Origin of the sequence: Flavobacterium notoginsengisoli (assembly GCF_042686225.1) — a bacterium.
Taxonomy (GTDB): Bacteria; Bacteroidota; Bacteroidia; order Flavobacteriales; family Flavobacteriaceae; genus Flavobacterium; species Flavobacterium notoginsengisoli.
In genome coordinates this window covers 1-57,671 of the sequence record NZ_JBHUOT010000004.1, presented here as the reverse complement: position 1 = coordinate 57,671, position 57,671 = coordinate 1, and the positions used below count along the sequence as shown (strand labels likewise).

Annotated in this window: 57 protein-coding genes, 1 tRNA gene and 1 rRNA gene (1 of these 59 running past the window's edge); 32 read left to right on the top strand and 27 right to left on the bottom strand. The window is 33.3% G+C overall.

From position 1 onward, the window contains the following. On the bottom strand, positions 1-128 hold the beginning of the coding sequence (locus ACFS3A_RS10640; RefSeq protein ID WP_379825412.1) for an AEC family transporter. 784 nt of this gene lie to the left of the window's left edge; 128 of the gene's 912 nt are visible here — the first part of the coding sequence; it begins with the start codon at positions 126-128; its stop codon lies beyond the left edge, outside the window. A gap of 254 nt (positions 129-382) precedes the next feature. Here ACFS3A_RS10640 and ACFS3A_RS10635 point away from each other — a divergent pair, with 254 nt between their 5' ends. The 3 genes from ACFS3A_RS10635 to meaB all read left to right on the top strand — a co-directional run bounded on the left by ACFS3A_RS10635 (position 383) and on the right by meaB (position 2,748). After that, positions 383-790, top strand: coding sequence for an RrF2 family transcriptional regulator (locus ACFS3A_RS10635; RefSeq protein WP_379825411.1), 408 nt, complete (start codon positions 383-385; stop codon positions 788-790). A 57-nt stretch (positions 791-847) separates the two neighbouring features. Then, the gene (locus ACFS3A_RS10630) at positions 848-1,489 is read left to right on the top strand and encodes an NAD(P)-dependent oxidoreductase (RefSeq protein WP_379825409.1); all 642 of its coding nucleotides are present in this window, start codon (positions 848-850) and stop codon (positions 1,487-1,489) included. A 161-nt stretch (positions 1,490-1,650) separates the two neighbouring features. After that, complete coding sequence (gene meaB / locus ACFS3A_RS10625; protein WP_379825408.1) at positions 1,651-2,748, top strand: methylmalonyl Co-A mutase-associated GTPase MeaB; 1,098 nt, start codon at positions 1,651-1,653, stop codon at positions 2,746-2,748. A gap of 63 nt (positions 2,749-2,811) precedes the next feature. On the opposite strand, the gene ACFS3A_RS10620 is transcribed toward meaB, so the two are convergent. The 3 genes from ACFS3A_RS10620 to ACFS3A_RS10610 all read right to left on the bottom strand — a co-directional run bounded on the left by ACFS3A_RS10620 (position 2,812) and on the right by ACFS3A_RS10610 (position 6,526). Beyond that, positions 2,812-4,746 carry an LTA synthase family protein gene (locus ACFS3A_RS10620; RefSeq protein ID WP_379825407.1) on the bottom strand — a complete coding sequence of 645 codons (1,935 nt, stop codon included), beginning with the start codon at positions 4,744-4,746 and terminating at the stop codon, positions 2,812-2,814. Between the two features lie 56 nt (positions 4,747-4,802). Next, positions 4,803-5,030 carry a hypothetical protein gene (locus tag ACFS3A_RS10615; protein WP_072973177.1) on the bottom strand — a complete coding sequence of 76 codons (228 nt, stop codon included), beginning with the start codon at positions 5,028-5,030 and terminating at the stop codon, positions 4,803-4,805. Positions 5,031-5,140: 110 nt separating this feature from the next. Continuing rightward, complete coding sequence (locus tag ACFS3A_RS10610) at positions 5,141-6,526, bottom strand: MATE family efflux transporter (protein WP_379825405.1); 1,386 nt, start codon at positions 6,524-6,526, stop codon at positions 5,141-5,143. Between the two features lie 190 nt (positions 6,527-6,716). Between ACFS3A_RS10610 and ACFS3A_RS10605 the strand changes: the two genes are divergently transcribed. After that, positions 6,717-7,238: a hypothetical protein gene (locus tag ACFS3A_RS10605; protein ID WP_379825404.1), complete on the top strand. Its 522-nt coding sequence runs from the start codon at positions 6,717-6,719 to the stop codon at positions 7,236-7,238. A 178-nt stretch (positions 7,239-7,416) separates the two neighbouring features. Here the strand turns inward: ACFS3A_RS10605 and ACFS3A_RS10600 are convergent, their stop codons facing one another. Continuing rightward, a complete protein-coding gene (locus tag ACFS3A_RS10600; protein WP_379825403.1) occupies positions 7,417-8,295 on the bottom strand; it encodes a PPK2 family polyphosphate kinase in 879 nt (292 codons plus the stop codon). Positions 8,296-8,522: 227 nt separating this feature from the next. On the opposite strand from ACFS3A_RS10600, the gene ACFS3A_RS10595 reads away from it, so the two are divergent. The 9 genes from ACFS3A_RS10595 to ACFS3A_RS10555 all read left to right on the top strand — a co-directional run bounded on the left by ACFS3A_RS10595 (position 8,523) and on the right by ACFS3A_RS10555 (position 16,610). After that, the gene (locus ACFS3A_RS10595; protein ID WP_379825402.1) at positions 8,523-9,188 is read left to right on the top strand and encodes a hypothetical protein; all 666 of its coding nucleotides are present in this window, start codon (positions 8,523-8,525) and stop codon (positions 9,186-9,188) included. A 25-nt stretch (positions 9,189-9,213) separates the two neighbouring features. After that, a complete protein-coding gene (locus ACFS3A_RS10590; RefSeq protein WP_379825400.1) occupies positions 9,214-10,050 on the top strand; it encodes a DUF6929 family protein in 837 nt (278 codons plus the stop codon). 345 nt (positions 10,051-10,395) lie between these two features. Continuing rightward, positions 10,396-10,896 (top strand): RNA polymerase sigma factor, encoded by a 501-nt coding sequence (locus tag ACFS3A_RS10585; protein WP_379825399.1) that lies wholly within the window; start codon positions 10,396-10,398, stop codon positions 10,894-10,896. Positions 10,897-10,898: 2 nt separating this feature from the next. Further along, complete coding sequence (locus ACFS3A_RS10580) at positions 10,899-11,879, top strand: hypothetical protein (RefSeq protein WP_379825398.1); 981 nt, start codon at positions 10,899-10,901, stop codon at positions 11,877-11,879. A 70-nt stretch (positions 11,880-11,949) separates the two neighbouring features. After that, positions 11,950-14,115 carry a YfbK domain-containing protein gene (locus tag ACFS3A_RS10575; protein WP_379825397.1) on the top strand — a complete coding sequence of 722 codons (2,166 nt, stop codon included), beginning with the start codon at positions 11,950-11,952 and terminating at the stop codon, positions 14,113-14,115. An 11-nt stretch (positions 14,116-14,126) separates the two neighbouring features. After that, positions 14,127-14,477, top strand: a complete 351-nt coding sequence (locus ACFS3A_RS10570; protein ID WP_379825395.1) for a hypothetical protein — start codon at positions 14,127-14,129, stop codon at positions 14,475-14,477. A gap of 112 nt (positions 14,478-14,589) precedes the next feature. Further along, the gene (locus ACFS3A_RS10565; RefSeq protein WP_379825393.1) at positions 14,590-15,177 is read left to right on the top strand and encodes an LURP-one-related/scramblase family protein; all 588 of its coding nucleotides are present in this window, start codon (positions 14,590-14,592) and stop codon (positions 15,175-15,177) included. Positions 15,178-15,292: 115 nt separating this feature from the next. Continuing rightward, positions 15,293-16,009, top strand: a complete 717-nt coding sequence (locus tag ACFS3A_RS10560) for a 3-ketoacyl-ACP reductase (protein ID WP_379825392.1) — start codon at positions 15,293-15,295, stop codon at positions 16,007-16,009. A gap of 94 nt (positions 16,010-16,103) precedes the next feature. Then, positions 16,104-16,610: a hypothetical protein gene (locus ACFS3A_RS10555; RefSeq protein ID WP_379825391.1), complete on the top strand. Its 507-nt coding sequence runs from the start codon at positions 16,104-16,106 to the stop codon at positions 16,608-16,610. A gap of 166 nt (positions 16,611-16,776) precedes the next feature. Here ACFS3A_RS10555 and mtaB read toward each other — a convergent pair whose 3' ends face one another. Next, positions 16,777-18,111: a tRNA (N(6)-L-threonylcarbamoyladenosine(37)-C(2))-methylthiotransferase MtaB gene (mtaB, locus tag ACFS3A_RS10550; protein WP_379825390.1), complete on the bottom strand. Its 1,335-nt coding sequence runs from the start codon at positions 18,109-18,111 to the stop codon at positions 16,777-16,779. Between the two features lie 486 nt (positions 18,112-18,597). Here mtaB and ACFS3A_RS10545 point away from each other — a divergent pair, with 486 nt between their 5' ends. Next, the gene (locus tag ACFS3A_RS10545; protein ID WP_379825389.1) at positions 18,598-19,122 is read left to right on the top strand and encodes a hypothetical protein; all 525 of its coding nucleotides are present in this window, start codon (positions 18,598-18,600) and stop codon (positions 19,120-19,122) included. A gap of 68 nt (positions 19,123-19,190) precedes the next feature. Here the strand turns inward: ACFS3A_RS10545 and ACFS3A_RS10540 are convergent, their stop codons facing one another. The 12 genes from ACFS3A_RS10540 to hisS form a co-directional block, all read right to left on the bottom strand. Beyond that, positions 19,191-19,721, bottom strand: a complete 531-nt coding sequence (locus ACFS3A_RS10540) for a GNAT family N-acetyltransferase (protein WP_379825388.1) — start codon at positions 19,719-19,721, stop codon at positions 19,191-19,193. 7 nt (positions 19,722-19,728) lie between these two features. Continuing rightward, positions 19,729-20,532: a Cof-type HAD-IIB family hydrolase gene (locus ACFS3A_RS10535; protein ID WP_379825387.1), complete on the bottom strand. Its 804-nt coding sequence runs from the start codon at positions 20,530-20,532 to the stop codon at positions 19,729-19,731. A 73-nt stretch (positions 20,533-20,605) separates the two neighbouring features. Beyond that, positions 20,606-20,824 (bottom strand): putative signal transducing protein, encoded by a 219-nt coding sequence (locus ACFS3A_RS10530; protein WP_091492259.1) that lies wholly within the window; start codon positions 20,822-20,824, stop codon positions 20,606-20,608. Positions 20,825-20,835: 11 nt separating this feature from the next. Next, positions 20,836-21,651: an alpha/beta hydrolase gene (locus ACFS3A_RS10525; RefSeq protein WP_379825386.1), complete on the bottom strand. Its 816-nt coding sequence runs from the start codon at positions 21,649-21,651 to the stop codon at positions 20,836-20,838. Between the two features lie 81 nt (positions 21,652-21,732). After that, on the bottom strand, positions 21,733-22,392 hold the full coding sequence (locus tag ACFS3A_RS10520) for a DEAD/DEAH box helicase (protein WP_379825385.1): 660 nt from the start codon (positions 22,390-22,392) through the stop codon (positions 21,733-21,735). Between the two features lie 45 nt (positions 22,393-22,437). Continuing rightward, on the bottom strand, positions 22,438-23,601 hold the full coding sequence (locus tag ACFS3A_RS10515; RefSeq protein ID WP_379825383.1) for a sigma-54-dependent transcriptional regulator: 1,164 nt from the start codon (positions 23,599-23,601) through the stop codon (positions 22,438-22,440). A 99-nt stretch (positions 23,602-23,700) separates the two neighbouring features. After that, positions 23,701-25,017 carry an ABC transporter permease gene (locus tag ACFS3A_RS10510; RefSeq protein ID WP_379825382.1) on the bottom strand — a complete coding sequence of 439 codons (1,317 nt, stop codon included), beginning with the start codon at positions 25,015-25,017 and terminating at the stop codon, positions 23,701-23,703. A 71-nt stretch (positions 25,018-25,088) separates the two neighbouring features. After that, entirely contained in the window at positions 25,089-26,033 is a 945-nt protein-coding gene (locus tag ACFS3A_RS10505) for an ABC transporter ATP-binding protein (RefSeq protein ID WP_379825381.1), read from the bottom strand. Positions 26,034-26,192: 159 nt separating this feature from the next. Continuing rightward, positions 26,193-27,302, bottom strand: a complete 1,110-nt coding sequence (gene dnaJ, locus ACFS3A_RS10500) for a molecular chaperone DnaJ (protein WP_379825380.1) — start codon at positions 27,300-27,302, stop codon at positions 26,193-26,195. A gap of 69 nt (positions 27,303-27,371) precedes the next feature. Further along, positions 27,372-27,950, bottom strand: a complete 579-nt coding sequence (locus ACFS3A_RS10495; protein WP_229349034.1) for a nucleotide exchange factor GrpE — start codon at positions 27,948-27,950, stop codon at positions 27,372-27,374. A gap of 485 nt (positions 27,951-28,435) precedes the next feature. Beyond that, positions 28,436-28,506, bottom strand: a tRNA-Trp gene (locus tag ACFS3A_RS10490). Positions 28,507-28,758: 252 nt separating this feature from the next. Then, entirely contained in the window at positions 28,759-30,186 is a 1,428-nt protein-coding gene (hisS, locus tag ACFS3A_RS10485) for a histidine--tRNA ligase (protein WP_379825379.1), read from the bottom strand. A 182-nt stretch (positions 30,187-30,368) separates the two neighbouring features. On the opposite strand from hisS, the gene ACFS3A_RS10480 reads away from it, so the two are divergent. Then, positions 30,369-31,613, top strand: coding sequence for an ABC transporter permease (locus tag ACFS3A_RS10480; protein ID WP_379825378.1), 1,245 nt, complete (start codon positions 30,369-30,371; stop codon positions 31,611-31,613). Positions 31,614-31,805: 192 nt separating this feature from the next. Here the strand turns inward: ACFS3A_RS10480 and prmC are convergent, their stop codons facing one another. Both prmC and ACFS3A_RS10470 read right to left on the bottom strand, forming a co-directional pair. Beyond that, complete coding sequence (prmC, locus tag ACFS3A_RS10475; RefSeq protein ID WP_379825377.1) at positions 31,806-32,672, bottom strand: peptide chain release factor N(5)-glutamine methyltransferase; 867 nt, start codon at positions 32,670-32,672, stop codon at positions 31,806-31,808. Positions 32,673-32,757: 85 nt separating this feature from the next. Continuing rightward, positions 32,758-33,243, bottom strand: a complete 486-nt coding sequence (locus ACFS3A_RS10470; protein WP_379825375.1) for a GNAT family N-acetyltransferase — start codon at positions 33,241-33,243, stop codon at positions 32,758-32,760. A 131-nt stretch (positions 33,244-33,374) separates the two neighbouring features. On the opposite strand from ACFS3A_RS10470, the gene ribD reads away from it, so the two are divergent. The 3 genes from ribD (at position 33,375) to ACFS3A_RS10455 (ending at position 35,781) form a co-directional block, all read left to right on the top strand. Beyond that, positions 33,375-34,424: a bifunctional diaminohydroxyphosphoribosylaminopyrimidine deaminase/5-amino-6-(5-phosphoribosylamino)uracil reductase RibD gene (gene ribD / locus ACFS3A_RS10465; protein WP_379825373.1), complete on the top strand. Its 1,050-nt coding sequence runs from the start codon at positions 33,375-33,377 to the stop codon at positions 34,422-34,424. Next, positions 34,417-35,019 carry an HAD family hydrolase gene (locus tag ACFS3A_RS10460; protein WP_379825370.1) on the top strand — a complete coding sequence of 201 codons (603 nt, stop codon included), beginning with the start codon at positions 34,417-34,419 and terminating at the stop codon, positions 35,017-35,019. The genes ribD and ACFS3A_RS10460 overlap by 8 nt, the downstream gene beginning before the upstream one ends. A 129-nt stretch (positions 35,020-35,148) precedes the next feature. Beyond that, positions 35,149-35,781 carry an IMPACT family protein gene (locus ACFS3A_RS10455; protein ID WP_379825368.1) on the top strand — a complete coding sequence of 211 codons (633 nt, stop codon included), beginning with the start codon at positions 35,149-35,151 and terminating at the stop codon, positions 35,779-35,781. A 31-nt stretch (positions 35,782-35,812) separates the two neighbouring features. Here ACFS3A_RS10455 and ACFS3A_RS10450 read toward each other — a convergent pair whose 3' ends face one another. After that, positions 35,813-36,217: an acyl-CoA thioesterase gene (locus tag ACFS3A_RS10450; RefSeq protein WP_379825367.1), complete on the bottom strand. Its 405-nt coding sequence runs from the start codon at positions 36,215-36,217 to the stop codon at positions 35,813-35,815. Between the two features lie 187 nt (positions 36,218-36,404). On the opposite strand from ACFS3A_RS10450, the gene dnaA reads away from it, so the two are divergent. The 11 genes from dnaA to scpA all read left to right on the top strand — a co-directional run bounded on the left by dnaA (position 36,405) and on the right by scpA (position 47,355). After that, a complete protein-coding gene (gene dnaA / locus ACFS3A_RS10445) occupies positions 36,405-37,832 on the top strand; it encodes a chromosomal replication initiator protein DnaA (protein WP_091492283.1) in 1,428 nt (475 codons plus the stop codon). Between the two features lie 8 nt (positions 37,833-37,840). Then, entirely contained in the window at positions 37,841-38,308 is a 468-nt protein-coding gene (locus ACFS3A_RS10440; protein ID WP_379825366.1) for a low molecular weight protein-tyrosine-phosphatase, read from the top strand. Between the two features lie 62 nt (positions 38,309-38,370). Then, positions 38,371-39,084: an SAM-dependent methyltransferase gene (locus tag ACFS3A_RS10435; protein WP_379825365.1), complete on the top strand. Its 714-nt coding sequence runs from the start codon at positions 38,371-38,373 to the stop codon at positions 39,082-39,084. 25 nt (positions 39,085-39,109) lie between these two features. Continuing rightward, positions 39,110-39,565 (top strand): energy transducer TonB, encoded by a 456-nt coding sequence (locus ACFS3A_RS10430; protein ID WP_379825364.1) that lies wholly within the window; start codon positions 39,110-39,112, stop codon positions 39,563-39,565. Between the two features lie 111 nt (positions 39,566-39,676). Continuing rightward, positions 39,677-40,129, top strand: a complete 453-nt coding sequence (locus ACFS3A_RS10425) for an energy transducer TonB (RefSeq protein ID WP_379825362.1) — start codon at positions 39,677-39,679, stop codon at positions 40,127-40,129. Between the two features lie 35 nt (positions 40,130-40,164). Then, on the top strand, positions 40,165-41,292 hold the full coding sequence (locus ACFS3A_RS10420) for a methionine aminotransferase (RefSeq protein ID WP_379825360.1): 1,128 nt from the start codon (positions 40,165-40,167) through the stop codon (positions 41,290-41,292). 76 nt (positions 41,293-41,368) lie between these two features. Further along, positions 41,369-42,250 carry an SDR family oxidoreductase gene (locus ACFS3A_RS10415; protein ID WP_379825359.1) on the top strand — a complete coding sequence of 294 codons (882 nt, stop codon included), beginning with the start codon at positions 41,369-41,371 and terminating at the stop codon, positions 42,248-42,250. Positions 42,251-42,502: 252 nt separating this feature from the next. Then, on the top strand, positions 42,503-43,111 hold the full coding sequence (udk, locus tag ACFS3A_RS10410) for a uridine kinase (RefSeq protein ID WP_379825357.1): 609 nt from the start codon (positions 42,503-42,505) through the stop codon (positions 43,109-43,111). 170 nt (positions 43,112-43,281) lie between these two features. After that, positions 43,282-43,614 (top strand): FtsB family cell division protein, encoded by a 333-nt coding sequence (locus ACFS3A_RS10405; protein ID WP_379825356.1) that lies wholly within the window; start codon positions 43,282-43,284, stop codon positions 43,612-43,614. Between the two features lie 14 nt (positions 43,615-43,628). Further along, positions 43,629-44,993: a methylmalonyl-CoA mutase subunit beta gene (locus ACFS3A_RS10400; RefSeq protein ID WP_379825353.1), complete on the top strand. Its 1,365-nt coding sequence runs from the start codon at positions 43,629-43,631 to the stop codon at positions 44,991-44,993. Between the two features lie 223 nt (positions 44,994-45,216). Then, positions 45,217-47,355, top strand: a complete 2,139-nt coding sequence (gene scpA / locus ACFS3A_RS10395) for a methylmalonyl-CoA mutase (protein ID WP_379825352.1) — start codon at positions 45,217-45,219, stop codon at positions 47,353-47,355. A 38-nt stretch (positions 47,356-47,393) separates the two neighbouring features. Here the strand turns inward: scpA and ACFS3A_RS10390 are convergent, their stop codons facing one another. The 3 genes from ACFS3A_RS10390 to ACFS3A_RS10380 form a co-directional block, all read right to left on the bottom strand. Beyond that, positions 47,394-48,035: a peptidoglycan-binding protein LysM gene (locus ACFS3A_RS10390; protein ID WP_379825351.1), complete on the bottom strand. Its 642-nt coding sequence runs from the start codon at positions 48,033-48,035 to the stop codon at positions 47,394-47,396. A 481-nt stretch (positions 48,036-48,516) separates the two neighbouring features. Then, positions 48,517-49,557 carry an endolytic transglycosylase MltG gene (gene mltG, locus ACFS3A_RS10385; protein ID WP_379825349.1) on the bottom strand — a complete coding sequence of 347 codons (1,041 nt, stop codon included), beginning with the start codon at positions 49,555-49,557 and terminating at the stop codon, positions 48,517-48,519. A gap of 10 nt (positions 49,558-49,567) precedes the next feature. Then, entirely contained in the window at positions 49,568-50,101 is a 534-nt protein-coding gene (locus ACFS3A_RS10380) for a GNAT family N-acetyltransferase (protein WP_379825347.1), read from the bottom strand. Positions 50,102-50,425: 324 nt separating this feature from the next. Between ACFS3A_RS10380 and ACFS3A_RS10375 the strand changes: the two genes are divergently transcribed. Together ACFS3A_RS10375 and ACFS3A_RS10370 are read left to right on the top strand one after the other, a co-directional pair. Beyond that, positions 50,426-51,826, top strand: coding sequence for a trypsin-like peptidase domain-containing protein (locus ACFS3A_RS10375; RefSeq protein WP_379825346.1), 1,401 nt, complete (start codon positions 50,426-50,428; stop codon positions 51,824-51,826). A 214-nt stretch (positions 51,827-52,040) separates the two neighbouring features. Continuing rightward, positions 52,041-53,489: a glyceraldehyde-3-phosphate dehydrogenase gene (locus ACFS3A_RS10370; protein ID WP_379825345.1), complete on the top strand. Its 1,449-nt coding sequence runs from the start codon at positions 52,041-52,043 to the stop codon at positions 53,487-53,489. Positions 53,490-53,551: 62 nt separating this feature from the next. On the opposite strand, the gene ACFS3A_RS10365 is transcribed toward ACFS3A_RS10370, so the two are convergent. Further along, positions 53,552-54,010 (bottom strand): Lrp/AsnC family transcriptional regulator, encoded by a 459-nt coding sequence (locus ACFS3A_RS10365; RefSeq protein WP_053474073.1) that lies wholly within the window; start codon positions 54,008-54,010, stop codon positions 53,552-53,554. Between the two features lie 199 nt (positions 54,011-54,209). Between ACFS3A_RS10365 and ald the strand changes: the two genes are divergently transcribed. Further along, positions 54,210-55,328, top strand: a complete 1,119-nt coding sequence (gene ald, locus ACFS3A_RS10360) for an alanine dehydrogenase (RefSeq protein ID WP_379825344.1) — start codon at positions 54,210-54,212, stop codon at positions 55,326-55,328. A gap of 125 nt (positions 55,329-55,453) precedes the next feature. On the opposite strand, the gene pafA is transcribed toward ald, so the two are convergent. Together pafA and rrf are read right to left on the bottom strand one after the other, a co-directional pair. Beyond that, positions 55,454-57,073, bottom strand: a complete 1,620-nt coding sequence (pafA, locus tag ACFS3A_RS10355) for an alkaline phosphatase PafA (protein ID WP_379825343.1) — start codon at positions 57,071-57,073, stop codon at positions 55,454-55,456. Between the two features lie 332 nt (positions 57,074-57,405). Continuing rightward, positions 57,406-57,515 (bottom strand): 5S ribosomal RNA (gene rrf / locus ACFS3A_RS10350). Positions 57,516-57,671 lie beyond the last annotated feature (156 nt).

The window sequence follows — 57,671 nt, the reverse complement described above, 5'->3', positions numbered from 1 at the left end:
ATTGCAGGAAGACAGAAATAAATAACAATTTTATTTAATATCTTATAGATATGAGTCGGAAATTGTTTTACTCTTTGTAAAACTAAACCCAATGAAAGGAAGAAGAATATTAATATAAAGTTGTTCATATCTGTAGTTCATCACAAAAATAAGTATTTATAGTTTAGTGATTAATGAAAAGTAAGAAGTAATTAGCTTTTTATGAGAATAGTAACTACTGTTTTTCTTTTGTTAAACCTATAACATTCCACAAGAAAACATTCAATATCAAATAATTAAAAATCACTTTTTACATTTTACTAAACTCCTTTTACCAAAAAATAGTTAAATTAGTATTTTGTGTTACAAAAAAGCATAAATTTGTAACATATTTTATTACAGTATGATTTCAGGTAAATTTGCCATAACGATTCACATTCTCACTTTACTCAATAAATTCCCTAATGATTATTTGTCATCGGAGTTTATTGCAGGAAGCATGAACGTAAATCCTGTTTTGGTTCGAAAAGAAATTGCCAATCTAAAAGCACATCATATTGTAGAAAGTAAAGAAGGAAAAAATGGCGGAACAAAATTGGCCGTAAATGCTTCCGAATTAACATTAAAAGAAATATTCGAAATGACTTTTGAAACCATTGGTTTAGGTTTCGCTAAAAATCAGCCGAATCCTGATTGCCCCGTAGGAAAGAAAATCAATCAGAATCTGGAAGCTCTGTATAGCGAAATGAATGAAAAAGTAAGTGCGCAATTGCAGAATATCTCTTTGGAAGATTTTTCGAATCAATTTTAAAACTATTTTTTTGACCAAAACTGTAACATTTTTTATTACTAAATAAATTTATATATTATGAAAATCGCAATCATTGGAGCAACAGGATTTGTTGGCTCAGCTATTTTAAACGAATTAGCAGACAGAAAACATGAAATTACTGCTATTGCAAGAACTCCAAAAGACACTTCAAATGCTACTTGGGTAGCTGCGGATATTTTTAATGTTGAGGCGCTGGCAGAAATCTTAAAAGGTCATGATGCTATTGTCAACGCTTACAACCCAGGTTGGACGAACCCAAATATTTACGATGACTTTTTGGCCGGATCTAAAGCTATTCAGGAAGCGGTTAAAAAATCAGGTGTAAAACGTTTTATTACTATTGGCGGTGCCGGAAGTTTATTTGTCGCTCCGGATTTACAAGCTGTTGACACTCCGGATTTCCCTAAAGAAATTTATCCAGGTGCAAATGCTGCAAGACATTATTTAAATATCATTAAAGAAGAAAAAGATCTGGATTGGGCATTCTTTAGTCCCGCTTTCGAAATGCACGCCGGAACTAAAACAGGAAGAACCGGAAAATATCGTCTAGGTTTAGAAAATCCAGTTTTCAATGAGGAGCAAAGAAGCATTTTATCTGTAGAAGATTTAGCTGTTGTAATTGCTGATGAAGTAGAAACTCCAAAACACCACCAAGTTAGATTTACAGCGGGATATTAATTTTCTTTAAAGATACTAAGGGTCTAAGATTCTGAGATACGAAGTTTTTTACTCTCTGGTTTATCTAATGCATATTTTAACAAAAAACAGTTTCTGAGGCAGATTTCTGCTTTTGAAACTGTTTTTGTTTTCTGTACTTTTACATTTCTAAAAAGTGTATTTTGTCAAATTTGAATAAACAAGCTGGAAGCATCTCTGAAAAACCTGGGATTTCATCTCCCGAAATCACCAATATTTCGGCTATTAATCAAATTAAAAACAAACGCAGACAACAGCCTACATCAGAAGAATTAATTAATGGCATTTTAGACGGAAACAAAACTTCTTTAAGCCGTGCGATTACTTTAGTCGAAAGTACTAATCCTGATCATTTTGAAAAAGCCAATAAAGTTGTTCAGGGCTGTTTAGCTCACGCCAATAAATCAATCCGTATCGGAATTACCGGTGTTCCCGGCGTTGGAAAAAGTACTTTTATAGAGGCTTTTGGCAAACATCTCACACAATTAGGCAAAAAAGTGGCTGTTTTGGCAGTTGATCCAAGCAGTTCTCTTTCGCACGGAAGTATTTTAGGAGATAAAACCCGAATGGAAGAATTGGTTAAAGATGAAAATGCTTTTATAAGACCAAGTGCTTCCGGGGAGACTTTAGGCGGTGTGGCACGTAAAACAAGAGAAACTATTATTCTCTGTGAAGCCGCAGGTTTTGATACTATTATTATCGAAACGGTTGGCGTTGGTCAAAGCGAAACTGCCGTTCACAGCATGGTGGATTTCTTTTTACTTTTAAAGATTTCCGGCGCTGGCGATGAACTGCAGGGCATTAAACGCGGTATTATGGAAATGGCAGACGCCATTGTAATCAATAAAGCGGATGGAGACAATATCAAAAAAGCAAATCAAGCAAAAGTAGATTTCAATAGGGCTCTGCATTTATTTCCTCCCAAAAAATCAAACTGGGAGCCAAAAGTAACAACTTGCAGTTCCATTACTAAAGAAGGTATTTCTGAAATTTGGAATACTATTTCAGATTATTTTGAAATAACAAAAGAAGCGGGATTTTTTGAAGAAAAAAGAAATGACCAAAATCATTTCTGGATGATGGAAACTATCAACGAACAATTGAAGCAAAATTTCTACAATCAGCCTGAGATTATTTCCCTTTTAGAAGAAAACAAAAAAGCAGTACAAAACAATGAAATCTCACCTTTTGCAGCTGCTGCTAGTTTATTAAAATTTTATTTTAATAAAGGGACAAAGTAACAAAGGTTCAAAGGGACAGAGTTTTAAACCTTTGTCCCTTTGTAACTCTGAGCCTTTGAACCTTTATTTAGCTCTAAGTTTATATTTACTTTCCTTATATAAATTTCCAGCTGTAATTACATGAGCCAAAGCATCTTTTGCTAATTCTTCATTTAATTTAACTGGAATTAAAGTCGTATCGTTTTTAACTTCAAACTGCAATGGTTTCAAATTGGGCTGCATGATTACAACCTGATTTTCGACTCTGAATGCATTGATATCATTAAACTGCATTATCGCCCTTCCCTGCACTTTTGAATCCAATTTGCTTAAGTTTCGTCCCACCATCGGAGTCTCAAAAGGAATTCCTAAATATGCTAATAATGTAGGCGGAATATCAATTTGACTTGCTAATCTATCGTACACTGCATTCTTTGGAACTCCAGGCCCCATAATAAATGCCGGAATATGAAATTTATTTATTGGTACTAAATTCTTTCCGTATGTTCTGGTATTGTGATCGGCAATTACAATAAAAATAGTGTTTTTAAAATAAGCTTCTTTTTTAGCCAATTCGAAGAATTTCCCAATAGAGAAATCAGCATATTTCATAGCATTATTTACCGTTGCCGGTTTTTTATCATAAAGTTTAATTCTTCCCGCCGGATATTCAAATGGTTCGTGATTAGAAGTAGAGAACATCAAAGAGAAAAACGGCTTATCCCCTTTAGATTTAAAATACTGATTGGCTTTGGTTACTAAATCTTCATCAGAATAACCCCAAGTGCCTTTGAAAGCATATTTATTTCCGTCTGACTCAAAATCAGTTTGGTCTACAATATCCTGAAATCCATTTCCGTTGAAAAAGGACGCCATATTATCAAAATTTGCCATTCCGCCATAAATAAAACTGGTATCATAACCTTTTTGTTTTAAAGCATCAGCCAATGTAAAAAAACCCTGTTGTGAATTTCCTAATCTGACAACACTTTCGGAAGGTGAAGGCAAAAATCCTGTTACAACCGCTTCGATTCCACGAACACTTCTGGTTCCTGTACAATATAAATTGGTAAATAATGTACCCTCTTTAGATAATTTATCAAACTCTGGCGTTAATGGTTTTCCTCCTAAAATTCCAACATATTCTGCTCCCAAACTTTCCTGTAGAAATATTACCAGATTATAAGGTTTTTTGATCACAGAATCCGGCTGCTGAACATGTAAAAACGGAATTTCCGCATCTGTAAAATCATTTGGTCCGGCAATCATGTATTTTTTTACACGGGCAATTGCCTCTGCTTCATCCATTTTACCATACATCTTTGTGTTTCCTTCATTCTTAATTGAATAAGCCGCAAAGGCAACGGTGTAAAATGAATTCAAGCCAAGAGTATTCGTCAATTGATCTGTAGAAAAAACAGCATTGCTGGCATTAATCGGACGTTTTGAAGTCAGACTGGAACGAGCTCCAAAAAATAACAGAAAAGCGACTAACGGAAATACCATTAATTTAAACTTAAAATCTGAATTTACTGTATGAAATAATTTTTTCCCTTTTTTGAAAGCAAAATAAAGTACCACTCCTAAAATAAAAAATGTTAAAATGATAGAGGTCAGATAACTTTTTAAAAGCATCCCTACCACTTCCTTGGGATAAATCAGATAATCCAGGAAAATCTTATTCGGACGTGTATCGTATTGTTTAATAAAATCAGGTGAAGCTAATTCTACAAATAGAATTAAAAACAAAAATAAGAAACTGTAAATAACCAGAAACTTATTGGTGAATTTCAACCATTTATTTGGTAAAAAAGTAATTAATAAAGCCGGCAGGAATGATAAATAACAAAGCAATATCAAATCCATTCGAAGTCCGATTGGAAAAATATACCAGAAATCGGGAGTCTGTTCTACTCTTTCTTTAAAAAGGAAAAATAAAAACAGACGGCTCAAAGTGGTAATCAATAAACCGATTAATATGAAATTGAAAATCGGTTTTAAAAAACTTAATTTTTTCATTAGATAATAAAATAAGAACGTAAAAAAGTAAAAAGTAAAAGCACTAAACAGGCATTTTACTCTTCGTAACGGTTTATTTCTCTGTCATAAAACTCATTGGCTTTCTCGATAAGGCCTTCCATTTCAGCATTTAATTCTGCTTCGTCAAGATCTTCAGCTTCTTCCAGAAATTCAACCTCATCATCTTTCAAATTGATGATAAATCTTGGATAGTCAAGGTGAATGATAAAAATGTCATCCGGAAAGTCTGTATTGTCTCCAAGTAAAAATTTAGGTAATTCCATATTTATTATTTTTTATTAATGGTTATTTTTTTGGCGTAGATTCTAGCAGCTTTTCAGAGTTATTGCAAATCCTATTAATCCTTATAATCTACGTCTTATTTTTTTCAAATTTAGTTATTTGAAACCGAATTTGTAATTAATTTCTTAGTCAGATAATTAAAGCGTAAATATAGCATTACTGCAGCTGCAGTTAAACCTGCCAAAAGTCCAATCCAGACTCCTTGTGCTTTCAATTCAGTATGTTCTCCTAAATAGTAGGAAATCGGAAAACCAATTACCCAATACGCTACAAAAGTAATATACATCGGAATTTTAACATCCTGTAATCCTCTTAATGCTCCCAAAACTACAACCTGAATTCCATCTGAAATTTGAAAAACTGCCGCTATCAATAATAATTTAGAAGCAATTGCAATTACTTCTGTATTGTCTGTAAGCTGAATCGTGTTTTCCATATTTAGAAAAATATGCGGCAAAACAGTATGAAAAGCAATAAAGATCAAAGCAAAGAAAACTTCCAAAACAATAGCCAACAGGAAAATAGATCTCGCCACAACCAGAAGTTTTTTATAATCGGTTAAACCTCTCTGATTACTTACACGAATCATCGAAGTAATGCTTAATCCCATCGCAAACATAAAAGTAAGCGAAGCCAGACTCAGCGCAATCTGATTTGCTGCCTGACTTGTTTTTCCAATATTTCCGCAAAGCCAGATCGAAGCGGTAAACAAAACCACTTCAAAAAGCATTTGCATCGCCGAAGGAAAACCAATGCTGATAATTTTTTTTATCGTTGCTTTTTTAATTTCCTCAAAACTAAAACCTTTAAAAAAACGCTTTAAATCTTCTCTTCGCGAAAGCATAATATGCATAAACATGACCAAAAAGATTCTCGAAATCACGGTACCAAGTGCTGCACCGATAATTCCCATTTTTGGAAAAATCCAGATTCCGTAAATCAAAACATAATTAATTCCAACGTGCAATACATTGGCCATTACCATTGCATACATCGAATATTTGGTTAATGACATTCCATCTGCAAATTGTTTATATCCCTGATACATTACTAATGGAATCAACGAAAAAGCAACCCATCCTAAATACGGTTTTGCTAAAACAATAACATCTTCTGGCTGTTTTAGCAATTCCATGATTGGTTTTGCACACATAATGACACTAAAAAGTATCAAACCGAGAATAGTACATAAAAACAAACCATGATGAAATGCCGAACGGATTTTATTGTCGTTTTTCTCCGCATCTCCTTCAGCTACAATTGGTGTTATTGCTGTCGAGAAACCAATTCCGAGAGACATAGCAATAAAAATCATGCTGTTTCCCAACGAAACCGCGGCCAACTCTGTACTTCCAATTTTACCCACCATAATGTTATCGACAATACCAATTAAGGTATGCCCGACCATTCCTAAAATAACAGGATAAGCCAGTCTTAAATTATACGAAAACTCTTTAGTGTATTGCTTTAAATTCACTTGTAATCAATTTTAGTCGGCAAAGATAATCAGAAGCTCGGAATTCTGTCCTATTAATAATATTATATACCGATTTTAAGCAAAAAATAAGACGAACTCAATATTATATAAAGATTTTTAAAAATTGTATAACAATCTCCCAATACCTCCGTTTTACTTTTACATTATTAATAATTCAAAAATATAAGCCATGAAAAAATTACAGATTATTTGCCTAGCTGCTTTTGCATTTTTATTTTCTAACAACACTTTCGCTCAGGACACAGAAGCAACAAATTACGATCAGGGATTTAGATTAGGTTTTGGAGTAAACGGAGGACTTCCAACCGATGGCGATTACGATTGGGCTCTTGGTGGAGACGTTCGCTTACAATACGATCTTTCTAAAAAAACATCATTAACCTTAACTACAGGATTTACAAATTTATTTAACAGCGATAAAGATGCCGCTGGAAATGACATAAAAGATCTAGGATTTATTCCGGCTAAAGCAGGTTTTAAAGCTTTCGTTTTAAAAGATCAATTTTATGTTTTAGGAGAAGTTGGTGCTGGTTTTGCAGTAACTAACGGTTATAACAACACTACTTTTTTATGGGCGCCAGGAATTGGATATGCTAATAAATACATTGATTTAAGTGTTCGTTACGAAGATTATCACGATTTTAGAACCAATCAGGTAGCACTGCGTGTTGCTTATGGTTTTAAACTATAAAAAATAGGTTTAATTTATTATTTTGTTTTTGGTAAAAATCCGACAGCTCGCATAGTCTGTCGGATTTTTTTATTTAAATACAAATTTAATTTTTTAAAGAATAAACCCGACAGGTTTTTTAAACCTGTCGGGTTGCATAAATTATCTAATGGACAAATTATCTCAATTATCAAATTAGTTACTTCTCTCCCAACTCTTTTTTGTATAATTCGATATGCAGTTTTGTTTTTTCGTCCAATTCAGGCTCTTTAATATCAGTATGTTTTTTCATTTCTTCCCAAATAATTTTTGCTACGATATAACGTGACATTTCTTTATCATCTGCAGGAACTACATACCAAGGCGCATGCGAAGTCGACGTTTTATTAATGGCTTCTTCGTAATACTTCATATATTCATCCCAGTAACCACGTTCTTTTAAATCGCCCGGCGAAAACTTCCAATTGTGTTTTTCTTCTTCCAAACGTCTAAGCAGTCGCTGGCGTTGTTCTTCTTTACTCAAATGCAGAAAAAACTTCATCACAATGGTTCCGTTTTGGGCAATATGCTTCTCAAAATTATTGATTTGCTTGATTCGTTCTTCCCAAAATTCATCTGTAATATCATCTACAGAATTGATATCCGGTAAATTCTCAGACAAAATATATTCAGGATGCACTCGTGTTACCAAAACATTCTCATAATGTGTTCTGTTAAAAATCGCAAACTTGCCTTTTTCCGGCAAAGCAATATAATGACGCCATAAATAATCATGTTCCAATTCGCTCGAATTTGGTGTTTTAAAACTATGAACCACCACACCGCGCGGATTAAATTCTTTAAAAACTTCTCGAATTAAACTGTCTTTTCCCGAAGTGTCCATTCCCTGAAGGCAAATCAAAACCGCATATTTATTGTGCGCATACATGACATCCTGCAAATCGCTCAATTTCGCCTGAACCTTATCGAGTTTTTCTTCTTTTTCATCATCGTCCGCATCCACTTTTAATAAAGTCGGAAGTTTGCTTAACTTGATTTTATCTGTAACTTTAAAATCTTTCGGGTCTATTGATTTCATATTTTCAAATTTTGTATTATAAATATAGTAATTTTACGAAGCATATTCCTGCTATTCATTGCAATACTTTTCAATAAACTGCTTTTTTCCAAAGCCATAACAAGAGCTTCCGTTGGTCGCTTTGTTCTGTCAGGAAAAAAATGCAATTTCTTTTCAAAGTATTTCCATTGCTATCAGGGCTAGGCATTGGTTTTTAAAAGAACAATTCAAATATTTCAAAATTCATAATGCCAAAACGAATTCTTTTTTTATTTCTGCTTTTTACTATATATATCGTAAATGCACAAACAAATAGCAAAGCAACAATTGATCAATTAGTTTCTAATTATATAAAAGAACTTCAATCTAGAAAAATAGATACAATTTGCGTTTATGAAAGTTATTGTGTTGGTTCCATAATGACTTATGACGAGCCTTTAGTTGGTAATAAAGAAACTTGCATAGACGATTTGACCAACGAACCTGCTTATTTATTCTGGAAAGAAAAGGGAAAAACTTTTTTGACTAAAATTAATTACTGCTGGGAATTTTCTACTGTTAATATTCCTAAAGATGATTTTTGGCAAATTTATTTTTCAAATGACAAAACTATTAAAGAAGAAATAATCAAGCCTTATGAATATGAAACTTATGAAAACTCCAAAAAAGTAAGATACAGAAAGTTAGTCGACCATTCATGTCATCATAATTTTAGATTATTACTAAAAGGTAAAATAATTGAGAAACGTTTTGATGATTTTGCTCTTCAGAAAAAAGATCAATATTCTCAAGAATCAAATATTAATTACGAACACAATATCAACTTAAAAAGTAAACTAATCGTTGATATTCTTGAAAAAATAACTTCAGAAGCAGAAAAAAACAATACATTTAAAAAGATAAAGTCACGTTAAAAAAAAGACTTCAAAACAACAATTCATGGAAAAATTCACCTTAGAAATCTTATTTCAAATCATAGGAATCGGTTCAGCATCAGGATTATTTTACAACAACGACGCACTTTACGTAATTGGCGACAACAGCGGATTTCTTTACGAATACAATATGCAGAATCAGCAATTGAATCAGCATGCTTTAATTGATAATCCAACGCAGAATATCCCAAAAAACCTAAAACCTGATTTTGAATCACTCACTCATCATAACGACACACTTTATGTTTTTGGTTCCGGTTCAACCGAAAACCGAAATAAAATGATTGAGTTTGACCTTAAAAACAAAACCGTTTTGCAGCAAAACAATCTGGTCGATTTATATGCTTTAATGCAAAGTTTCAGCGAAATAAAACCGGAAGATTTTAATTTAGAAGGTTCTATTTTTGACGGCGAAAACTGGTATTTATTCAATCGTGGAAACGGAGTTTCAAACAAAAACACCATTTTTACCATTCATGCCAAAAAGTTGGACGAAGAATTAGCATTAATTGCTGTCAATTACAAATTGCCAAAAATAAAAGGTGTCCGTTCCAGTTTTACAGATGCTATTTTAGTCGAAGATAAAATCTATTTCCTATCAACAGCCGAAGACACCAAATCGACTTATGATGACGGTGAAATCTTAGGAAGTTTCATTGGCAGAATAGATGCTAAAACCATGAAAATCGATTTTACTCAAAAAATTACTTCAACCAATAAATTTGAAGGTCTGACTTTCTACAAAAAAGAAAACAACAAAATCGAGTTTTTACTTTGTGAAGATAATGATACAGAGCTTTTAGAAACTAAGATTTATAAATTGACTTTGCCAATTAAATAAAACTTTGTGAACCTCTGTGAAAAGATTATTCCACAAAGATTCGCAAAGATTTTCGCAGAGAAACACAAAGCTTGCGATTACAATATAACGTAGAGACGCACCGCAGTGCGTCTACGCAAAGAATGTCAAAATACAATTTGTAAAATTATTGCGGATTCACTAACGTTAGACGCACTGCAGTGCATCTCTACAATAGAAAACCTTTGTAACTTTTTTTCTTTGCAACTTTGAACCTTTAAAAAAAACTTTTTTTTAACCCGTCCCAACCTTTTCATCTTTTTTTCTCTCTATATAAGAAAGACAACAATTGTGATAAACGAAACTCAAATAGCAAACTGTAAAAAAATGCACCGCGATGCACAGCGTCAGGTGTACGAATACATGGCGCCTAAGTTGTACCGCCTCTGCAAAAGATATTTAAAAAAGGAAGAAGAAATTGAAGAAGCCCTTGCCGATGCTTTCTTTACCATTTTTACCAAACTGGATCAGTTAAAAGAAGCTTATGCTTTTGAAGCCTGGGCAAGAAGAATAACTGTAAACCATTGTTTGGCGACGATTCGAAAAGAAACCAACTTCAACATGTATCTGGACGATGTAAAACTACTTTCGCAGCCTTCTGTCGATGAACTCAATACATTAGAAGAAGAAGATTTACTTAATTTATTAAACCATATTCCTGATGGCTGTAAAACTGTGTTTAACCTTTTTGTTATTGAAGGTTATGCTCACAAAGAAATAGCCGAAATGCTGAAGATCTCCGAAGGCACCTCGAAATCACAATTGAATGCCGCTAAGACCAAACTGAAAGAACTGGTTAATAAACTGTATTATCAAAAAGCAAAATAGTCATGGACAATCAAGATAAATTATTCGATAAAATAAAAGAAGCTTCGCAAAATGCCGAGTTTCAAGACTTTCCGGGAATGGAAAAAGTCTGGTCGCGCGTTGAAGATAAACTGGACAAAAAAGAAGATAAAAAAACAATCGCATTATGGAAAAAAATTGCTGTTGCGGCTTCTCTTCTTTTATTGATTTCTTTGGGTTCTCAATTTTTACATATAAATAAAGAGGATGTAAACGAAACTCCAAAAGTCGTAATTCAGGAATCGGAAAAAAACGAATCTCAAAAACCTCTTTTAGATCAAAAAAATACAATTCCTTCTTCTGATTCAGAAATTGTTTCTAACGAAGAAGCGGTTAAAATTTTAGAGAATCAAACCAAAAAGAAAGAAACAGTTGCTATTCAGGAAACACATGTGGTTCCAAATGCGATTATTACTCCGCCAGTTGTAAGCGAAAGAGCCAATTATGAGGCAATAATGACTGCACCATCTCCAATACGCGCAGAGGAAGAAGCGAAAGAAGAAGAAAATGTACTGGCAAAATCGAAAGCAAGAACAGAGCCAAGTATGGGGTATTCAAAAAAAGCAACACAAGAAACATTTAGCGAGCCTTCTTCATTAAAATTATCTCAATCTCCTCGAAAAAGTACTCCATTAGTAGTTCTTAATGGAAATGCAATGGCGCATAGTGATGATGCTAAAAAAGACAAAATGATACAGAATGAGCTTCCAAATCTCAATCCGGAAAATGTAGATTCGCTGGTAGTTTTGGACGAACCATTATACATCATCGATGGAATTTATTATTCTGAAAATGATTTGTTTGGAAAAAATCCAACGAGTCCTTATGCGCCTTTAGACAAACAAGACATTAAAACCATAACTATTTTACAAGACCTTGAAGCTACCGAAAAATATGGCGAAAAAGGCAAAAAAGGAGTTGTTATAATCACTACAAAAAACGGAAAACCAGCTCCTAAAAAATAATCTAAGCTTTGTCAAAGTCTGCAGCTTTGACAAAGCAAAATCAAACATTCATTCTTAAAAACTTATTATCATGAAAAGTCTAAAACTTATTTCATCAGCCATTGCTATGCTTATATGTTTCGTAAGCATGGCACAAGAAAGAACTATTACCGGAATTGTTTCAGATGAAACACGTCAGCCACTTCCAGGGGTAAACATTTACAATCAGACATCTAAATCAAATGCGACAACCAATTTTGATGGCCAATACAGCATTAAAGCCAAAACAGGAGACATGCTGGTTTTCAGCTTTATTGGATATCAGAACCAAAGTCAAAAAGTTCAAAATTCTAATACAATTAATATAAAGCTACTTCCGGATAATCAGACTTTAAATGAAGTCGTAGTAGTTGGCTACGGCACGAGTAGTTCGGAATACGAAGATCGCAGTTATGCACGTGCCGAAAGACGAAAAGAAAAAAGAGAGGCTACAAAAGCCCTTCAGGGAAAAGCGGCAGGAATTCAAGTTCAAAATAGCGTTGGGTATCTTTCGAGTCCAAGTCCAACTGTAGCTATTCGCGGAATTGCAACTGTTTCTCCAAAAAACGAACCTTTGTATATTATTGACGGAGTTCCTGCAAAAGCCAATCAAATGGCAAAAATTAATCCGAATGATATTGATAATGTTTCCGTTTTAAAAGATCTGGCCGCAACTTCGATTTATGGAAGTAAAGCTTCAAATGGTGTTGTAGTAATTTCAACCAAAAATGAAATCTATAAAAACCTTTCAGAAAAAGAATTAGATAAAAAATTAAACATTATAACAATTCCTACTGAACCAACTCAGGAAGATTATGATTCTTTTGTAGAAAATGCTTTCGAAAGTCCAAAAACAGCGCCACTTTCTACTTTTTCTATCGATGTTGATAATGCTTCTTATACCAATATCAGACGTTTTTTAAATAATGGACAACAAGTTCCAAAAGATGCAGTGCGTGTAGAAGAAATGGTTAACTTTTTCAAATACACTTATCCGCAGCCAAAAAATGAACATCCGTTTTCGATCAATACAGAAGTGAGCGATTCGCCCTGGAATGCAAACAATAAAATCTTAAAAATTGGTTTGCAGGGAAAAAATATCCCTACTGAAGATTTACCAGCATCAAATCTTGTTTTCTTAATTGATGTTTCGGGATCAATGAGCGACATGAACAAATTGCCTTTATTGAAAAAGTCTTTAAAAATATTGGTAAATGAATTGCGTTCAAAAGATAAAGTGGCCATTGTAGTTTATGCTGGCGCAGCAGGAATGGTTTTACCACCAACTTCCGGAGACGAGAAAAAAACAATTATCAATGCTTTGGATAAATTACAATCTGGCGGAAGTACTGCCGGAGGCGCCGGAATTGAACTGGCTTATAAAACTGCTACAGAAAATTTCATTAAAGGCGGAAACAATCGTGTAATCTTAGCAACTGACGGTGATTTTAATGTTGGAAGCACTTCTAATTCTGACATGGAAAAATTGATTGAAGAAAAAAGAAAAACTGGTGTTTTCCTGACTTGTTTAGGCTACGGAATGGGCAATTACAAAGACAGCAAAATGGGAATCCTTGCTGATAAAGGAAACGGAAATTACGCTTATATCGACAACATTCAGGAAGCCAATCGCTTTTTAGGAAAAGAATTTAAAGGTTCGATGTTTGCTATCGCGAAAGACGTAAAAATCCAGATCGAATTCAATCCAAAACAAGTACAATCGTATCGTTTGATTGGTTATGAAAACAGAAAATTGCGTCCGGAAGATTTCAAAAATGATGCGATTGATGCCGGAGAATTAGGAAGCAATCATACTGTAACAGCTTTATATGAAATTATTCCGGTTGGTGTAAAAAGTAATTATCTAACGGCGCAGCCAGATGATTTAAAATACACCAAAACCGAAACCAATTTGAATAATTACAGTAATGAATTAGCAACAATAAAATTCCGCTACAAAAAACCTGACGGTGAGAAAAGCATCGAAATGGTTCAGGTAATTGAAAACAAATCGGTTGCTTTGGAAAAAGCGAGTGATGATATGAAATTTAGCTCTGCCGTAGCCTGGTTTGGACTAAAATTAAGAGATTCAAAATTAATTGCCGACAAATCTTCTGAAGGAATTGTAAAACTGGCGAAGCAAGGAAATTCAAATGATGGCGAAGGTTACAAAGCTGAGTTTATTCGTTTGGTTGAAGGAGTAAAACAATTTAATTAAACTATAATTTTATGAGAAGTATAAATCTTCTTTTGTTCGTTCTTCTGTTAAGTTATGAAGCCAATGCACAAAGTAAAACTGTTTCAACACCAACAAAAGATACTATCCAGGAAACAAAAATCTCGCCTATTACTGAACCAAAGCCAGTTCAGCCGGTTAAAGTCATAATATGCAGTCCTTCCAGATCTGCGCTTACTCAAATTGTATATGTTTTGGACGGAAAGATTATTGATAAAGCACAATTTGGCAAAATCAATCCTAATAGTATTAAATCTATGGAAGTATTAAAACCAAATGAAGCCAAATCAATTTATGGAGATCAGGCTGCGAATGGTGCAATTATTATTATCACTAAAAAATAAATCAGAATAAACACAAATTGTTAATATTCCCGGCCCAAATCGTAAATCTCAATAATTAATAAATATTGTATTACATTTGGGCTTTTTGAAATATTAATTTTTTTATACTCGTATGAATTCCATTTTAAGCCAAAATCTATTTTTAGTAAAAGAACATATCGGAATGTTTAAAGCTGCTAACAACTATGACATTTACGATCCGCAGACGAATCAAATTATTATGAACTGCCGTGAAAACAATCTTGGTTTCTTTACCAAAGTATTCCGTTTCACAGATTATAAAAGAGCAACTCCTTTTAATGTTGAAATTACAACCGCTTCCGGAGAAAAATTAATTTCTGTAAGAAGAGGTGTTGCGATATTCCGTTCAACTGTTGAAGTTTTGGACGAAAAAGATCGTTTGGTTGGAACATTCAAACAAAAGTTCTTTTCTATTGGAGGAAAATTTGAAATCTTAGATAAAAATGAAAGACCTGTTGCTACTTTACAAGGAAAATGGACAGGATGGGATTTTAAATTCTCTCATGAAAACAGGCAATTGGCTCAGGTAAGTAAAAAATGGGCGGGATTAGGAAAAGAGTTTTTTACCAGCGCAGATAATTATGTTTTGCAAATTGAAGAAAATGTACCTGCTGACAGTCCGTTAAGACAATTGATTTTAGGAGCTGTCATGTGTATTGACATGGTTCTGAAAGAATAACGAAAAGTTGTTAAACTTAGATTAAGAAAACACTTTAAAGCATCATTTTAGTTTACAAAATCTTATTTTTGTAAGACTTAAAATGATGCTTTCTGCATTTCTAAAAATTACCATCATGACCGACTTAAAAAATAAAAATGCACTAATTACCGGTGCGGGAAAAGGAATTGGAAAAGCTGTTGCCATTGCTTTGGCAAAAGAAGGTGTAAACCTTATTTTAGTTTCTAGAACCAAAAGCGATATTGATCAACTGGCAGAAGAAACTGCAAAACTAGGCGTAAAAACTTTGGCCCTTTCTGCTGATGTTTCTGATATTAATTCTATCAATTCTGCTGTTGAAAAAGCGATTTCTGAATTTAAAAGTATCGATATTTTAATCAACAGTGCAGGAATTGCTTCTTTTGGAAAATTCTTAGAATTAGAACCGGAAGCCTGGGAAAGAATTATTCAGGTAAATTTAATGGGAACGTATTACGTCACTCGTGCCATTATTCCAAATATGATCGAAAGACAAACCGGAGATATTATCAATATTTCTTCCACTGCAGGTTTAAACGGAAACGCTTTGACAAGTGCTTACAGTGCTTCAAAATTTGCTGTTTTAGGTTTAACTGATTCTTTAATGCAGGAAATGAGAAAACACAATATCCGTGTTACTGCTTTAACGCCAAGTACCGTGGCTACAGATATGGCAAAAGACTTAAACTTAACTGATGGAAATCCGGAAAAGGTAATGCAGTCTGAAGATATGGCAGATTTAATTATTGCACAGTTAAAATTAAACCGAAGAGTTTTTATCAAAAACAGCAGTATTTGGTCTACTAATCCTTAAAAAATTAAATTTCAATTTTTTGAAATTCCAAATTCCAATCTAAAAGTAATTGGAATTTGGAATTTTAGTATTTGCACTTTTAAAAACAATTATGATGGAACAATATTTAAGACAATTAGTCGAAATAGAATTTCAGGACAAAAAAGAAATCTTTAGTGGATTTTTAATTGATTATTCTGATGAATGGATTTTGCTTCGAAATAATCCGGTAGATTTTGTTTTGGACGGTTTTGTTATTTTGAGAAATAAAAATATTGAAGCTGTGAATCGGGACCATGATTTGGCTTTTACAGAAAAAGTAATTCGGTTAAAAGGATTGAGAATTAATTCTGAAGACATTATTCCAATCAAAGATCTAGCTTCAATCATAAAGTTTGTTTCTGAAAAATACGGAATTTTTCAAATTGCCAAAAAATCTTCTAAATCTGCTTACTTAGGAAAATTAATAGAATTGAATGACGAAGAATTGACTATTAACTTCTTAGATACAAAAGGAGAATTTGGAGGAGAATTAGGTTTTAATCCCGAGAAAATTCGAGTTATAGAATTTGACACAGATTATATTAATTCTTTGAAATTAGTCGTTAAGGAGAATGAGTAATTCTTATACAAAAAATCCCTTTTTTACGAAAAGGGATTTTTTTGTCATTTCGATCGAAGGGAGAAATCGCACCAGCAATTCCGCACAGAAAATCTCCAATCTTTGTCGACAAAATATTGTGATTTCTCCCTTCGGTTGAAATGACAATACTTTGTCTGTTTATTTTTTAAACCTCCGCCAGTTTATTCAAAAACTCCAAACGAACGCTTCCGTCTTCATCTATTTTTGTTAAATTGATTTCCTGTAAAGTATTGACCAATTCCGGATTCCATGGTGTTTTTACTTTTACGTAGTTTTCAGTAAAACCGTGAATGTATCCTTCTTTATTTTCACTTTCAAAAAGAACCGTTCTGTTTGTCCCTAATTGGCTTTCGTAAAAAGCACGACGTTTTTTAACTGATAAACCACGAAGCATTTTACTGCGTTTTGCACGAACATTAGACGGCACAACGCCTTCCATGTCAGCCGCTTCAGTATTGTCTCGTTCAGAATACGTAAATACATGTAAATACGAAATATCCAAATCATTTAAGAAATGATAGGTTTCCAGAAAATGTTCATCTGTTTCTCCTGGAAAACCAACAATTACATCGACACCAATACAGGCGTGAGGCATTACTTCACGAATTTTATTAACACGATCAATATAAACTTCACGTAAATAACGACGTTTCATCAACTTCAAAATATCATTACTTCCCGATTGTAACGGAATATGAAAATGCGGTACAAAAGTGCGGCTTTTAGAAACAAATTCTATCGTTTCATTTTTCAATAGATTTGGTTCGATTGAAGAAATTCTTAAACGTTCAATTCCTTCCACTTTATCTAAAGCCTGAACTAAATCCAGAAAAGTATGTTCGTGTTTTTTATTTCCGAATTCGCCTTTTCCATAATCTCCGATATTTACACCCGTTAAAACAATTTCACGAATATTTTGAGCTGAAATTTCTTTAGCATTTTTTAAAACATTCTCTAAAGCATCACTTCTGGAAATTCCTCTCGCCAATGGAATTGTACAATACGTACATTTATAATCGCAACCGTCCTGAACTTTTAAGAAAGCTCTCGTACGATCTCCAATAGAATAACTTCCAACGTAAAAATCGGCTTCAGCAATTTCACAGGAGTGAACTTCTCCCATATCATTTTTGCTCAAATCATGAATATAGTCTGTGATTTTGAATTTTTCTGTAGCTCCCAAAACCAAATCAACTCCGTCAACGGCAGCTAATTCTTCCGGTTTTAATTGTGCATAACAACCAACGGCAGCTACAAAAGCTTTTTCATTCAGCTTCATTGCTTTTTTGACCACCTGTTTAAATTGTTTATCGGCATTTTCTGTTACAGAGCAGGTATTGATCACATAGATATCTGCAACATCTTCAAAATCGACGCGGTCAAAACCTTCGTCATTAAAACTTCTGGCGATTGTAGAGGTTTCTGAAAAATTCAGTTTACAACCCAGCGTATAAAAGGCAACTTTCTTTCTATTTTCCATAATTTGTCTTAAATTAATGAAATCGTTGTCAAAAAATTTAAGGCCGCAAATTTACAAACAATATTCATTAAAAGAAAGCGATTAATTTACTTCGAATCAATAAATTGCGTGTATTGTTAATTTAGAAACATTCAAAAAACGTCTTATCGTTTCTTTTTTTAGCAAAACTGCATTTTCAGAACTCTTTTTTTTAACAATTCAATAAGAATTAAATGACAAAATAATCGATTAAGTGCAAATTTAATCGATTAAATACATTTTTTAATGATATAAATTCAAAATTTCTTACATTTACTTTTGTTATAATTCTTGGGTAAATTAAATTGAGATTTAAGAATTTTAACACGCTTAAATTAATTTAATAATAATTCAGGCATAACAATTTTGAATTTTAACCGTTATGTTGTTGTTTTGTGTTACAAAATGAAATGGGAAAGCCGAAAACCAAAGAGAGTAGGCAACAATTATAATAACAAATACCACTTTATGAAAGCATTTTTACCCACAATCTGCTTGATGTTCTTAACCATTTTTAGTTCGCAAGCGCAAACTAATGCTCCGGCTGCAAATGCAAATCCATTTCCTTCTATTAGTACATTAACATCTTGGGCGAGTTTGAACTCTCAACAACAATTTGATGTTGCTATTCGTGCGGTTGGATTTAAGTTTGAAGTAAAAGAACCAGGTGAAGGATCTACAGCTTATACCTACATTCGTAAAGTAACGGTTAACGATGTAAACTATACAGATAGAATTGTGTACAGAATTACAAATAATAATTCGGCAAGTATTATCTCTTTAGTAACTGCTTCTACTGACTTAGTGAGTTTATACACTCCGCAATTGAGCACTTTTAAAAATAACAACTGTAAAACAGAAATGTCTAAAGACAAAAACACTACTTGCAGCTGTTACGAAAGTGCTAATTTTGCAATCGATCTTTGCGACGAGCGTGTAAAATTAACTATGGGTGACGGAAATAAATATTTTGTTTCTGTAGCTAAAAAATAATAATTACTCTGAATTGTTTCCAAATCTTTACTGACTTTTTAAGTATGTAAAGATTTGGAATGCATTTCTTAGTTCGAGTTTGGATTTTTAAGTTCGTACCAAACTTCTAATTCTTCTTGATATTCAAAAGAATTCACAAAATGAAAGCCTAATTTCTCCAGAATTCTTCTTGAGTTTTCATTTCCTGCATCTGCGTAAGCATAAAGCGCTTCTACTTTCATTTCATTAAAAGCATAATCAATAAAAGCTTTTCCTGCTTCGGTTGCATAACCTTTTCCCCAATGTTTTTCAATAAAACGATATCCTAATTCGTAAAAGTTTTTATGATTGTTGATTTCGTCTGTAATATATTTTATTCCGGACCAGCCAATAAATTCATTGGTTTCTTTGAGAACAACAGCCCAGCGACCCGTTCCAAAATCTTTGTATTGTTTCTGAACGAATTTAATATAGTCTGTAACTTCGTCTATATGCTTTAAAGGCTTATTGCCAACAAACAAGTGAACATTCGGATTAGATTCCAATTCAAACATTCCATCTGCATCAGAAAATTCTAATTCTCGTAAAATCAAACGTTTTGTTTCTATCGGATTCTTCATCTTTTATTTAGTTTAAAATATAACGCGTCACTACTTCGGCAACACCATCATTATTATTTGAAGCTACAATTAAATCGGCTTTATCACGAAGTTCCGGAGTCACATTATCAACCCAAACACCTAAACCGGCGTATTCGATCATAGTTAAGTCATTTCCTGCGTTTCCAACAGCAATAATTTCGCTTTGATGAATTCCCAACTTATCAGCCAAAAACTTCAAACTAGCGGCTTTATCAATTCCCTGCTGTGCTGCTTCAAGGAAAAAAGGCTTCGACATCGAAACACTCAAATGTGGCATTGCTTCAATTAAATCATTTTCGACTGTTTTTAAGTACGCAGGATTTTCAAGCAAAATACATTTTACTGCTGGTCTGTCAACATACTCTTTAAAACTTGCCACTTTACGATGTGTCATTCCCGTAATTTCTTTTTCGACTTCTATGTATTCAGAATCCGTTTCACTTATAATTTCATCATTTAAATAAGTGATAATATCCGTTTTCATTTTAACACTGTAATCGTATAATGCATGAATTTGTTCAACAGTTAACTTCTGCTCAAATAAAATCAGATTATCTTTTACAGTGCTTATTATCGCGCCATTAAAGGAAATGATATAGGAATCATTCAGATCCAATTCTAATTCTTTTGCATAAGAAGTCATTGCAATTGTGGGTCTGCCTGATGCCAAAACTACATACACTCCTTTTGCCTGCGCTTCCAGGATTACCTTTTTATTTAAATCTGAAATTCTATGATCGTCTGTCAACAAGGTATCATCCATGTCGAGCACTAACATTTTGTATTGCATTTTTTTTTAGTTTTCAGTTTTCAGTCGCAGTTTTCAGTTTTCACTGAGACTGAAAACTGCGACTGAAGACTTCTTAAAGACTCATTCTAAATTCTTCGATAACAGGATTTGCTTTTGCAAAATCAGTTTCCTGAATAAAAACCTCAACAGCCAGATCTGTTCCGCCAAAACCTCCTAAACGAGCCGATTGGATATTGTCTTTTTTAACGGTTTCCACACCTGCTTCTTCTAATCTTTCCTGCAAAGCAATTGCTAATACTTCACTACCCGAAAACACCTTCATTAATCCCATGATAATTTATTTTATTCTAATATTATTTTTAATTGTTTTTGAAAATCTTCGTTTTCATTTAGTCCCAGATGTCCCTGATTTTTTAAAGGATAAAAATAGGCATTTGATTTTAAAAGCTTTTTCAGTCTACTTGAATTTTCACAAGGAATTAACTGATCATCTGTCCCATGAAAAATATAAACGGGTGCTTTAATTTTCGGAAGATATAGATTTGTTTCTAAACTGAACTTCTTCATAAAATCCGGAAAAAACGGAACTCTCGAACTTGATAATTCTAAAAAGTTAAAATAGGGTGCCTGAAGAATTAAAGCTTTGTGTTTATTCTCTAAAGCCAGTTTTGTTGCAAAACCGGAACCAATTGAATATCCTGCAATGATAATTTTGTCTTTTGAATATCTTTTCACCACTGACTGATAAACAATAGAAATATCTTTACTTAATTGTTCTTCATTTTTAATTTCGCCTTCGCTTTTTCCAAAACTTCGGTAGTCTAAAATAAAAATATCATAACCAAGAGAAGTATATATTTTAGCAATCTTACCCCAGGTTTCTAATGTTCCGGCGTTTCCATGGAGATAAAAAACCAAACCTTTAGAGTTTTCAGCTTTAAACAACAGTCCGTTTAGATTGTTTCCATCAAAAGAGCGAATATTGATTTCTTCAAACTTTTGCTGGTAATCAAATTTATAATCTTTTGGCAATTTCGCACTATGAAAAACCAATTCGACCTGATTCAAATAAACGTAAGAAATCATTAAAACATAAATAACGACAAAAAAGCACAAAAGTACTATTGACAAGAATTTAAGTGTTTTTAAAATTTCCATTCCGTTTAACATTAAGTTTTAAATAAAAGTGGCAGCTTACACTATTTTTTGCAAGCTGCCACCGTAAACTGTGATTGTTAATTATTCTTCTTCAATGTCATCTTCTTCTTCATCCAGCTCCTCACCGTCTTCGTCCATATCAAACAAATAAGGTTCAACTAACATTTTGTCAGCTAAAATTTCAATACGTTCCGTTAAAGTTTCAGCAAACACAATTCGTTGAACTTTCGCAATACTATTCGAAATACGCATGATTTTAGGCTCATGACGCAATTTCAAAATAGGGTCAGCATCATCTAAAATAAACATTTTAAGACGGTTTACATTATATCCGGCTGTACTAAACATATCGTTCAGTTTTGTTGGTGTTCCAATCAAAACATCAATTCCTGTAGAAACGTAGTTTTTATCGTAATCCATGTCGCCTTTTTCATTTACGCCGTAAACTTCTAAATTGGTATATTTTCCATACTTTTCGAAAAGTTCTACCATTTCTAAAACTTTAGCTTTATCTTCAACAAAAATCAAAGCACGAGGTGATTCTTCTGTTTTACCAGCCAATTGCTGAATTACATTTAAAACAATCGTTGTTGTTTTTCCGCTTCCTTTTGGAGAAATAATGACACAGTCGGCACCACTTTTTATAGTTGAAAAAGTCTCCATCTGCAAAGCGTTTGCTTCTGTCAGACCATTTTCAATTAATCCGTCCTGTAATTTCTCGTTTATTTTTTTTAGTTTCATTTCTAAATTTTAGATTTCAGATTTTAGAATTTAGATTCTAAATCATTATTTGCTTGCGAACATTTTTACATCACTTTCAGAGATTTCACTTCCTCCCAGAATGATTAATCTTTCTACTACATTTCGAAGCTCACGAATATTTCCTGTCCAATCATATTCCTGCAATAATTGTATGGCTTGCACCGAAAAACCTTTTACAACATTTCCTTGTTCTGAAGCAATTTTCTCAGAAAAATGCTTAATTAACGCCGGAATATCATCACGTCTTTCGTTTAAAGGCGGTACTTTAATTAAAATTACTGCTAAACGATGGTATAAATCTTCACGGAAACGGCCTTCGGCAATTTCTGTTTTTAAATCTTTATTTGTGGCCGCAACAACACGAACATCAACTTTAATATCTTTATCGGCGCCTACTCTGGTTATCATACTTTCCTGAAGTGCTCTTAAAACTTTGGCTTGCGCCGAAAGGCTCATATCTCCGATTTCATCCAGGAAAATAGTTCCTTTATCTGCTGCTTCAAACTTTCCGGCACGATCTTTAACTGCAGATGTAAAGGCACCTTTTACGTGACCAAATAATTCACTTTCGATCAATTCGCTTGGAATCGCTGCACAGTTTACTTCGATTAAAGGAAAACCGGAACGCTCACTTTTTTCGTGTAACTGATGTGCTACTAATTCTTTTCCTGTTCCGTTTGGTCCTGTGATTAAAACTCTTGCTTCGGTTGGAGCTACTTTATCAATCATCACTTTAATGTGATTAATCGATTCGCTTTCCCCGATCATTTCGTAGTTTTTACTAACCTTTTTCTTCAGGATTTTATTTTCAACAACTAGTTGTTTTTTGTCCAAAGCATTACGAACGGTATTCAGCAATCGGTTTAAATCTGGCGGTTTCGAAATATAATCAAAAGCTCCTAAACGCATGGTTTGAATAGCAGTTTCCATGTCACCGTGACCAGAAATCATAACCATCGGAATTTCCGGTTTTATTTTTTTTACTTCTTCCAAAACCTCAACACCGTCCATTTTTGGCATTTTGATATCGCACAAAACCAAATCGTAATCATTGTTTTTTATTTTTTCAAGCCCTGCAACTCCATCCTCCGCTTCATCAACCTGATACGAATCATTTTCTTCTGATAAAATTTTTACCAAAACCCTTCTGATTGCTGCTTCGTCTTCGACAATTAGTATTTTACTCATTATTTTTAAAGATACTAAGATGCTAAGATGCTAAGGTTCTGAGTTTTTTTTTGCTAAAAATCTTAGCATCTCAGAAACTTAGAATCTTAGAATCTCAAGTTAATATTTTAGCCATCTATACAATTCCTTCCAGCTTGGCTTTTTGCCGTACATTAAAATACCTACACGGTAAATTTTTGCGGCGAACCAAACGACAAGGAAAAAGGTTGCAAACAATAATGATACCGAAATTGCAATTTGCCACCAAGGTACTCCAAACGGAATACGCATTAACATTACTATTGGCGAGGTTAACGGAATCATTGAAAACGCCACCGCAATGGTTCCGTGCGGATCATTTACAACGGTAAAAAAACCAATATACACACTTAAAATCAACGGCATAATGATTGGCAATAAAAATTGCTGAGAATCGGTTTGATTGTCAACCGCTGCTCCAATTGCAGCATAAAATGAACTATATAGAAAATATCCTCCTATAAAATAAACTATAAACCCAATAATGATACTCGCAATCGGAAGATTCCATAATTCAGCAATGTACATTTGTGCTGATCCGGAAAATTCATGTTGTGCTGTTTGCATCATTTCCGGAGAAATTCTCGCTGTCGGTCCAACATTAACACCAAAAAATGCCGAAGCTGCAAACATTAATCCTAAGCCAATAATCGCCCAAATCATAAATTGAAGAATTCCGGCTAATGAAGTTCCAACAATTTTACCAATCATTAACTGAAATGGTTTTACTGATGAAATAATGATTTCGATAATACGGTTTGTTTTTTCTTCAATTACGCTTCGCATTACCATATTTCCATAAATAATAATAAACATCATAATCAGATAACCAAATGCGCCACCTATTCCGATTTTTATTTCATTTAAACCTTTTAAACTTTCTTCTCCGGAAGCTTTAACCAAATGAATATTGACTTTTGATTGTGCTTTCTGAATGGCAAGAGTATCCAGTTTTGCCTGTTCCAGATTTAGTTTCGTAATTTTTGACGCAATGACATCCTGTGTATTTTCAACAAAAGAAATACTTGGACTGCTATTCGAAATAAATTCGATTTTACTCTCTAAATCGTTAATGTTTGCCGTTTTAGGAATAACGATTAAACCACTGAAACGCTCTGTCGCAATACTGTCTTTTAAAGCCTGAACATCAAACTGAGTCAAATTATAATATTTGAATTCCGAACTATTTTTATTTTCCTTTAAAAAATCGGACACAAAAAGTCCTGTCGGGTCATGAATCACGATACTTTTGGTTTCGGCTTTCATTGAACTCAGATACCCAATAAATACTGCAATTGCGACAAACAAAAGCGGACTTAAAAAAGTCATGACAACAAAAGATTTATTGCGAACCTTGGCAATAAATTCTCTTTTTATAATCAACGAGATAATACTCATAAATAATTTTAATTTTCAAATTTCAAGTCCCAAATTCCAACACTTGCAGTTTCAGATTTGGTATTTGGAATTTAATTATTGGAATTTAATTTTTTATTTTCAGTCACTGTCTGAATAAAAATATCATTTATACTTGGAATTTTTTCGACGAAATGTGTTACTTGTCCACGCTGTGTCAGGATATTCAATAATTCGTTTGGCGTTGCATTCCCAATTTCAATATTCAGTTTCAAATCGTCATTTAATGATTTAAAACTAGCAGGCGAAACCGTAAATTTTTGTGTAATATCATACATCAAACCTTCAACGTTATTGGTTAAAATTCCAACTTCAAAACTATTGGTTCTAAATTGGCGTTTTACATCAACAACTTTACCTTCAATCAGTTTATTCGACTTATGGATTAAGGCAATGTTTTCACAAAGTTCCTCAACGCTTTCCATTCTGTGAGTCGAGAAGATAATTGTCGAACCCTGTTCTTTCAAAGCTAAAATTTCGTCTTTAATAACATTAGCATTCACAGGATCAAAACCTGAAAAAGGTTCATCAAGAATCAACAGTTTAGGTTTATGTAAAACACAAACTACAAACTGAATTTTCTGTGCCATTCCTTTAGAAAGTTCCTGAATTTTCTTGTTCCACCAACCCTGAATTCCTAAACGGTCAAACCAATAATCTAGCTGCTTTTTGGCTTCAGCTTTAGAAAGTCCTTTCATTTGTGCCAAATACAAACACTGTTCTCCTACTTTCATAGAACTGTACAGACCTCTTTCTTCCGGAAGATATCCAATTGTCTGTACGTGTTTTGGTTGTAATTTTTCACCATCCAAAATTACTTCACCGCTATCCGGAAGCGTAATTTGGTTTATAATTCTAATCAGGGAAGTTTTTCCAGCTCCATTTGGACCTAAAAGTCCATATATACTGCCTTTTGGCACATTTAATGAAACTTCGTTAAGCGCTACATAATCGCCGTATTGTTTTACGACATTATGTACTTCAAGTAAGTTACTCATGCTATTTTGTTGATTTACTGCGTTGCTTTGCCAATTCTGGCTCAGCGACTGTAAAAGTAAATAATTCGAAATGAATTTATGTCATCTTACGCAAAAAACCCATTCTAATTTGTAATTAGAATGGGTTTTAAATTATTTAGACTTTTAAAAAAGTTTCGATTATGAGAACATATCTTTTACTTTTTCAAAGAATGATTTCTCAGATTTCTCCGGACTTGGAGCAAAATGTTCATTGTTTAAAGCATTTTCAAAGAATTGTTTTTGCTCTTTGTTTAATGTTTTTGGAGTCCAGACATTTACGTGAACTAATAAATCTCCGCTTCCGTAACCGTTTAAACTTGGAATTCCTTTTCCTTTTAATCTTAAGATTTTTCCGGACTGAATTCCTTCTTCCAGTTTAATACGCACTTTTCCGTTGATTGCTTCAATATCTTTAGAAGCTCCTAAAACAGCTTCAGGGAAACTGATATATAAATCGAAGTGAACATTTTCACCTTCACGTTTTAAAAACTCGTGCTCAATTTCTTCAATTGCAACAATCAAATCTCCGGGAATACTGTTTCCAGGCGCATCGTTTCCTTTGTTAGAAACTTTTAACTGCATTCCGTCAACAACTCCTGCAGGAATTTTGATTGATACGGTTTCGTCTTCCTGAACCATTCCTTGTGCATCTGCCTCAGAAGGTCTTTTATCTAAAATCTGACCAGAACCACCACAAGTAGGACAAGTAGATGCTGATTGCATTCTTCCTAAAATGGTATTGGTTACACGCATAACCTGTCCCTGACCATTACAAGTCGTACAAGTTTTATAGGTTACTCCTTTTGCCTGAACTTTACGTTTTACTTTTACTTTTTTCTCTACTCCATTTGCAATTTCTTCTAAAGTCAATTTTACTTTAATTCGAAGATTGCTTCCTTTTGCACGACGAGGACCTCCGCCTCCGCCTCCGAAACCGCCAAATCCACCGCCAAAAATATCACCAAACTGGCTGAAAATGTCATCCATATTCATCCCGCCGTGACCACCACCAAATCCACCAGAACCATCAAATGCCTGATGACCATATTGATCGTATTTCGCTTTCTTTTGTGGATCACTTAAAACTTCATAAGCTTCTGCTGCCAATTTGAAGTTTTCTTCTGCCTCTTTGTCGCCTGGGTTTTTATCAGGATGGTATTTAAGCGCACTTTTTCTGTATGCTTTTTTAATTTCGGCAGCATCAGCATTTTTTGAAATGCCTAGTATTTCGTAAAAATCTTTTTTCATAATTAGGTTTAAATTCCAAATTCTAAAATTCTAAAATCCAAAAACGGACTCAAAATTTTTATTTGCTTTTTAGTTTCCAACTACAACTTTAGGGAAACGAATGATTTTGTCTCCTAATTTGTATCCTTTTTCAATTACATCAACAATTTTCCCTTTTAATTTGTCAGACGGAGCCGGAATTTGGGTAATTGCCTCAGCAACATCAGCATTAAATGCATCACCTGCCTGTATTTCAACCTGCTCTAAACCTTTAGAAACTAAAGTGCTTTTTAATTTTTCATGAATTAATTCAACACCTTTTTTCAAATTTTCATCATCAGATTTGTTGATTTCTACAGCTGCTCTATCGAAATCATCTAAAACTGGAAGCATAGCCAATAAAACTTCTTGGTTTGCCGTTTTAAATAAATCGATACGCTCTTTTGAAGTTCTTTTTTTGTAATTTTCAAATTCGGCAAATAATCTCAAAAACTTATCTTTTTCTTTAGCCAAGTCTTGAGCTAATTGCTCCTCAACACTTAATTCTTCAACAATTAACTGCTCTCCGTTGGCATTTTTCTCTAACGTTACATCGTCTAATTCCTGATCGAATTCTGTATTTTCCGTAGTCATATTACTTTTATTTTTAAAAATATTTTTAAACTTCATTTTTTATTTCTTTTTGTTGGATTGCAAAAGTACTGCCAAATCTTATAAAATGTCAAATTGTCACTTTATTAATTATGAGACTTTTAAAAAGCGAAAATAGAGAATTAAAATTTAGTATAATTTTAAGACTATTACGTTATAGTTTATTCTATCTTTGATAGCGTAAAACAAAAATCATTACCACCAAAATTGAATTTAAGGGTTGGCCTTGGCCTCAAAATAATTATTAATTCAAATTTACCTTATATTAAAAAAAGCTTCGCCTTTGTAGAGACGAAGCTTTTTTTTATGCTTTTCTCATCTTCAACACATTAATTACAAAACCAGAATAGGAAAAAAATTAACGCAAACAACGCAAGGTTTTTCAATATCAAGTTTTATAAAAATCAAAAAGTTCGCAAAGCTTTGTATGGATAGCTTTGCGAACTTTTTGAAAATTATTCTTAAATAAAAATCTTTGTGTTCTTTGTGATAAAAAACAATTGCACGGGCGGAGGGATTCGAACCCCCATCAACGGTTTTGGAGACCGCTATTCTACCCTTGAACTACGCCCGTAACTTAAGGTCGGCAAATTAAGAGTTTTTTTTCTTCTCTGGCAACTATTTCAGGCAGAGATTTTAAAAGAAACCTCTTTAAACCTGCACAATTCAGAGCAAAAAGCTTTATCACAGGCAGTTAACTCAAAAAAGTTTTTTTTTATTATTTTGCGTAGATTTAAAAATGATTTGAACAGATTAACACAGATTTCTCTATTATAAAAATCAAATTAAATCTGCTTTAATCTGCTACAAAGCACTTTATGATTAATTATATCTGCAAAGCATTTTTCAATCCTTCAAAATCTACAGAAACCTGTTCTCCTGTCACTAAATTTTTAAGTGCATAAGAATTTGAAGCGATTTCCTGATCGCCCACAATTACTGCAAACGGAATCAGGCGTTTATCTGCATACTGAAACTGTTTCCCTACTTTTACGTTATCCGGATACAACTCTACTTTTATATTTTCTTGTCTTAATTTCTGAATCGCTTTTGAAGCGTACAAAGCTTCTTTGTCTCCAAAATTTAAAAATATAGCTTTCGATGTGGCTGCAACGGTTTCTGGAAATAATTGCAATTCATCTAAAACCAAATAAATTCTGTCTAATCCAAAAGAGATTCCGACACCACTCATATTCTTTAATCCAAAAATACCCGTCAAATCGTCGTATCTTCCGCCACCGCCAATAGAACCGATTGAAACGGTTTTAGGTGCTGCTACTTCAAAAATAGCTCCAGTGTAATAATTTAAACCACGTGCCAAAGTCACATCAAGGTCTAAAATAGCTGTTGCCAATCCTAAATCTGCAACATTGTCGCAAATAAATTTCAACTCTTCAACACCTTTCATTCCTTCTTCTGATGAAGACAATAATTCTGAAAGCTGGTTAATTTTATCTGCAAAAGTCCCGGAAAAACTAAAAAGAGGCTGTACTTTTACTAAAGCTTCTTCAGAAATTCCTTTTTCAATCATTTCTTTTTTAACACCGTCTTCACCAATTTTATCCAGTTTATCAAGTGCAACAGTAAAATCGATTAATTTATCTGAAGCACCAATAACCTCTGCAATTCCGGATAATATTTTTCTGTTATTAATTTTAATTGTAACCCCTTCTAAACCAAGTGATGCAAAAACAGTATCATACAACTGAACCAATTCTACTTCCTGCCAAAGTGACTTTGAACCGACAACATCAGCGTCACATTGAAAAAATTCTCTGTAACGACCTTTTTGCGGACGATCTGCTCTCCAAACCGGCTGAATCTGATATCTTTTGAATGGAAATTCAATTTCATTCTGGTGTTGTACAACGTATCTCGCAAATGGAACAGTCAAATCGTAACGCAAAGCTTTTTCTGAAATTCTTCCTGTGAATTTGTTTAGTTCAATTCTTTGCTCCAGGCTAATTGTTTCAGCAGAATTAGTTTGAAGTGCTTCTAAAGATTCCGGCAATTCAATTTTATTTTTATTGAAGAAAAAGTTACCTGAATTCAAAATTTTAAAAATCAAACGATCGCCTTCTTCCCCATACTTTCCCATCAAAGTATCTGAATTTTCGAACGAAGGCGTTTCGATTGGCTGAAAACCAAATTTCTCGAAATTAGCTCTTATCGTCTGAATAATATATTGACGTTTTGACACCTCTGCAGGTGAAAAATCTCTTGTCCCTTGTGGAATACTTGGTTTTGAAGCCATCTTTTTTATTTTAGATTTCTGATTTTAGATTTTAGATTCCTATGAAACCTTAAAACATAAAATACTTTGACATTATTTCTTTTTAACTTAAATCGCCTGCAAATATCTTACTTTTTAGAATAAATAATAGCACATCGAAAGCAAACTTGTAACAAAAAACGTATTTTCGTGACAAATTGGTCATGATGCTAAAATTATTTAAAGAAAATATCCGAATTGCGTTTGGTTCCATCAAAACACAATTACTACGTACTATTCTTACCGTTTTAATTATTGCTATAGGTATTACAGCTTTGGTTGGAATCCTGACGGTTGTTTCTGCACTTGAAAATACAATTTCTACCAATTTTGCTTCAATGGGAGCAAATACTTTCAATATTAATCAATATGAAAATACGGTTCGTAACCGAGGTGGAAATGAACGTGAAATAATCAATCCAATTATATCTTATCCTGAAGCAGTTGCTTTTAAGAACAAATACAAATATCCTTTTACAGAAACGTCTCTTTCCTTTACGGCAACTTCAAAAGCTGAAGTAAAATATTTAGACACCAAAACAGATCCTGAAATTACAGTGGTGGGTGTTGATGAACACTTTATTACCAATTCCGGTTTAGAAACTACTTTGGGCCGTTCTTTTAACCAATTTGATATTGAAAACAATACCTATTCTTGTGTTGTAGGTTCTGATTTTGAAAAAGGACTTTTAAAAGACATAAATCCAATAGATAAAATCATTTCGATTAGAGGAGCACGCTTTAAAGTTATTGGTGTTTTAAAAGAAAAAGGTTCCACTTTTGGAAACAGCCAGGATTTACGTGTATTGATTCCGATTCAGGTTGCAAGATCTTTATTTACGGCACCAAACATCAACTATACTGTCAGTGTAATGGTTTCTAAAAAAGAACTTCTGGATGAAGCTGTCGATAATGCAACCAGTACCATGAGAAGAGTTCGTAAATTAAGTCCGGTACGAGATAATAATTTCGGTATTGGACGAAGCGATGACTTAATCAACCGTATTTTAGGAATTACAAAATACTTAGGCTGGGCAGCTTGGATTATCTCGGTTATTACCATTTTAGGATCTTCTATCGCTTTAATGAATATTATGATTGTTTCGGTTACAGAACGTACCCGTGAAATTGGTGTTCGTAAGGCTTTAGGAGCAAAAAGATCAACTGTTGCTTTTCAGTTTTTTATAGAAACATTATTAATTGGACAAATTGGAGGATTGGTTGGAATTTTTCTCGGAATTCTTCTTGGTTTCGGAATAGCTACTGCCATGAGCTTTGTTTTTGTAATTCCGTGGGTAGCCATTTTTGCCGCTTTTGCTACTAGTTTCTGTGTCGCTTTGGTTTCGGGTTTATATCCAGCAATTAAAGCATCGAAGCTAGATCCTATTGAGGCGTTGCGTTACGAATAATTATTTAAAGCAGAAATAATCGTTTCAAAAGAACCACTTGTCCCGCTATCCGTGGCAATCTTTTGTATTGAACCCCAATACAAAAGGATTCTCACTGCTATCGGGGCTAGATTAGACCTTTCATTTTTTCAATAATTTTCTTTTGCTAACATCCATTATATTAAACTAAAAGCAATACTGCTTAAATAATATCTACAAGGTTTTGGAAACCTTGCAGGAAATCATTCGGTCGTTATCGTAGATATCTTTTCGAAGCTCAACGTTTTTAAATTCCAGATCTTCCAACAACTCAACCATTTCTTTTCCAAGATATTGATTGATTTCAAAATATAACTTTCCAGTTCCAAAAAGAGCCTTTTTCGCTAGTTCGGCAATTTTTCTATAAAAAATCAAAGCATCAGTATCTTCAACAAAAAGCGCTAAATGCGGTTCGTAATCCAAAACATTTTTCTTGATTTCCTCTTTTTCTAAATTTCGGACATAAGGCGGATTCGAAACAATAATATCAAACTGGCATCTTAATTCTTCTTCTTTTAGAATATCCAGCAATACAAAAGTCACATCAACATTATTTCTAATGGCATTTCTTTTAGCAGTTTCAATTGCTTTTTTAGAAACATCAATCGCTACAACTTCTGCATTTGGAAGGTTTTTAGCCAAAGAAATAGCGATACAACCACTTCCCGTTCCAATGTCAAGAATTTTTATTTTTTTTGATTTCTCTGAACTCGTATTTTCGTTAATAATCCACTCGACCAATTCCTCGGTTTCGGGTCTGGGAATTAAAACATTTTCATTTACTTCAAAATCCAAACCATAAAAATGTGTTTTTCCCAGTAAATACTGAATCGGAACTTCTTTCTTTAAATCCTTTAGTATTTCATCCCATATAATAAAATCATTCTCCTCAAATACGAGTTCATGATTTAATGCTAAATCGATCTGACGAAGTTTATGCTTCTCTTCCAGAATTAAATAAAAAAAACTCTCCGCTTCGTACGCATCGTAAAAAGGCGATAATTCTTTAATAAATTGAGTGCGGTATTGTTTAATTTTCATTTGATTTTTTTGAACATTTTATTCAGCCAAAGCTTGATCCTAACCCTTCAATAAGTCTCGTTCGTTAAGATTTGTTACAACTTTTCTACAAAACTTTCAACATCCAAACAGGGCAAGAATTATGCCCGGTTGCCCCCAACGGAGCATCTAAATATTCAAAGCCGGATTTTCTATACAATTTTTGCGCGGCATGCATAAAAGGCATTGTTTCGATATAACATTTTTCAAAACCAAAATCTCTGGCTTGTTCCAAACATTTTTCCATCATTTTAGTTCCAATTCCCAAACCGCGGGTCTTTGGCAGAAAATACATTTTTTGCAATTCGCAAATACTCGGATCTCCATTTTCCAAAGGCGCTATTCCTGCACAACCTACAATTTCACCATCACTTTCAACAACAAAATAAGCTGATTTTGCTTTACTGTATTCTTCAAACATAAAATCCAGGCAAGGATCTTCGTACGCAGTTCCGACTTTTGGGATTTCCATTTCGTCAAAAACTGATCTAATTAAACTCGCAACTGACTGATTGTCTTCTTTTTCAATTGCTCGTATAAGCCAATTTACCATTTTTTTTATTCTAAATCATTATAAATACAAAAGTAATTATAGTTTTTTGATCCCATTACAACTATATGTATTGTTTCACAACTTAACCACTTTCAATTAGTGATAAACTCAAAATTAATTACTTTTGCACTGTGAATATAGATGAAAAATACATAAAACGCTGTATAGAACTGGCACAAAATGGGCTTGGAACAACGTATCCAAACCCAATGGTCGGAAGCGTAATAGTTTACGATGGCAAAATAATTGGCGAAGGCTGGCATAAAAAAGCAGGCGAACCTCATGCAGAAGTAAATGCAGTAAAATCTGTAAAAGATAAATCACTGTTAAAAAAAGCTACTATTTATGTAAGCTTAGAGCCTTGCAGTCATTTTGGAAAAACACCTCCTTGTTGTGACCTGATTATTGCAAATGAAATTCCAAACGTAGTCGTTGGAACTGTTGACCCTAACGAAAAAGTAGCAGGAAAAGGTATTCTAAAATTAATCGAAGCCGGAGCAAATGTTACCGTTGGTGTTTTAGAAGAAGAATGCAATGAACTGAATAAACGTTTTTTTACTTTTCATCAAAAAAAACGTCCGTACATTATTTTAAAATGGGCAGAAAGTCAGGATGGATTTTTAGCTCCAGAAAAAATTTCGGAGCAAGACCGAAAACCAATTTGGATCACCAATCAGTATTCCCGACAATTGGTTCATAAATGGAGAACAGAAGAACAGGCAATTTTAGTTGGAACACAAACCGTGGTAGATGACAATCCTAAATTAAATGCAAGAGATTGGAGTGGCAATAACCCTGTCAGAGTTGTTATAGACCAAAATAACAGAATTGAAGAGAATAGTTTCATATTTGACGAATCAGTAAAAACTATTGTTTTTTCAAATGAGAACACAAAACCATCACGTAAAAACACTCAATTTGAAGCAATTGATTTCAACAACAATATCATTCCTCAGATTTTAGAGGTTTTATATCAAAATCAAATTCAATCGATAATAATTGAAGGCGGAAGACAAACTTTACAATCTTTTATTGATGAAAATCTTTGGGATGAAGCAAGAGTTTTTATTGGAAAAACAAGTTTTTCAAAAGGAACAAAAGCACCAATTATTTCAAGAAAGAATAGTATAAAAACTAATATTTTAAGTGACGAACTAATACAGATTAAAAATCATGATTGATGCAATAATTTTTGATTTCGGAGATATTTTTATCAATTTAGACAAACAGGCTACCATTTCCGGTTTGCAAAAATTAGGAATGAAAGAATGGAATACTGACTTTGATCAGTTAAATTTTTCATTTGAAGTTGGAGGTATTTCGCCGGAAGATTTTATTGGTGGTTTTCAAAAACAATTACCAAATGCTTCGAAAGAAGAAATTCTAAAAGCATGGAATGCTGTATTGGCAGATTTTCCCTTTTATCGCTTGGAATTCCTACAGCAATTATCCAAAAAGTACCGCCTGTTTTTATTAAGTAATACCGATTCTATTCACATCAATACTTTTGAACAAAAGAGCGGTATTTCTTTTTACAAAGATTTTTACAGCTGTTTTGAGAAGGTTTATTTTTCGTTTGAAATGGGATTAAGAAAACCTGATCCTAAAATTTATCAGGTTCTTTTAGACAAACACAACCTAGTTCCAGAAAACACTTTATTTGTTGATGACAAAAAAGAAAATACAGACAGTGCTACCACCTTAGGAATTAAAGTTTGGAATCTACAAGTAGGAAAAGAAGATGTTGTAGATTTATTTAGCAAAGGATTATTATAGTGCATTTTAATTCTTTTAAAAAATATTCAGCCACAGATTAAAAGGATTTCCACAGATTTTTTATGTAAGCAAAAGAAAAATCCTTTTAATCCTTTTAATCTGTGGCTAAAAAAAATTAAACCTTTACAATTGGAAATTAACGACACTTATCAAACTATAGCATTTGCATCTGAAGAAATACTGTTTAAAGAAAAAGGCAGTAAATTCTTTGGCTATGCATTTCCGATAGATCATGAAGATGAAGTAAAACCAATTATTGAAGATCTTAAAAAACAGCATCCGCATGCAGTGCATTATTGTTATGCTTATCAATTGGGCGTTGGAAATAAAATTTCTTATCGCGCCAATGACGACGGAGAACCAAGCAACACAGCCGGAGCACCAATTTACGGCCAGATACAATCTTTTGGCGTAACAAACGTTCTTGTTGTAGTCGTTCGCATTTTTGGCGGAGTCAAATTAGGCGTTGGCGGTTTGATATCTGCATATAGAACTACGGCACAGCAGACACTAGAAATTTGTGAAATTGTCGAAAAAACAATTGATGTGGAGTTTTTAATTTCTTTTGATTACAAAAACATGAATAAAGTGATGAGAGTAATTAAAGAAAAAAAACTTGAAATAAAATCTCAGGAAATGGAAATGGATGAAATTTCAGGATTGCCAATTGGAAAAATAGTGACAAAAACGCGAAAAAAAAATGCCGAAACAGTGTTCAGCATTTTTGATTTAATGTTCGAAATCGATATTAAAATTATATAAATTGATACGAAAATGGCATTCGTTTTAACAATTATTCAAGCGTTTTAAATATTTCTAAAATATAATCCGGAGGAGCGGTCGGACGACCTGTTTTTAACGCTACAAATACTAAAATAAACGTCGCAGTTGTTAATAACTCATTCGCTTCATTATAGATTGCGCAGTCAAATTCAATCTTAACAGAAGAGTGACTTTTGAAAGTTGTATGAATCGTTAAAAGTTCATCATATCTAGCCGATTTTTTGTAGTTGATATTCATGTTAACAATCGGAAGCCCAATTCCGCTTTCTTCCATGCTTTTATACGAAACCCCTTTATTTCTAAGCCATTCCACGCGTCCAATTTCAAAATAAGGCACATAATTTCCGTGATAAACGACTCCCATTTGGTCGGTTTCTGAGTAACGAACTCGTACTTGAGTCTGATGATTTTTCATTTATAAAATATTAAAAAAATTCAAATTTAAAAAGCCCTATTACAACTTTTTTTTATAAAATTAGATACCAAAATATTTTTTTTTACAGAAATTTGTTCACATATTTGTTATCCCGAAATAAGGAATAAAATCGCTCCTTTTTTATTAGGAGAATCTTTATCAATAATATAAAAATTTATTTGAATCTATGACTAAAACTGCTCAATCGGTATGGGAAAACTGTTTGTCCTTTATAAAGGATAATATTCAAGATCAAGCATATAAAACTTGGTTCGAACCAATCAAATCAGTTGAGCTAACCGATAACGCATTATACATTCAGGTTCCAAGTAAATTTTTCTACGAATGGCTCGAAGAGCACTATGTAAAATTATTGAAAGTTGCGCTTACCAAAGAACTGGGAAAAAACGCAAAGTTACTCTATAAAATTAAAATGGAGAACACTTATGGAAATAAACAGCCATTTACCGAGCAGCTGCCAAGTTCCAACAGAGTTCCAATGAAACCACAAGAGGTTGATGCTCCGTTTAAAAATTTAAATCCTGAACTTAAAAATCCGTTTGTAATTCCTGGAATTAGAAATTTAAAAATTGAGTCTCAGTTAAATCCAAACTACAGTTTTGATAATTTCTTAGAAGGAGATTCAAACCGTTTAGCTCGTTCTGCAGGTATGGCTGTTGCCAACAAACCTGGAGGAACTTCATTCAATCCGTTATTGATTTTTGGAGGAGTTGGTTTAGGAAAAACACACTTAGCGCATGCTATAGGCGTAGAAGTGAAAGATAAATATCCTGAAAAGACCGTTTTATATATTTCTGCTGAGATTTTTACACAACAATATATTGATTCTGTAAAAAAGAACAATCGTAATGATTTCATTCACTTTTACCAATTAATTGACGTTTTAATTATTGACGACGTTCAGTTCTTATCTGGAAAATCAGGAACGCAAGATGTATTTTTCCATATTTTCAACTATTTACACCAAAACGGAAAACAAGTAATCTTAACTTCAGACAAAGCGCCTGTTGACATGCAGGATATTGAACAAAGATTATTATCTCGTTTTAAATGGGGATTGTCTGCAGAATTACATCAGCCTGATTACGAAACCCGTATTTCGATCTTAAAAAATATTTTATATCGTGATGGTGTTGAAATGCCGGAAGATATTTTAGAATATGTAGCTCGTAACATTAAAAGCAATGTGAGAGAACTTGAAGGTGCGATTATTTCCTTAATTGCCCAATCTTCTTTCAATAAAAAAGAAGTTACGATTGAATTAGCGAAAAGCGTTGTAGAGAAATTTGTTAAAAATGTAAAAAGAGAAATTTCTATCGATTATATTCAAAAAATCGTTTCAGATTATTTCCAGTTAGACATTGAAACACTTCAATCTAAAACCAGAAAGAGGCACGTTGTACAAGCCAGACAATTAGCTATGTTCTTTGCAAAAAAATTCACAAAAGCTTCTTTGGCTAATATTGGCTCACAAATTGGAGACCGCGATCACGCAACTGTTCTTCACGCATGTAAAACAGTTGATAACTTAGTTTCTACAGACAAACAATTTAAAAAGTTCGTAGAAGACATTAATAAAAAACTAACGCTTTAAGACGCACCATGCCTGTAAAAATCTTAATGGTTTGTTTAGGGAATATCTGTAGATCTCCTTTAGCAGAAGGAATTTTAGCTTCTAAATTACCTAAAGATAAATTCTTTGTCGATTCGGCAGGCACAGGTTCCTGGCATGTTGGTCATTGTCCGGATAAACGTTCGATAGAAGTTGCCCGAAAAAACGGCATCAATATCAGCGAACAAAAAGGAAGACAGATAAAAACCAGTGATTTTGATGAGTTTGATTACATTTATGTAATGGACAACTCCAATTTCAACGATGTAAGCCATCTCGCAAAAAGACCTGAACACAAAAATAAAATTCATTTAATTCTAAATGAATTATTTCCAGACGAAAATGTAGATGTACCGGATCCTTATTTTGGCGCTACAAACGGATTTGAAAATGTTTATCAAATGCTTGACGAAGTAACCGATATCATCGCAGATAAACTAATCAAAAAACACGCATAACTTCAATTCAATTGTTTCAAAAAAATGAAATGATTGAATTTTTTAATTTTAAACAAATACACATGAAACTTCTAGGAAAACTATATTTAATTCCAACTACAATGGGCGAAAGCGATCCGATGGACGTTTTACCACAAACTGTAAGAAGAACTATAGAAGTTATTGACCATTATATTGTTGAAAACGACAAAACTGCCAGAAAATCAATAAAAGCAGTTTATCCAGAAAAAAAACAATCAGAATTAGTGCTTTTCACTCTTAACAAACGCACCGAACCTAGCGAACATTTAGACTTTATCAAACCTTTGTTAGAAGGAAAAAATATGGGTTTAATGAGCGAAGCAGGCTGCCCAGGCGTTGCAGATCCAGGCGCTGTAATTGTAAAATTGGCACATGAAAAAGGAATTCAGGTGGTGCCTTTGGTTGGCCCTTCTTCTATTTTATTGGCTATGATGGCTTCCGGAATGAACGGGCAAAGTTTCACTTTTAATGGTTATTTACCAATTGATAAAGACGAAAAAAAATCGGCTTTGAGACATTTTGAAAGATTGTCTCAGGATAAAAACCAATCTCAGATTTTTATTGAAACTCCTTATAGAAATAATAAGCTGATTGAAGATCTTTTACAGATTTTAAATCCGTCAACACATTTATGTATTGCTACAGATATTACACTACCAACTGAATTTATTAAAACAATGAAGGTTTCAGATTGGAAGAAACTAAAAATCGATATTGACAAGCGTCCTACGATTTTTATTCTTCATAAAATGTAAACTAATTTTAAAATCATCATACATCATGAAAAAGTTTTTAATTCTGATTTTAATTTGTTCTGTACAGAGTATTTTAGCCCAGGCTAAAAAAGCTAATGACATTCTAACAATTGACGAACCTTCAAATAAAACTTATCCTCAAGGAGAAGTTCCTAATAATGATTATACCCTTTATAATACAGCCGGATTAGACATCAAACCCGAATTCCCAGGAGGAGTGATTGAATTTAATAAATTTATTGAGAAGAATTTCAAAATTCCAAAAGAAGGTTTAAAAGGAAAAATTTACACCACTTTTGTGATAGAAAAAGATGGTTCTTTAAGCGACATTAAAGTCTTAAGAGATATTGGATATGAAACTGGTTCCGAAGCAATTCGTGTTTTGCAACTATCTCCCAAATGGAAACCTGGAAAACAAAACAACAAAACCGTTAGAGTTCTTTTTTCTGCGCCTATATACGTAAATAGTTCTCCTAAATAATTACTCAAGTTTCCTCCTAATCAAACTTTATCAAGAGTAAATTATAAAATACTTACTATCATTTTTGCATATAAAAAGCAGTAACTTCAGATAATTTTTAAAATCATAATTATGAAAAAGTTTTTAATTCTTATTTTGGTTTTCGCTGGTCAAACTCTATTTTCTCAAAATAAAGAAGAAAAGAGAACACGAGATAATTTAAAAGATAATCTAAAAAATTATAAAGAGGAAGAATTTGTTCTTGATGAGAATCACGTTTATAATAGTGCAGGATTAGAAATTATTCCTAGCTTTCCGGGAGGAAAAGTAAAACTGTATCAATTTATAGATAACAACTATAAAAAATCAAATAAAAAGCCAACTCACCAAGGAAAACTATATGCTACATTTATTATCGAAAAAGATGGATCATTAAGCGATATAAAAGTTCTCCGAGATATTGGATTTGGCACTGGAGAAGAATTAATAAGAGTTTTAAAATTATCTCCTAAATGGAAACCTGGAAAACAAAACGATAAAGAAGTTAGAACCTTGTATTCAATTGTAATCCCTGTACAGATATAAGATTAATTCTTGTCTTTCCTTAATCAAACTTCATCATGAGTAAACTCCCAAATGTAACCACAAGCATTTTCACGGTAATGTCAAAAATGGCAGCTGAATACAATGCAATAAATCTTTCTCAGGGATTTCCAAATTTTCCTGTAGATGAGAGATTGACAGATATTATTGCAAGATTGGCCAAAGAAAATGTACATCAATATACACCAATGGCAGGTTATCCTCCATTGATGAACAAAATTACAAAACTGACTCAGGATTCTTATAACAGAACCATAAATCCAGAAACAGAACTTTTGATAACTGCTGGTGCAACACAAGGGATTTTCACCACAATTCTAGCTTTAGTAAAAGAAAATGATGAAGTAATTATTCTAGATCCGAGTTATGATTCGTACGAATCACCTGTTTTACTTTGCAAAGCTAAACCTGTTCGAGTGGCATTAAATGATGATTATACACCAAATTGGGAAACAATAGAAAAAGCTTGTTCGGAGAAAAACCGAATGATTATCATCAATAATCCGCACAATCCGACGGGAAAAATTTTGACTGAAAATGATTTTATCCAGTTAAAGAATCTTCTTGAAAAATATCCAGAAATCATTGTTTTATCTGATGAAGTATATGAATACATTACTTTTGAAGAAAAACATATTTCAGCAAATACCAAAAACTTTCTATTAGACCGCTGTGTTATGGTTTCCTCTTTTGGAAAATCATTTCATATTACGGGTTGGAAAATTGGCTACACTATTGCACACGAATATTTAATGAAAGAAATCAAAAAAGTACACCAGTTTTTGGTTTTCAGTGTCAACAGCATTTCACAATTTGCTATTAATGAATATCTAGATGTTGTTGATGTAAATCTGCTTGGAAAATTCTATCAGGAAAAAAGAGATTATTTCCAGAAACTGCTTCAAAACAGTCGATTTGAATTAAAACCCTGCGAAGGAACTTACTTTCAGGTTGCTTCTTATGCCAATATTTCTGAAGACGACGACGTAACTTTCTGTAAAAATTTAATTATCAATCATGGCGTTGCGGCAATTCCAATTTCAAGTTTCTATTCGGATCATAAAGACCAGAAATTAATCCGTTTTTGTTTTGCCAAAGACGACTTTACATTAGACTCAGCAGCAAAAAAATTACGTGAAATATAAAATTTATCGAAATTTTATAACATTGTTATGCGTGCATCCTATTTTATTTAACTAATATTGCAAAAAAAGAAAAAGTATGAGCTATACAGATAAAATGTTGCGTGATGATGCTTTACAAGGCAAAGTCATTGTCGTTACAGGCGGCGGAAGCGGTTTAGGCAAAGCTATGACCAAATATTTTCTCGAATTAGGAGCTCAGGTAGCGATAACTTCCAGAGATTTAGATAAGTTAAAAACTACAGCTGCCGAACTGGAAAGCCAAACTGGAGGAAAATGTTTGCCACTGCAATGTGATGTACGTCATTACGAAGAGGTAGAAAACATGCTTCAGGAAACTTTAAAAGCGTTCGGGAAAGTAGATGTTCTTTTGAATAATGCGGCGGGAAATTTTATTTCGCCAACCGAAAGATTATCTGCAAACGCATTTGATACTGTTATAGATATCGTATTGAAAGGTTCTAAAAACTGTACACTTGCTTTTGGAAAACACTGGATAGACACTAAACAAACTTCGGCAACGATTTTAAATATAGTAACAACCTACGCCTGGACAGGATCTGCTTATGTAGTTCCTAGCGCTACGGCAAAAGCGGGAGTTCTAGCCATGACACGAAGTCTTGCTGTAGAATGGGCAAAATACGGAATCCGTTCCAATGCGATTGCTCCGGGACCATTCCCAACAAAAGGAGCCTGGGACAGATTATTGCCAGGTGACCTATCAGAGAAATTTGATATGGCTAAAAAAGTGCCATTAAAAAGAGTTGGGGATCATCAGGAATTAGCCAATTTGGCTGCTTATCTGGTTTCTGATTTTTCATCTTACATCAATGGAGATGTAATTACAATTGATGGAGGCGAATGGCTGAAAGGTGCAGGACAATTCAATTTACTAGAAGCAATTCCGGAAGAACTTTGGGATCAGCTTGAAATGATGATAAAAGCAAAAAAGAACAAATAATTACAAGTGCTTACTAAATTCAGAATATTTTTTTTAAACTATACTGATTGCACGAAATCCCGAAGGTTTACTTTCGGGATTTTTTTATGCTTTTTAACCATATAAGTGATATAAGTTCAATGAAGTAAAAAAATGTTTAAAAATCTGATTGCTTAAATTTACTTACATTACTTATATGGTTAAATTATATTACATGTTCAGCAATTCAGTTAAATTATTATTTTTGCGAAACAAATATCAAACAAAAAATTTATGCTCATTATAGGAATTGCAGGAGGAACAGGAAGTGGAAAAACGACGGTAGTACACCAAATCATGAATGAATTACCACATACAGAAGTTGGCGTAATTTCTCAGGATTCGTATTATAAAGAAACAACCAATTTATCTTTTGACGAAAGAGCATTAATCAATTTTGATCACCCACGTGCTATCGATTTTGATTTATTGGTAAGCCATCTTAAAGCGCTAAAAGCAGGAGAAACTATTGATCAGCCTGTTTATTCTTTTGTACAGCACAACAGAACCGATGATACAGTTTCGACTCATCCGAGAAAAGTAATGATTGTGGAAGGAATTCTGATTCTTACTAATCCGGAATTACGTGACATGTTCGATATTAAAGTTTTTGTTCATGCAGATTCTGACGAAAGATTAATTCGCAGATTAAAAAGAGATATTTCTGAACGTGGTCGTGATATCGATGAAGTTTTAAACCGTTACCAAACGACCTTAAAACCTATGCATGAGCAATTTATCGAACCATCTAAGGCTTTCGCAGACATTATTATCCCGAATGACAAATACAATACGGTAGCAATTGATGTCGTTCGCGCTGTAATTAATCAGCGAATTTCATAATTTTTATTGTAAATTTAAACCATAATAATTAGGAGCTGTTTTCTGCTCACGCCTATATTCCCGATAAAGAAAAACTACGGCGAAAAAGACTTGTTTTTCTAAATCGGGAGATACCGGCTCCATCGGGGCTAAAAAACACCAGTCATATTCAAAAGAAATATTCGTTTAAAATGAAATTTAAAAATCCATACAAAGACAAAAAATGGTTTAAATACCTCGGCAACAAATACGTTTGGGTTTTGCTCTTTTTTGTTGTTTGGATGTTATTTCTAGACAATTATTCCTATTTTGATCATCGTTTTTTAGATGGACAAATACACGAACTGGAAGACAATAAAAAGTATTATCAGGAAGAAATTAAAAAAGATCAGGAACAGATTAAACAATTAAAAAATCCTGAACAAATTGAGAAATACGCCCGCGAAAAGTATTTCATGAAAAAAGACAGCGAAGACATTTATATCATTCAATTTGAAGGAGACACGATTCAAGAAAAAGAATAATCAAAAAAACTACAATGGCCACTAACCTATTCGACGATTTTAATCCAATTTCATCCAAACAATGGAAACAAAAAATTCAGTTTGAATTAGATGGAGCCGATTATAACCAAACTGTTATTTGGAATTCTCCGGAAGACATTCAGGTAAAACCATTTTATCACAGTGACGAATTTACCAAAAGTGCTTCTTTACAAACTCAGGCTTCAGATTTTAAAATCTGCCAGAATATCTTTGTTTACGATGTCGAAAAATCTATAGAAAGAGCTTTAAATACTTTAGAAAGAGGAGCAGAAAGCCTTCGTTTTACAATTCAAAATAATAAAATCGATATTGAGAAATTATTAAACAATCTTCCTTTAGAAAACAAAACCGTTTACTTTAATTTCAGTTTTATCTCAATCGATTTCGTTAAAAAACTGGATACGATTTCTATTCAGAAAAAAGCTCAATTTTATTGCAATTTTGACCCGATTGGACAATTGGGGCGTGACGGGAATTGGTTTACAACTTCCGAAAAAAGCAATTTTGAAACTTTAGATTTACTCTTTAAGAACACAATAAATTTAAATCTTCTTAGTGTTGATTTAGGTTTGTATCAAAATTCTGGAGCTAATATTACACAGCAAATTGGGTATAGTCTTGCGCATGGCAACGAATATTTAAATCGATTTTCGGATCAGGCAAAATCGATTGTTTTTCAAATATCTGTCGGAACTAATTATTTCTTCGAAATTGCTAAACTTCGTGCGCTTAGAATGCTTTTTGATTTAATTGCCGGGGAATACAATTCTAAAATAAAATGTCATTTTTTGGTTACCCCTACCAAACGTAATAAAACGATTTATGATTATAATGTCAACATGCTTCGAACTACAACCGAATGTATGTCGGCAATTTTAGGAGGCGCAGATGCTATTGCGAATTTGCCTTACGATGCTCTATATCATAAAGATAATGAGTTTGGAGATCGAATTGCGAGAAACCAGCTTTTGATTTTAAAACACGAAAGCTATTTTGATAAGGTGAATAATCCTGCTGACGGAAGTTATTACATTGAAAGCTTAACGATGCAATTAGCAGAAAAAAGCCTTACTTTATTTAAGGAAATTGAAGCCAACGGAGGTTTCCAAAAACTTTTAAGCGAAGGCACAATCAAAAAGAAAATACAGGAAAGCGCCAACAAAGAACAGGAACTATTCGATTCTAAGAAAGAAATTCTTTTAGGCACAAATAAATATCCGAACAAAGAAGATCGGATGAAACAGGATTTAGAATTGTTTCCTTTTGTAAAAATCAAACCAAGAAAAACATTAATTACACCCATTATAGAAAAAAGATTGGCGGAGAAAATGGAACAGGAAAGATTAGAAAAGGAATAAATGGGGATTTATTTCATCATTTTTTGGATATTATCATTAGGAATGATAACTAGTTGTTTAATCTATTTAGTAATTGGAATCACCTATAAAAACTATAAAAAAATTTTCATTGCCGTTTCCGCCATGTTATTAGCAATATTTTTTTATTACTTACCATTTTACTTAGTAATGAATAATATGATTAGTGCATTAAAAAAAATCCATTAGTCATCTATCTATACAAATGAGAAAAGACCTTAAACATATAAAATTAGAAGTTCAAAGTGAGAAGTTAAACGAGCTGACGCATAACTCAGAACCTATAACTCAAAACTTCGTAACTGCAGAAGGAATTGAAATCAAAAAAAACTATTCGGAGAAAGATATCGAAGATTTAGAGTTTCTTGATTTCGGAGCAGGTTTTGCGCCCAATTTACGTGGACCATACGCAACAATGTATGTAAGACGTCCGTGGACTATTCGTCAATATGCCGGATTTTCTACAGCTGAGGAAAGTAATGCTTTTTATAGAAAAAATCTAGCTGCCGGACAAAAAGGACTTTCCATAGCTTTTGATTTACCAACACATCGCGGTTACGATTCTGATCACGAAAGAGTTATTGGTGATGTAGGGAAAGCCGGAGTTGCTATTGATTCTGTTGAAGATATGAAAATTCTTTTCGATCAGATTCCGTTGGATGAAATGTCTGTATCGATGACAATGAACGGAGCCGTTCTACCTATAATGGCTTTTTATATCGTTGCCGCAGAAGAACAAGGCGTTAGCCCTGAAAAACTAGCAGGAACAATACAAAATGATATTTTAAAAGAGTTTATGGTTAGAAATACGTATATCTATCCGCCAACTCCTTCTATGAAAATAATCGCTGACATTTTTGAATTTACAAGCAAAAAAATGCCAAAATTCAATTCTATTTCCATTTCTGGCTATCATATGCAGGAAGCCGGAGCTACGGCAGATATTGAATTGGCTTATACATTAGCAGATGGTTTAGAATATATCAGAACGGGATTGTCAACAGGAATGACCATTGATGAATTTGCTCCTAGATTATCTTTCTTTTGGGCAATTGGAATGAATCATTTTATGGAAATTGCCAAGATGAGGGCGGGTCGTATGATTTGGGCAAAATTACTAACACAGTTCAATCCGAAAAGCGACAAATCTTTAGCGCTAAGAACGCACTGCCAAACCAGTGGATGGAGTTTGACAGAACAAGATCCATTTAATAATGTGGCAAGAACTTGTATAGAAGCTGCTGCAGCCGTTTTTGGCGGAACACAATCGCTTCATACAAATGCTCTAGACGAAGCTATTGCACTCCCTACAGATTTTTCTGCAAGAATTGCACGTAACACACAAATCTTTCTTCAGGAAGAAACTAAAATTACTAAAACCGTTGATCCTTGGGCCGGAAGTTATTATGTGGAAAGTCTAACTAACGACATTGTAGAAAAAACCTGGAAACTAATTGAAGAGGTAGAAGAATTAGGCGGCATGACCAAAGCCATTGAAGCCGGAATTCCCAAACTTCGAATCGAAGAAGCTGCGGCCAGAAAACAAGCAAGAATTGACAGCGGACAAGACATTATTGTCGGCGTAAACAAATATCGTTTAGAAAAAGAAGATCCGTTGGATATTCTCGATGTAGACAATCAATTGGTTCGTAGGCAGCAAATAGAACGTCTGGAAGAAATAAAACGTACAAGAAATTCTGAAAAAGTAAATAATTCACTGGAAAAATTAATCGTTTGTGCAAAAACGGGACAAGGCAACTTACTAGAAATCGCAATCGAAGCCGCCAGAAACAGGGCTACTTTGGGCGAAATCAGTACTGCATTGGAAACTGTTTTTGGCCGTTTTAAAGCACAAATCAAATCTTTTAGCGGAGTGTATAGTGCAGCAATAAAAAATGACGAGAATTTTGAAAAAGCAAAACAACTAGCGGATGTTTTTGCAAAACAAGAAGGAAGACGTCCCAGAATTATGATTGCAAAAATGGGACAAGACGGTCACGATCGCGGCGCCAAAGTAGTCGCCACAGGTTATGCCGATGTGGGTTTTGATGTAGATATTGGCCCATTATTTCAAACTCCTGCAGAAGCGGCCAAACAAGCTGTTGAAAATGACGTACACATTCTTGGCGTTTCATCTTTGGCTGCCGGTCATAAAACATTAGTTCCTCAGGTTATAGAAGAATTAAAAAAACACGGACGAGATGATATAATGGTAATTGTTGGAGGAGTTATTCCGTCGCAGGACTATCAATTTCTTTTCGATGCCGGAGCTTCAGCTGTTTTTGGTCCGGGAACCAAAATAAGTGAAGCGGCAATTAAAATACTCGAAGCGTTAATAGATTAAAAAAAAAAATCCCTTTTTAAAGGGATTTTTTTTTTCATTTAGTCGTTAACTGTTGCGTTATTATCTGCTTCTATAAAAGACAAATCATAACCTGCAAAATCTCTCATATAGCTTTTCAAAGAAGTTCCGAACGCATCTCTAAAATGTCTGCCTCCATTATTCCTGAAAAAATTCTTTACAGAACCTGCACCACCTAAATGTGCTGCAGCTAAAATTCCAGATTCGGTAATTTCGATACCATTGATAATTTTGCCTTCATACTTTTTAATTTCATAGCGTAAAATCCATTTGTTTTTAGCTAACAAAGTAAGAAAAGCTTTTTCTTGAAGAGCAGGATCTTTTAAAAAGGCTTTGTTATCATTAATTCCAATTGCTCGTAAAGCTTTAGAACCAAATTGATATTTACCCATATAACCAAGAGTGTTTACTAGTCTGTACTGCCCTTGTGATTCTTTAAAAGCAACTGCCTCTTTAAATCCTATAAGACGATTTCCTGTGAATGGGACGTTGGTGATTTTTGGATAATCCTCTTTTTCTTTTGATGGAAAAATGTATTCTGATCCATCTGTTTTTTCAATTAAAAACCAAGGTTTGGTTTCATGGCTTGAGGGAATAAATCCCAAACTTAAAAATGTAATAATAACGACTAAACTCGCATAAAAATACCATTTCTTTATCATAAATTGTTTTTCTTCAAAACGCTGTCACCCTCTTGAAATTTCTACGGTGCAAAGATAAGACATTTTCAAAATATGCTATAAATCAACATTTTACCATTTTAGACACAAAAACAGAATTCGCTTTAATCCCAACTATACTAATAGATTCCAAAAGATTTTGATGTTGATTTTTTAGACCAAAAAAACGAAAATTGAAGGCAAAAAAAAATGAATTTTATACAAATTTTAAGCAAAAAAGCCTAAAAAGAAAGAAATAGACTACAATATTTTAATCTGTTTTTGTGCAAATCCTGGAAATGTGTTTTAGAATTTTATAAAATTTGCCGTTAAAAAATGGTTATTTTATTATTACCACAAACTAAAAAATAATCAAAATAGTAATTTGATAAAATTTTGAATTCACCCTTTTTTCATCCATAAAAAGAAATAAAAAAACCGAAGTAATTGAACTTCGGTTTCTATTTTTTTTTTATTAATAAAATTATCTTGTTACACCCTGGCTAGCGATCCAGTCAGAATATTTTTTGGCGTTTACATTATGCTCTGCCAATGTTGCAGCAAATTCATGATATCCGAAACGCTCTACACTTGCACAAAAATAGATGTAATCGTTTTTTTCCGGATTTAAAACAGCTTCCAGAGCCGTAATATCAGGCATTGCAATTGGTCCTGGCGGAAGCCCTTTGTTTACATATGTATTATAAGGTGATCTCATTACCAAATCATTATAAAAAACTCTTTTAATAACCTGATCAAAATTATTATCCCGAAGTTTCAGAGCATAAATTACAGTCGGATCTGCTTGTAAAGGCATTTCTAAACGCAAACGGTTTAAGTAAACTCCTGCAATACGAGGTCTTTCATCTTTTTTAACTGATTCTTTATGAACAATTGAAGCTAATATTGTGGCCTGAACCGGAGTCAATCCTTGTGCTTTCGCTTTAGCAATTCTTTCTTCTGTCCAGAAATTGTGATATTCTTTAATCATTTTATCACGGAACTTTTCTGCAGAAGTATTCCAATAAATTTCATAAGTATTTGGAATAAACATAGCAAAAACGTTTTCTTCATTAAAGCCATTTGCTGCAAGGAAAGTAGAGTCTTTAATTGCTTTCAATAAAGACAAGCTGTCTGCTTCAATTTCTGAACCAATTCTGCCCGCAAAATTTTCTAAACGTTCCTGATTGTTAAAAACTAACTTAACCGGAACATTAGAACGCATCGCTCTAACCAAGTCGATATTATTCATTCCTTTCTTTAAAAGAAAACGACCGGATTTTACATTTTCCGGATAATCTCTCTTTTCTGCCACCAACTCAAAATCATCAAAGTTTTTGACATAAGGAGCTAATATTTTTTTTACATCGGCATAACTAGCATCAGTTGGAACATAGACATATAATTCTTTTTCCTCAAATTTAGTATTAGAACTAAAAATTTTACTGATTAAAATAAAACCATAAATCAATAAAACTGAAATTATGGCTACGGCACTTATTGTGATTATTTTTTTTAGACTCAAAGCTTAAAATTTAAATTTGTTTATTAATTAGTTGAAAAACGGCTTCATCCTGATATTTATTATGGATTAAAATCCAGTCTTTTTTTATTCCGATTTTCTCAAAACCAAATTTAGTAAAAAGTGCAATACTTGCTACATTTTCTACTCCTATATTTGCATACAGCTGATGAAGGTTTAAATTGTAAAAAGCGTATTTTATTAAAAGCCCTAAAGCCTCAGAACCAATATTTTGCCCTTTATTTTCTTCTTTCTGAATTACAATTCCAATTCCTGCCCTATTATTTCCTGGATCAAAATCAAATAAATCAATCAATCCCAGAGCCGGAAAATCTGCATCCTGACAGATTGCTAAACGAAGTTGCTTAGCCTCATAAATATCCTGATGTGCATTTTCTAAATACTGCTTAATTAAAAAACGACTATACGGAGTTTGTGTATTGCTGACTTCCCAAATATCCTGATCGTTTTCGATTGCATAGATAAACTCTAAATCTTCTGGTTCCAGAGCCCGCAAATAAATTGATTCTCCTTTTAATGTTATCATTTATATTATTGATTTATGTATTCATTACTGATAAATTAGCCACAAATAACTCTTTAATAATTATAAATATTCAATCCTATATATGTTATTATACAACAACAAAAACAACAATACTCTTAAATTATTACAAATTTCATTATTAATTATAAAATTAAGGCTACATTTTCCTGCACTTTAAAACACAAAAATACGAACAATTAATTAAGGAAATGTTAATCATTGTTAAAGAGCGTTAAACCGTTTTTCCAAATAATTTTTTGAAGTAATTTTACGTTAAATAAAACATGAAACACAAATTCTAATAACTTAATTACATATTTTAATATGAAAAGATTTTCAGCCTTATTTATAGTGTCATTATTAAGTGGTGCTATTACTCTTGGTGCTTACAAGTTATTATTTGAAAGCAACAATTCTTTTTTTGGAAAAGGAAATTCTGTTGTAACTCTTGCCCCAAACTCTTATGGAAAAAATGTTGGTTTAGGAGCTGAAACAGTCGATTTTACCGAAGCTGCAGACAAAACAATCCATACCGTTGTTCACGTTAAAAATGTTTCCCGAAGAACTGTAAGTAACCCGATGCTTGAATTTTTCTACGGTTATGGCGGACAACAACAGCAAGAACAAGTAGGAACCGGTTCTGGCGTTATTATTTCTGAAGATGGTTATATCGTAACTAACAATCACGTAATTAAAGACGCTACAGAAATTGAGATTACTTTAAACAACAAAAAATCATACAAAGCAAAATTGATCGGTACCGACTCGAAAATGGATATTGCTTTGTTGAAAATAAATGCAGATGAAAAGCTTCCTTACACTGCCTTTGCAAACTCTGACAGCGTAAAAGTCGGTGAATGGGTGTTAGCAGTTGGTAATCCATACAACTTAACTTCAACTGTTACTGCCGGAATTGTTTCGGCTAAAGCAAGAAATTTAGATCAAAGTGGCATTCAGTCATTTATTCAAACTGACGCAGCAGTTAATCCAGGAAATAGCGGTGGAGCGTTAGTAAACGCAAGAGGAGAATTAATTGGTATTAATACTATGATTTCTTCTATGACAGGTTCTTATGTAGGTTATTCTTTTGCAGTTCCTTCTAATATTGCCCGAAAAATTATCGAAGATATTATGGAATATGGAAATGTTCAAAGAGGAATTCTAGGAGTTGAAGGAGGAGAATTAAATGCTACGGCTTCTAAAGAATTAGGTGTAACTGAGACACAAGGATTCTACATTAATAGAGTTTCTAAAAATTCCGGTGCAGAAAAAGCTGGTTTAGGAAAAGGCGACATTATTGTAAAACTGGATGATCAGAATATTTCAACTTACGCTGATCTATCAGGATACATCAATACAAAACGCCCAAATGATGTTGTAAAAGTGACTTATATTAAAGACGGAAAAACCAAAACGGTTCCGGTAACTTTAAGTAAAAATGAGTTTTATAGCGCAGAATTTAAAGGAATAGAATTAGAAAATATTGATGCAGCTGATAAGAAAAAATTCAGAATTGATTATGGTGTAAAAATCAAAAACATTACGAATGAAAATCTAATGCAGTATCAAAACGAATTACAAGGAAATATTATTCTAAGTATCGATAATGTAAAAGCAACAAATGTCGAAACTGTTTCTAAACTTTTAAGCAAAAAAGATGAAGGACAAAGCGTTCGAATCGAAATGATCAACAGAAACGGAGAGATATTTAGAATTATTATTTAAAAATTAGCGCAGTATTCAGTCACAGTTTACAGTCTCGAAAAACTGCGAACTGAAACTGCGACTGTAAACTTAAAAAGCCATCTTAAGAAAATTAAGGTGGCTTTTTCATTTTCAAAAATAAATGCTAAAATAGTTTACGAAATCGATTGAAATAAATACTTTTGCGCCAAATTATAAAATAAGTGAGCATTTTATTATTTCAATTTAAACAATTATGAATAACAAATCTTTGTACCAAAAAGAGGTATCCTTACAAGTCGACCGAAGAAGAGCTGGTGTCGAATTAATCAAAATCATAAGCGATTTATGGTATGACAAATCAATAGAAATGGTTTTATTTAAAAATCAGCTCTTAGATAAAAATGTCAGCGATATTATCAATCTTCATCAATATGCTGGCGAATTTGTCGGTAAACCAATTACCATTTTCGACTCTGTTGAAATTGCTAAAGTCGTTGTTTCTTTAGATTTGCCACCTGCCAAAATAGATCTTGGTAAATTAACATACGAATATGGCTTGGAAGATGAAAAATATCCAGACGCAAGATATTTTGTTATTGATAAATTAAAAAAAGCAAAATCATCCAAAGAGATCCACCCAAAAGATGTAATTCTTTATGGGTTCGGAAGAATTGGACGTTTACTGGCAAGAGAGTTAATGTCTAAAACCGGAAAAGGAAATCAATTGCGTCTGAGAGCGATTGTAACCAGAGATAAAAATGACGCATCGAGTTTAGAGAAACGAGCTTCTCTTTTACGTTATGATTCAATTCATGGTGATTTTCATGGCTCTGTAATTGCCGATTCAAAAAACAATGCCTTAATTATCAATGGAACAACGGTTCATATTATAACCGCAAATGCTCCGGAAGAAATAGATTATACCCAATACGAAATTAACGATGCTTTACTAATTGATAATACAGGAGCCTATACTACCGAAGAAGCTTTAAAAAGACATCTAAAATCTAACGGAGTAGAAAAAGTTTTATTGACTGCTCCCGGCAAAGGAGTTCCAAACATTGTTTATGGAGTAAATCAAAATGAGTACAATCCTGACGAAATTAATATTTTCTCAGCTGCATCCTGCACTACAAATGCGATTACACCAATTCTAAAGGTTATTGAAGACACACTTGGAATTACAAAAGGGCATTTAGAAACTATTCATTCTTACACAAATGATCAAAATCTGGTTGACAATATGCACAAAAAATACCGCCGCGGAAGAGCTGCTGCACTAAATATGGTCATTACTGAAACCGGAGCGGGAAGTGCTGTTGCAAAAGCACTGCCATCATTAGAAGGAAAATTAACTTCAAATGCAATTCGAGTCCCTGTTCCAAACGGATCTTTGGTCGTTTTAAATTTAGATGTTAAAAAAGCAACTTCTATTGCAGGAATTAATAAAATCATGAAAAAATATGCTCTTGAAGGAGAACTTGTAGAGCAAATTAAATATTCTTTAAACAACGAATTGGTTTCTTCTGACATTGTCGGAACTTCGGCTCCTTCAATATATGACAGCAACGCAACTATCGTTTCAAAAGACGGGAAAAATATTATCCTTTACATCTGGTATGATAACGAATATGGTTATAGTCATCAGGTCATTCGTTTAGCAAAATATATTGCAAAAGTAAGACGTTACACTTATTATTAATTCAAGCAAAATAACTATTCTCTAAAAAACCATCAAGATTTCTTGGTGGTTTTTTTATGAATTTAAATTGGCAAAACTGTTGTGCTTTTTACTTCAGAGATAACAAAAACAGTATTGATTAGAGATACTTCTGGTAATACAGATAATTTTTTTTGGTGAAAGTGATGATAACTTTCCATATCCGGAATTATAATTTTAAGCATATAATCAAAATTTCCGGATACATAATTACATTCCACAACTTCAGGCAAATTCAAAATTGACTGATTAAATCCTTCAGAAGTATCATATGTTTGTTTAGTCAATGTAACCTGACAATAGACGGTTAGATTATTACCAAGTTTTTTTTTGTCCAAAATAGTAACATATTTCTCTATAATACCATCTTTCTCAAGACGTTTGACCCGATCATGGACCGGTGTCAAAGACAAGTTTATTTTGTTTGCAATATCTTTTAAAGTGTAATGCGCATCTTCCTGTAAAAGACGTAGGATTTTTTTGTCAATTTCATCTAAAGCCATAACGAAAACGTTTTATTAGATTCATATTTTTTAGTCTTTTTTTCTCTTTGAAGAATAAAATTCAATCCAAAACAGAATATTTTTCTGTAAAAGTAAAAAATAAAATAATATTTTCTTATTTAACAATGCTTAAACCATAATTTATTCTCTCTCTGTAGATTTGTAAAACAAATTCAATAAAAACAAAAAGTACAACAATATGATAATAGGTGTTCCAAAAGAAATAAAAAATAATGAAAACAGAGTTGCTTTAACTCCTGCAGGTGTATCAGAAATGAAAAAACACGGACATACAGTTTATGTACAAGCTACAGCTGGTTTAGGAAGTGGTTTTGCTGACGAAGAATATGTTGAAGCCGGTGCAGTTGTTTTACCAACTATAGAAGAAGTTTATGCAATCGCAGAAATGATTATTAAAGTAAAAGAACCAATTGCTTCTGAATATCCATTAATCAAAAAAGATCAATTATTATTCACTTACTTCCACTTTGCATCTTCAGAAGAATTAACTCATGCAATGTTAGAAAAAGGAGCTGTATGTTTAGCTTATGAAACTGTAGAAAAGACAGACCGTAGTTTACCACTGTTAGTTCCAATGTCTGAAGTTGCAGGTCGTATGGCTATTCAACAAGGAGCAAAATATCTTGAAAAACCATTAAAAGGAAGAGGAATTCTTTTAGGTGGTGTTCCAGGTGTTCCACCAGCAAAAGTATTAGTTTTAGGAGGAGGAATTGTTGGAACTCAAGCAGCTAAAATGGCAGCAGGCTTAGGTGCACAAGTTACTATTATGGACTTAAGCTTACCACGTTTACGTCAATTAGATGATATCATGCCTGCTAACGTAAATACAGAAATGTCTAACCATTATAATATCACAAGAGCAATTAAAGATGCTGACTTAATTGTTGGAGCGGTTCTAATTCCAGGAGCAAAAGCACCTCACTTAATTACTCGTGATATGCTAAAATTAATGCGCCCGGGAACTGTAGTTGTTGACGTAGCTGTGGATCAGGGAGGATGTATTGAAACTTGTACTCCAACAACTCACGAAAACCCTACTTTCATTATTGACGATATCGTTCACTATTGTGTTGCTAATATGCCAGGAGCTGTTCCTTACACTTCTACATTAGCTTTAACAAATGCAACTTTACCTTACGCTGTACAATTAGCAAACAAAGGATGGGAAAAAGCATGTGCTGAAAATGAAGAATTGAAAAAAGGATTAAACGTAGCTAATGGTAAAATCCTTTACAAAGGAGTTGCTGAGGCTTGGAATCTTCCTTTTAACGAAGAAATAGTATTAGCAAACGCATAGGTTAATACTAAAATAAGTGCTTACAAATCACTATTAAAAAGGTTTTTCTTAATTGAAAAACCTTTTTTTTGTTGCATAAAAAAACCTGTTCATAAATAAACAGGTTTAAAATTCCATGAAGAATATTACTTTTTCGTATCTAAAACTTCTTGCATTACTTTTGCTTCAGTTCCATTAGGAAAAGTAACTTTAATTTTTTGTGCTATTGTTGGAGCAATTTCAGTAATTCCTTTTTTATCATAAGATTCACCCTTTTTAATTCCCCAACCATAAAAAATTGCCGGAACATGAGTATCATAACTCCAAATAGTACCATGAGATGTTCCTGTTGCTGTATATTCAATATCTCCAGGTTTATCCACAATTACTAAATCCCCATTTTGGGTAACATCATAACCTTTAGCAACAAAGTTTAAAGCATAATCATTTCCTCCGTTAGCCAAAATATCTTCCTCTGTATACACTCTCTTAACTTGTGGCTGTGAAATTAAAAATTCTTTGAAGGCTTTTTTCACCTGAGCTAAATCCAATCCTTTGTCTTTAATAATTTGTTTATTAAAAAACACATTAAAATTAGAATAATTCTGAATCAAATCCACACCAAAAGTCTTAACTGAAAAATCTTGCAAGCTTTTTTTAACTTCTTTTGAAGGATAATTATCTACGTTATATTTACGATCTTTCAAATAAATAACATTTTCCGCTCCGGCATGATCAGCTGTCAGGAATAACAAATAATTCCCTTTACCAACTGTCTTATCCAAATAAGCTAAAAAATCGGCAATAGTTTCGTCCAATCTCAAATAGGTATCCTGAAGTTCCATTGATCTTGGCCCAAGTAAATGCCCTACATAATCTGTAGAAGAAAAACTAACGGTTAAAAAATCTGTAATATTATCTTTACCCAATTCCTCTTTTTCAATCGCTCTCTTAGCAAACTCAGCTAACAAATCATTCCCGAAAGGAGTTGCACGAATAATTCCTGCATCATTTTTCTCATACATTGATTTTAAATCATATGGAAAAACCGGAGCAGCACTTCCATACAATTTACCTTCATACGGATTATTATCCGGAAGACTTTCATTATAAACTGAAGCCGGTTTGTATAAATCCCAGCCTTTATTGATATATTTTAAGTAGTTTTTTTCATTATTGAATTCAGAAACCCATTCCGGTAATTTTTCACCGTAAAAAGTACTGGAAATAAACGATCCCGTTTTGCTGTACCAAAAAGCCCAATTTGCAAAATGCCCCGCCGGAAGAATTGCACCACGATCTTTCAGGCTCATTCCAATAACTTTTCCTTGGAAATTAGTAGCCATACGAACTTCGTCTGTAATTGTTGTGCTTTGAAGATTTTTAGGAGACATTGCGCCTTCTTCAGTAGTACCATCACCAACAGTTTTTACACCAGCATCATCAGTGCAGTACATTTCTTTACCCAAAGTCCTGCTGAACCATTCATTACCAACAATACCGTGTGTAGCCGGAGTCGTTCCTGTATATATAGAAGCATGCCCTGGTGCAGTATAGGTTGGCATATAATTGTAATGCATATTCTGGAAAACAAATCCATTATTCATTAACTTCTTAAAGCCATTTGGGGAAAAATCATCTGAAAAACGATATAAATATTCCATTTTCATTTGATCTACAACTATACCTACAACTAATTTGGGACGTTGTTGTGCACTCAAATTTGTGATAACAAAAAGTGCAAACAGTAAAATACTTTTCTTCATGTTTAATAAATAATTTAAACACAAAAATACTCATTCAAATTCTAAAATTCTAAAGTATTGATACCTAAGACTGACAATTGACCATAATTTAACAAAAATTGAACGCTGTATTTTTATTACAATATGTCAAACAATTTTTAAAGTAATTAATATCGTTTTCCTCGGGGCTGGGCTGTGTGCTGTATCTTTTGTTTTTTAAAGAAAAAAACAAAAGGATGCCGCTTCCATCGCTAACGCATTGGGATTAAAAGCAGTTTTTCGGGCTTAAAGAAAATAATAGAAACAATTCTAAAACAAAAAACCCCGTTTCGTAAGAAACAGGGTTTTCAAAAGAAAGGCGACGACATACTCTCCCACAAAACTGCAGTACCATCTGCGCAGGCGGGCTTAACTTCTCTGTTCGGGATGGGAAGAGGTGAGCCCCGCCGCAATAACCACCTTAAGGTTTTTAGTTGTTGGTTTGTGGTTGTCGGTTGTTGGATTTCTCCATCAATTATCAACTCTTGACCATCAACTGCTCTTGCGTCGAGCGAATATTTTAACATACTGAGATAAAGAAAAGTAAATCTATTTTAGAAAGTTTCTTCTCCCGCCCTTG

Coding starts and splice junctions, on each gene's coding strand:
- ACFS3A_RS10365 (WP_053474073.1), bottom strand. CDS start 54,010: ATGGCTTTAGATGAAATTGACAAAAAAATCCTACGTCTTTTACAGGAA.
- ACFS3A_RS10435 (WP_379825365.1), top strand. CDS start 38,371: ATGAAACTTCTAGGAAAACTATATTTAATTCCAACTACAATGGGCGAA.
- scpA (WP_379825352.1), top strand. CDS start 45,217: ATGAGAAAAGACCTTAAACATATAAAATTAGAAGTTCAAAGTGAGAAG.
- ACFS3A_RS10535 (WP_379825387.1), bottom strand. CDS start 20,532: ATGCAATACAAAATGTTAGTGCTCGACATGGATGATACCTTGTTGACA.
- ACFS3A_RS10605 (WP_379825404.1), top strand. CDS start 6,717: ATGAAAAAATTACAGATTATTTGCCTAGCTGCTTTTGCATTTTTATTT.
- ACFS3A_RS10390 (WP_379825351.1), bottom strand. CDS start 48,035: ATGATAAAGAAATGGTATTTTTATGCGAGTTTAGTCGTTATTATTACA.
- ACFS3A_RS10415 (WP_379825359.1), top strand. CDS start 41,369: ATGAGCTATACAGATAAAATGTTGCGTGATGATGCTTTACAAGGCAAA.
- ACFS3A_RS10590 (WP_379825400.1), top strand. CDS start 9,214: ATGGAAAAATTCACCTTAGAAATCTTATTTCAAATCATAGGAATCGGT.
- ACFS3A_RS10565 (WP_379825393.1), top strand. CDS start 14,590: ATGAATTCCATTTTAAGCCAAAATCTATTTTTAGTAAAAGAACATATC.
- dnaA (WP_091492283.1), top strand. CDS start 36,405: ATGACTAAAACTGCTCAATCGGTATGGGAAAACTGTTTGTCCTTTATA.
- hisS (WP_379825379.1), bottom strand. CDS start 30,186: ATGGCTTCAAAACCAAGTATTCCACAAGGGACAAGAGATTTTTCACCT.
- prmC (WP_379825377.1), bottom strand. CDS start 32,672: ATGAAAATTAAACAATACCGCACTCAATTTATTAAAGAATTATCGCCT.
- ACFS3A_RS10530 (WP_091492259.1), bottom strand. CDS start 20,824: ATGGGATTAATGAAGGTGTTTTCGGGTAGTGAAGTATTAGCAATTGCT.
- ACFS3A_RS10600 (WP_379825403.1), bottom strand. CDS start 8,295: ATGAAATCAATAGACCCGAAAGATTTTAAAGTTACAGATAAAATCAAG.
- ACFS3A_RS10495 (WP_229349034.1), bottom strand. CDS start 27,950: ATGAAGTTTAAAAATATTTTTAAAAATAAAAGTAATATGACTACGGAA.
- ACFS3A_RS10425 (WP_379825362.1), top strand. CDS start 39,677: ATGAAAAAGTTTTTAATTCTTATTTTGGTTTTCGCTGGTCAAACTCTA.
- ACFS3A_RS10635 (WP_379825411.1), top strand. CDS start 383: ATGATTTCAGGTAAATTTGCCATAACGATTCACATTCTCACTTTACTC.
- ald (WP_379825344.1), top strand. CDS start 54,210: ATGATAATAGGTGTTCCAAAAGAAATAAAAAATAATGAAAACAGAGTT.
- ACFS3A_RS10460 (WP_379825370.1), top strand. CDS start 34,417: ATGATTGATGCAATAATTTTTGATTTCGGAGATATTTTTATCAATTTA.
- udk (WP_379825357.1), top strand. CDS start 42,503: ATGCTCATTATAGGAATTGCAGGAGGAACAGGAAGTGGAAAAACGACG.
- ACFS3A_RS10420 (WP_379825360.1), top strand. CDS start 40,165: ATGAGTAAACTCCCAAATGTAACCACAAGCATTTTCACGGTAATGTCA.
- ACFS3A_RS10515 (WP_379825383.1), bottom strand. CDS start 23,601: ATGAGTAAAATACTAATTGTCGAAGACGAAGCAGCAATCAGAAGGGTT.
- ACFS3A_RS10525 (WP_379825386.1), bottom strand. CDS start 21,651: ATGGAAATTTTAAAAACACTTAAATTCTTGTCAATAGTACTTTTGTGC.
- ACFS3A_RS10505 (WP_379825381.1), bottom strand. CDS start 26,033: ATGAGTAACTTACTTGAAGTACATAATGTCGTAAAACAATACGGCGAT.
- ACFS3A_RS10440 (WP_379825366.1), top strand. CDS start 37,841: ATGCCTGTAAAAATCTTAATGGTTTGTTTAGGGAATATCTGTAGATCT.
- ACFS3A_RS10585 (WP_379825399.1), top strand. CDS start 10,396: ATGCACCGCGATGCACAGCGTCAGGTGTACGAATACATGGCGCCTAAG.
- ACFS3A_RS10580 (WP_379825398.1), top strand. CDS start 10,899: ATGGACAATCAAGATAAATTATTCGATAAAATAAAAGAAGCTTCGCAA.
- ACFS3A_RS10510 (WP_379825382.1), bottom strand. CDS start 25,017: ATGAGTATTATCTCGTTGATTATAAAAAGAGAATTTATTGCCAAGGTT.
- ACFS3A_RS10595 (WP_379825402.1), top strand. CDS start 8,523: ATGCCAAAACGAATTCTTTTTTTATTTCTGCTTTTTACTATATATATC.
- ACFS3A_RS10620 (WP_379825407.1), bottom strand. CDS start 4,746: ATGAAAAAATTAAGTTTTTTAAAACCGATTTTCAATTTCATATTAATC.
- ACFS3A_RS10615 (WP_072973177.1), bottom strand. CDS start 5,030: ATGGAATTACCTAAATTTTTACTTGGAGACAATACAGACTTTCCGGAT.
- ACFS3A_RS10480 (WP_379825378.1), top strand. CDS start 30,369: ATGATGCTAAAATTATTTAAAGAAAATATCCGAATTGCGTTTGGTTCC.
- mtaB (WP_379825390.1), bottom strand. CDS start 18,111: ATGGAAAATAGAAAGAAAGTTGCCTTTTATACGCTGGGTTGTAAACTG.
- dnaJ (WP_379825380.1), bottom strand. CDS start 27,302: ATGAAAAAAGATTTTTACGAAATACTAGGCATTTCAAAAAATGCTGAT.
- ACFS3A_RS10400 (WP_379825353.1), top strand. CDS start 43,629: ATGGCCACTAACCTATTCGACGATTTTAATCCAATTTCATCCAAACAA.
- ACFS3A_RS10430 (WP_379825364.1), top strand. CDS start 39,110: ATGAAAAAGTTTTTAATTCTGATTTTAATTTGTTCTGTACAGAGTATT.
- ACFS3A_RS10560 (WP_379825392.1), top strand. CDS start 15,293: ATGACCGACTTAAAAAATAAAAATGCACTAATTACCGGTGCGGGAAAA.
- ACFS3A_RS10555 (WP_379825391.1), top strand. CDS start 16,104: ATGGAACAATATTTAAGACAATTAGTCGAAATAGAATTTCAGGACAAA.
- ACFS3A_RS10570 (WP_379825395.1), top strand. CDS start 14,127: ATGAGAAGTATAAATCTTCTTTTGTTCGTTCTTCTGTTAAGTTATGAA.
- pafA (WP_379825343.1), bottom strand. CDS start 57,073: ATGAAGAAAAGTATTTTACTGTTTGCACTTTTTGTTATCACAAATTTG.
- ACFS3A_RS10450 (WP_379825367.1), bottom strand. CDS start 36,217: ATGAAAAATCATCAGACTCAAGTACGAGTTCGTTACTCAGAAACCGAC.
- ACFS3A_RS10470 (WP_379825375.1), bottom strand. CDS start 33,243: ATGGTAAATTGGCTTATACGAGCAATTGAAAAAGAAGACAATCAGTCA.
- ACFS3A_RS10630 (WP_379825409.1), top strand. CDS start 848: ATGAAAATCGCAATCATTGGAGCAACAGGATTTGTTGGCTCAGCTATT.
- ACFS3A_RS10575 (WP_379825397.1), top strand. CDS start 11,950: ATGAAAAGTCTAAAACTTATTTCATCAGCCATTGCTATGCTTATATGT.
- ACFS3A_RS10380 (WP_379825347.1), bottom strand. CDS start 50,101: ATGATAACATTAAAAGGAGAATCAATTTATTTGCGGGCTCTGGAACCA.
- ACFS3A_RS10520 (WP_379825385.1), bottom strand. CDS start 22,392: ATGAAACTAAAAAAAATAAACGAGAAATTACAGGACGGATTAATTGAA.
- ACFS3A_RS10545 (WP_379825389.1), top strand. CDS start 18,598: ATGAAAGCATTTTTACCCACAATCTGCTTGATGTTCTTAACCATTTTT.
- ACFS3A_RS10370 (WP_379825345.1), top strand. CDS start 52,041: ATGAATAACAAATCTTTGTACCAAAAAGAGGTATCCTTACAAGTCGAC.
- ACFS3A_RS10405 (WP_379825356.1), top strand. CDS start 43,282: ATGAAATTTAAAAATCCATACAAAGACAAAAAATGGTTTAAATACCTC.
- ACFS3A_RS10375 (WP_379825346.1), top strand. CDS start 50,426: ATGAAAAGATTTTCAGCCTTATTTATAGTGTCATTATTAAGTGGTGCT.
- ACFS3A_RS10540 (WP_379825388.1), bottom strand. CDS start 19,721: ATGAAGAATCCGATAGAAACAAAACGTTTGATTTTACGAGAATTAGAA.